Source organism: Nocardioides pantholopis (assembly GCF_003710085.1).
GTDB lineage: Bacteria > Actinomycetota > Actinomycetes > Propionibacteriales > Nocardioidaceae > Nocardioides > Nocardioides pantholopis.
This window is the reverse complement of the sequence record NZ_CP033324.1, coordinates 3,173,525-3,229,546: the sequence shown is the minus strand read 5'-3', so window position 1 is coordinate 3,229,546 and position 56,022 is coordinate 3,173,525. Positions and strand designations below refer to the sequence as shown.

The window sequence follows — 56,022 nt, the reverse complement described above, 5'->3', positions numbered from 1 at the left end:
ACCGGCTCTCGACGACGGCCCGCGCCGACCAGGTCGCGGTGCTGGACGCCGGCCGGGTCGTCCAGCACGGCTCGCGGGCGCGCCTGGCGCGCGACCCGGGCCGGTTCCGCGACCTGCTGCTGGCCAGCGGCGCCGGTCCGGCCGATCCGGAGGCCGAGCGTGCCGGCGTGGACGCTGCGCCCGCCGGCGCGCCCGTGGGCGGCGCGCGGCGCAGCGGGCTGCCGCCCGCGCGGCCCGACGTGGCCGAGGGGCCGTCGCTGTCCCGCGGCATCGCCCACGCGCTGCTGGTGCGTCCGGCGTGGGGCGTGGTCGGGGCGCTGCTGTTCCTGGGCGCCACGCTGGTCGGCGCCTACGGGGCCGCCACCGGCTGGGTCTGGGGCCACCTGGTCATGGAGCTGCGCGACGGCGGGACCTCGGTGCCCCTCACCGTGGGGCTGGTCGCGAGCCTGCTCGCCGGTCCGGTGCTGCTGGCGGCGGCGTTCCTGCGCTATCCGCGGTGGTGGATCGAGGTGATGCTCCGGACCCGGATGTCGGTGCTGGTCGGCCAGACCGCCCAGCGCCGCCTGGACCGCACGCCGCCGGGGGAGGTGGTGGCCCGGGCGATGGACGCCGACCGCTTCGCGCGCTACGCCGACCGGTGGGTCGACGTGCTCAACGGGCTCGTGGTCGTGGTCGTCACGGCCGTGGTCGGCGGCACCGCGCTGGCCGGGCTGGTGCTGCTGGTGGTGATGGCGGCCTCCGCGCTCGCCTCGACGGCCGGCCGCCCGGTGGCGGGCCGCTCCGCCGCCGCGGCCTCGCTCGCCCGGGCCGGCTTCGGGCGCTCCCTGGTCTCGGCGCTGGAGTCCGCGCGCACTGTCAAGCTCGCCGCCGCCACGCCTGCGGTCCACGACCACCTGCGCCGGGTCGACGGCGGCCGGGTCGCGGCCGCGGTCCGGGAGCACCGGGTCCAGGCCCTCCTCGACGGCGTCCCGGTGGTCATGGTCCAGGGCGGCGTGGTCGCCGTGTGGGCGATCCTCGTGGCCGGCGGTTGGGACCTGGCCACCGCGCTGCTGGTGGCCAACGCTGTCAACGGGTTCGACTGGTTCGGTCGGGTGGCGGGCGCGGTCATCACCGAGGCGCCCGGGACCCGTGCCTGGCAGCAGGCGACTGCCCGGCTCGCCGGGGGCGCGGACCTGATGGACCTGCCACCCGGCGTGGACCTGGTCGCCGGGACCGCGCCGGCCCCCGCGTCGCCGGCCCGGGTCCCGCTGGAGCGCCTCGAGCTGCGCGACGTCGACGCAGTCCACGACGACGGCACCCGCGGGGTGCGCGGCGTGGACCTGAGCGTGGAGCGGGGCGAGCTGGTGCTGCTGGTCGGCCAGGTCGGCGCGGGCAAGTCCAGCCTCCTCGCCGCGCTCGCCGGGCTGGTGCACCACACCGGCCGGATCAGCTGGAACGGCGTGCCCGTGGACGATGCCGAGCTGTTCCTGCGCCCCGGCCAGGTGGCCCACGTCGCCCAGGTGCCGCGAGTGCTGTCGGGCAGCTTCACCGACAACGTCGCGCTGGGGCACGGCCGGGCCCTGGCGGCGGCCGTGACCGACGCCCGGCTCGACCACGACCTGCACGCCGCCGGGGGAGCGGACACCCTGGTCGGCCACCGCGGGGTCCGGCTCTCCGGCGGCCAGGTCCAGCGCCTCGCCCTGGCCCGGGCCCTCGCCGCCGGGGCAGAGCTGCTGCTCGCCGACGACGTCTCGAGCGCGCTCGACGCCCGTACCGAGGTCGAGCTCTGGGCCGCGCTGCGCGAGCGCGGGACCACCGTCCTCGGCGCCACCTCCAAGCGGGCGGCCCTGGAGCAGGCGGACCGGGTCGTGGTGCTCGTCGAGGGCCGGGTCGCCGCGGTCGGGCCGTGGGCGGAGCTGGCCGGCACCTGGGGCGACCTTGCGGGCTGAGCGGCCCCGCGCCGGGTCAGCCGCTCGCGGGCAGCGTCCCCAGCAGGTACCGCTCGGCCGCGCCGGACTGCTCCGCGAGGTCCCCGAGGGTGGAGGAGGCGGCGCCGTCCGTCTGCGGCGCACTGCCGTTCGCGGCGCCGTCCGCGGTGTCGAGCAGGTCGGCGGCCCGGGCCAGCGCCGCACGGTCGGCGGTGGCGGCGTCGACCATCGTGGTGAGGTCGCGCAGGCCGGAGCGGAGCCGCTCGAGCGCGGCGAGCTGGCGCTCGTCGAGGTGCTCGCGGTCCGGCACCAGCTCGTCCTGGGTCTGGCTGGCGTCTCGGTGCAGCGCGAGGAACTGCTGCACCGACGGGGAGCCGTCGGAGGCGGCCCGCAGCACGGCGGCCGTCGCCTCGGTCGCGTCCAGGACGCGCCGGCGCAGCGGCGCGGGCCGGAACGCCGGGACGACGGCGAAGCCGAGGACCACCCCGACGGCCACGGCGCAGGCGGTCAGCACGGCGTACTGGACGAGCAGCTCCCCGGGGTCGAGGTCGCGGGTGACCGCGTTGAACCCCACGCTGACGACCACCATGAACGCCGCGCCGAGAGCGGGCCGGGTGGTGATGTACCAGAGCCCCAGCACCAGAGCGACGGCCGCGATCTCGGTCAGGTAGCGCTCCGGCACGGTCAGCAGGATCACGGCGACGGCGGCCGAGCCGGCGACCACGCCGACGACCTTGGTCCGGGCCTTGCCGAGCGTGTCGCGCCAGCTCGCCTGGAGGATGGCGAAGGTGCTCAGCAGCACCGTGGAGATCAACGGGTCGCCCGGCTCGAGGTGGTAGGTGATCAGCAGCATCACCAGCAGCCCGAACGCCGTGCGGAAGGCGTGCCGCACCTGGATCGAGCGCAACCGGGCCGAGGGGTGCAGCACCGCGTCCCGGAACTCGTGCCGGCTCCCGCGGTCGAGGACGACGGGTGTCCGGTCGCGATCGTGGGCCGCGTGCTCCACGGAGTCCAGGGCCGCGTCGGCCCGCCGCACCGCGGACGCCTCAGCCGGACCGGCCCCGGGGGCCGGGGCCGCCGCGTCGCCGGCCGGGGGATGCTTGGCGCGGAGCTGCTCGGCCAGCTCCTCGGCCCGCGCGCGGAGCGCCGCGACGTCCCCGTCGGAGCCGGACCCCGCGGCGTCGAGCTCGTTCGCCCGTACGGCGAGCCGGTAGCGGGAGGCCCCCTCGAGTGCCTGGGCGAGCCAGCGCTGCCGGCCGTCGCTGAGCCAGGTGTCGAAGGCGGTCGAGGTGGCCGCCGCCGGGTCGTCGGCGACGAGGACCTCGGCGACCTGCTCCCGGGTGGGCTTCGACGGGTCGGAGACCCCGAGCAGCAGCCGAACCAGCAGGGCCACCAGGACCCCGGCGACGGCGGCCGCGATCACCTGCTGATGGTCCGTCACCCCGTGGGGGGCGTAGGCGTAGGCGTACACGGTGGTCATCCCGAGGCCGAGCCCGGCGTGGGCGAAGCGCGGGCCCCGCAGCGGGAGGAGGGCCGCGACGAAGCCGAGGACCACGACCAGTGCGATCGCGGCCGGCCGCGACACCTCGGCCAGCAGCCGCGGGACGATCGCCGCGAACAGCAGGAGCGGCGCGATCAGCGCTGCCGCGCGCAGGTCGGCGCGCAGCGGCCCGCCCATGAAGGCGACCAGGGAGAACAGGGCCACCAGGCCGCCGATGATCGCGGCGGGTCCGGCATCGAAGGAGTCGGCGACGATGACCGCGGGCACGACCACGATCGACATCAGGATGATCAGCACCGGGCTGCCACCGGGCCTGTGCGCCTTCGTCGACTGCTGCTCCGGCGTCGTCTCGATGTCGCTCGCTCCGCTCACGGTCCCTCCTCCCGAGATGGGAAACCTGTGTGGGGGAAGTGTAGGGCTGGTGTGAGCTGCGTCTCGGTGATGGTGACGTGACCCGGCGGCCCGGGCGTCGGCGCGCGAGGTGGTCGATGCCACGGAATAGCGCGCCGCCGGGCCCGGTTTGGCCCGTCATGACCACGACCGCCGCCGACGGCACCGCCACCGACCGCACCGCGGCCGATCGCGGCGGGGCGCGTCACGTCAGTCTGGCGATCCTCGCCCTGGCGATGGGCGGGTTCACGATCGGCACCACCGAGTTCGTGACGATGGGGCTGCTGCCGCAGGTCGCCGACGGGGTGGACGTCTCGATCCCCGCCGCGGGGCACACGATCTCGGCCTACGCCCTCGGCGTGGTGATCGGCGCCCCGGTGCTGGCCTACTTCGGGGCCCGCTGGCCGCGCCGCGGCCTGCTGCTGGCGCTGATGGCGGCGTACGCCGTCTTCAACCTGCTCAGCGCCGCCGCTCCGTCCTACGAGGTCCTGACGCTGGCGCGCTTCCTCGACGGCCTGCCGCACGGCATCTACTTCGGCGTCGCCTCGCTGGTGGCGGCGAGCATGGTGCCGCCCGAGCGCACCGGGCGGGCGGTCGCCGCGGTGATGCTGGGGCTCTCGGTCGCCAACGTGGTCGGCGTGCCGGCGGCGACCTGGCTGGGGCAGCACCTCGGCTGGCGGGCGGCGTACGTCGCCGCGGCCGGGCTCGCGGTCCTGACCCTGGTGATGGTGCGCGCGTTCGTCCCGCCCACCCCGGGCGACCCCCACGCCACCGGCCGCCGCGAGCTGGCGGCCTTCGGCAGCCCCCAGGTGTGGCTGACGCTCGCGGCCGGCGCGGTCGGCTTCGGCGGCATGTTCGCGGTGTACTCCTACATCAGCCCCACCGTCACCGAGGTCGGCGGCCTGGGGGAGTCCACGGTCCCGGTGTTCCTGCTGGCCTTCGGCCTCGGCATGGTCGCCGGCACCTGGCTGGCCGGCGAGCTGGCGGGCTGGTCGGTGTTCGGCTCGCTGCTCGCGGGCGCCGGCGGCACCGCCGTCGTGATGGTGCTGTTCTACCTCGCCGCCCCGCACGGCTGGTGGGCGCTGCCGGTCGTCTTCGCGATCACCGCCCTGGGCTCGGTCCTGGTGGTGAACCTCCAGCTACGGCTGATGGACGTGGCCGGCGAGGCCAAGACACTCGGCGCCGCGATGAACCACGCCTCGCTCAACGTCGCCAACGCGCTCGGTGCCTGGCTGGGCGGCCTGGTGATCGCCGCCGGCTACGGCTACCGCTCGACCGCGCTGGTCGGCGTCGGGCTCTCCCTGCTCGGGGTGCTGGTGCTGGTCTGGTCGGCCCTGGCTCAGCGGCGTACGGACGCGGCCGACGCGTCCTAGGCGACGGGACGCTCGCTCTCAGCCGGAGCCGCCGTCGGGGCCGGGTCGGCGCTGTCGGCGGCTCGGTCCTCGGCGTCCAGGTCCTTGCAGATCAGGTAGATCTCGTGCAGCACCTCGTTGAGGGTGCGCACCAGGACCACGAACAGGGCTGGGACGACAGCGGTCGGCAGGTCCAGCGCGATGCCCCACTCGACCAGCTGCTCGCCGGCCGGCTGAGCCCACCTGTCCCCCAGCGGGGCGGGCTCCCAGCCGTGGGCCACCAGCCGCTCCCAGGCCTGGGCCGAGCCCAGGCCCAGCCCGCCGCCGGCGACCAGCAGCAGGAAGCGCCACGCGAAGGCCCCGACGGGGCCGCCCCGACCGGGGACCGGCGAGCCGTGGCGGCGCCAGGACAGGACCAGCCCGATGGCGACACTGACCCCGACGGCGGCGATGCTGAGGACCGAGCCGAGGTCCCAGGACACCTGCCTCGCGATGTTCGTCGTCAGGCTCGCCACCGTGCCGATCACCGTGATCACGACCAGGAGCACGCCGGCGCCGGCCTGGAAGCCCTGCTCCCGGCTCGCTGCTCTCACCAGACCCGGCACGGTCGGAGCGGCGAGCACCATCAGCACCGAAGCCTCGACCGCGTAGGTCATCAGCAGGTCCGGGGTCTCCAGCCGGCCGTCGAGGACCAGCCACAGCGGCAGCAGGTTGACCACCAGGAGCGTCGGCACGGCGCTCCAGCGCGGCACGGGCGCGATCACGGGGCCACCACCTCCACGGAGGAGACCAGGAGCGGGTCGTCGAGCTCGCCCTCCGCCGCGAGCCGGCAGCGCAGGGTCCCCTCCTTGGGCGCGCCGTCGGTGCCCCCGCGCCCGACGTGGCGGAAGTCGGCCTCGATCGTGTTCGGACCCACGAAGCGGGGGTCCTCGACGTCGTAGGACCACTGTCGGCCGTCGTTGAGCAGCGCGCCCAGGCAGCCGTCCAGGGTGTCCTGGTCCAGGACCCGGTCGTGCTGGCTCAGGGAGGACCAGACCCCCAGCAGCAGGAAGCTGAGCACCAGGTTGGCGAGGACGAGGGCGAGCATCGCCCACCAGCGACGGCGTGGCGGATGTGACACGAGCGGTGAACCTACCCACGTCGCACCGGTCCATGCCTGGCCCCCGTTCAGCGCGGATTCGGATCATCCGCGAGAATGGAGACGTGTCCAGCCCCGCCCCCGCCGCCCGCCCCCGGGTCCTCTCCGGGATCCAGCCGACCGCCGACTCGTTCCACTTCGGCAACTACCTCGGCGCGCTGCGGCAGTGGGTGGACCTGCAGGAGGAGCACCAGCCGTTCTTCTTCATCGCCGACCAGCACGCGATCACCGTGGAGCAGGACCCCAAGGTGCTCCGGGAGCGCTGCCTGCGCGCGGCCGCCCAGCTGCTCGCCGCGGGCGTCGATCCCGCCCGGTCGGCGATCTTCATGCAGAGCCACGTCCCGGCGCACGCCCAGCTCGCCTGGGTGCTGCAGTGCCTGACCGGGTTCGGCGAGGCCCGCCGGATGACCCAGTTCAAGGACAAGTCCGCGAAGGGCGGCGAGGGCGCGGCCAGCGTCGGGCTCTTCACCTACCCGATCCTGATGGCCGCCGACATCCTGCTCTACCGGCCCCAGTACGTCCCGGTGGGGGAGGACCAGCGCCAGCACCTCGAGCTGACCCGCGACCTCGCCCAGCGGTTCAACAGCCGCTACAAGAAGACGTTCCGGCTGCCGGAGCCGTACATCCTCAAGACCACCGCCAAGATCGGGGACCTGCAGGACCCGACCCGCAAGATGTCGAAGTCGGCGTCCTCGCCGGCCGGGATCGTCGAGATGCTCGACGACCCGAAGGTGAGTGCGAAGAAGATCCGCTCGGCGGTCACCGACTCCGAGGCGGAGGTGCGCTTCGACCCGGAGGCCAAGCCCGGCGTCTCGAACCTGCTCACGATCTACTCCGCCCTCACCGGGACCGGCGTCGAGGAGCTCGCCGAGCAGTACGCCGGGCGCGGCTACGGCGACCTGAAGGGCGATCTCGCCGACGTGGTGGTCGAGTTCGTCACGCCGTTCCGGGAGCGCACCCTGGAGCTGCTGGAGGACCAGGACTACCTGGGCAAGGTGCTGCGCGACGGTGCCGAGCAGGCGGCGGCGGTCGCCGAGCGGACCCTCGCGGACGTCTACGAGCGCGTCGGCTTCGCCGCGCCCCTGCGGTAGGGCTGGGTAGGGTCAGCGCGTGCCAACCATCGGAGTCGCCGTCGCGATCCCGGAGCCCTGGGCCTCCCAGCTCCAGGACTACCGCACCAGCGTGGGAGACGTCACCGCGACGATGATCCCCACCCACATCACGCTGGTGCCGCCCACCGAGGTGGCCGAGGCAGACCTGGCAGCGGTCGTCGGGCATCTGGAGAGCGTCGCCGCGAACGTCGCGTCGTTCTCGGTGCACCTGCGCGGCACCGGCACCTTCCGCCCGGTGTCCCCGGTGGTGTTCGTGACCCTGGTGCGCGGCATCTCCGAGTGCGAGCAGCTCGCGGCAGCGGTGCGGTGCGGGCCGCTGGCCGTCGACCTGGCCTTCCCGTACCACCCGCACGTCACCGTCGCCCACGACCTCGCCGACGACCGCCTGGACCAGGCGTTCAAGGAGCTTTCCGGCTTCGAGTGCGAGTTCGACGTCGACGACTTCCACCTCTACGCCCACGACGACGGCACCGGCTGGCATCCCACCAGCACCTTCGTGCTGACGGGCCTCGAGACGGCGTCCCGGACCGCGGAGGCCTGACGCGGTGGCGCCCCTCGGGGAGGCCGTCGGCGACCGGGTCGTGGCGCTGCGGCGGCGTCGGCCGGTCGTCGACCACGTCGTGCGGATGCAGCAGCACTACGGCGACGTCAAGGCCGGCCAGCAGGCCGGGGCGGTCACCTACTACGCGTTCCTGTCGTTCTTCCCGGTGCTCGCGCTGTCGTTCTTCGCGGTCGGCTACCTCTCCGAGGTGGTGCCCGACGCCGACGGCACCCTGATCCGGGCGATCAAGCAGGTCGTGCCGGGCCTGGTCGGGTCGGGCGAGGGGCAGGTCTCGCTGACCGACATCCAGGACGCCGCCGGGGCCGTGGGCGTGCTCGGTCTGGTCGGCGTCCTGTACTCCGGCCTGGGGTGGGTCTCGGCGCTGCGGGACGCGCTGCTGACGGTCTTCGAGAAGCCGTCCGCCGAGCAGCCCAGCTGGGTCGCCGGCAAGCTCCGCGACCTGCTGGCCCTGGTGGTCCTCGGCGTGGTGCTGTTCGTGGCGGTCGGCGTCTCCGGGCTCGTCGCGGGCTTCTCCGACGACGTCTTGGACCTGCTCGGTCTCGGCACCGAGCTCGGCATCCTGGTGAAGCTGCTGACGGTCGTGCTCGGCCTGGGCATGAACGCCGTGCTGTTCTACCTGATGTTCCGGCTGCTGGCGGCCCCCCACGTCCCGCGGTCATCGCTGTGGTCGGGGGCCGTGCTGGGCGCCGTGGCCTTCGAGCTGCTCAAGCAGCTCTCGGGGCAGCTGCTCTCGGTGACCAAGGACCAGCCCGCGTTCCAGGCGTTCGGCATCGCGCTGATCCTCGTGGTGTGGATGAACTACACCTCCCGGATGATCATGTACGCCGCGGCCTGGGCGTGGACCAGCCCCGCTGCCCGCGCCCTGCGCCAGGCCGAGCCCGCCGAGCCGGTCCAGGGCCCGCGGATGCCCTCGCGGGTCGAGGCGGCCGCCGTGAACGACGTCGCGCGGCCGACCCGGCTCGCCTCCTTCGTGGCCGGCGCCCTCACGGCGTCCGGTCTCCTCCACCTGATCCACCGTCGGAAGGACATCTAGTGAAGTTCGAGCGCAAGCACGCGATCCTGCTGCTCGCCGTTGCCGCCTGGAACGTCTTCAGCTTCGGCAACTTCGCGCGCAACCTCTACAACGCCTGGTCGGCGGGGGAGGACCGGGCCACCGGCTACTGGGTCGCCCACACCGTCCTGATCGTCGTGAACTTCGCCATCGCCGGGCTGCTGGGCTCCCTGGGCGTCAAGGCCCTGCGCGCCACCAAGCGCTGACGGTCCGGCCGCATCCGCTGGCTGCTGCAGCCGGTGGTCGAGCCGTGAAGGCGCCCTGGCGCCTGAGCGCGTCGAGACCACCGTTCACCGAACGAGGCGGCTGGGCGCCGCTGGGGTTGAGGGTCTTGGTTCCGCGGCGGGCCAGCTCCCATTTCTTGGGGTGACGGTCCCGCCTTCAGGTATCAGGATTTCTTTCCACATTCCGCGTCTCAGCCCTAGTGCTTCGAACGTGTGTTCGAGTAGAATGTGTTATGGCCATCGACCCGAACCCCGCCCCGCTCGGGGAGTGCGACAGCCCTGCCGCGGTGCTGGCCTTCGCCCGGTCCCAGCGGGCTGTGGCCGACCGTGCCGAGGTCGCCTTGCTCGAGGCTGCGGTCGCCTGGGCCGCCATGCACTCGACCGACTGCCTGGATGACGCGGCCTGCCTGCCGGGTGCGGAGGGTGAGGTCGCGATCGCGGGGCCGGGGGCTCCGCTGGTCACCGAGTTCGCCCCGCTGGAGCTGGGCGCCGCCCTGGGGATGTCCTCGGACGCGGCCCGGGCGATGCTCGGCGAGGCGGTCGAGCTCGCGCACCGGCTCCCCAAGACCTGGGCTGCGGTCCGCGCCGGCGAGGTGCCGGCGTGGCGGGGCCGCAAGGTCGCGGCGAACACCCTCTCGTTGCCCGCCGATGGTGCTGCCTACGTCGACACTCACGTCCACGCGGTGGCGGGGAAGATCGGGTACGCCGCCCTGGACCGGCTGATCGAGGAGGCCCGGGTCCGGTTCGACCCCGCAGGCGCGGAGGAGAAGCGGAAGGCTGCGGCCGACCGGCGTCACTTCGACCTCGACACCGGACGCGTCTCCTTCGCAGGCACCGTGACCGTGGACGGCGAGCTCGACCTCGCCGACGCCCTCGACCTCGACTCCGCGGTCGCCCGCGGTGCCCGGGTCCTCGGCGAGCTCGGCTGCGCGGAGTCCCTCGACGTACGCCGCTCCCTGGCCGTCGGCGAGATCGCCCGCCGCCAGCTCGCCCTGGACCTCGACACCACCCCGACCGAGGTCGCGGGCCTGTCCAAGCGCTGCCGGCCCCGCCAGGTCGTCGTCCACGTCCACCTCAGCGCCGCCGCCCTCGGCAGCCCCAGCGACGGGGATCTGCACCTGGCCCGGGTCGAGAACACCCGCTCGTTCGTCTCCGCGGACCAGGTGAAGACCTGGTGCGCCAGCCCCGACGCGCAGGTCATCGTGAAGCCGGTGATCGACCTGGCCGACGTCGACCACACCGACGCCTACGAGGTCCCCGACCGGATGGCCGAGCGGGTCGTCCTGAACAACCCGTGCTGTGTCTTCCCCTGGTGCACCCGCTCGGCCCGCCGCGCGGACACCGACCACGTCGTCCGGCACCGCCACGAACGTGAAGGACCACCGGGCGACGGCGAGTACGGCGAGACCACCGACCCCAACCTCGCACCCCTGTGCCGGACCCACCACCGGGCCAAGACCCACACCGCCTGGACCTACACCAAGCTCGACGAGACCACCTACCTGTGGCGATCCCCGAACGGCATCCACCTGCGCCGCGACCACACCGGCACCACCATCGTCACCACCTGACCGGGGTCTCGACACGCTCGCTGCGCTCACGGCTCGACCACCTGTCCTCGGTGGTCGAGCCGCGAAGGCGCCCTGGCGCCTGAGCGTGTCGAGGCCCCCGTACGCACCCATGGACCCGGGCACAGACCTGGCATCCGCCGACCGGGTCTCGACACGCTCGCTGCGCTCGCGGCTCGACCACCGCCGCGGTCCGACTCCTCGGGCACTTCCCGCGCTTCTACGGCATTCAATGCCCCGGGACGCCGAACGGCGCGAGGCCCGAACGACGACGGCCGCCCCACACCTCGGTGTGGGGCGGCCGTCGGGGGACCGTGGCGGTTCGGGTCAGCGACCCTGCTTGAGCGCGGTGCGCAGGTCCTTGTTGAGCTGCGAGATCACGTCGAGCGGGATCTCCTTGGGGCAGGCGGCGGTGCACTCGCCGATGTTGGTGCAGCCACCGAAGCCCTCGTGGTCGTGCTGGGCGACCATGTCCACGACGCGGGAGTACCGCTCCGGCTGGCCCTGGGGGAGCTCGCCGAGGTGGGTGATCTTCGCGCCCAGGAACAGCGACGCGGACCCGTTGGGGCACGCGGCGACGCAGGCGCCGCAGCTGATGCAGGTGGCGACGTCGAAAGCGCGGTCGGCCTTCTTCTTCTCCACCGGCGCAGCGTGGGCGTCGGGGGCCGACCCGGTGTTCACCGAGATGTAGCCGCCGGCCTGGATGATCCGGTCGAACGCCGACCGGTCGACGATGAGGTCCTTGAGCACGGGGAACGCCTCGGCGCGCCACGGCTCGATGGTGATCGTGTCGCCGTCCTTGAACGAGCGCATGTGCAGCTGGCAGGTCGTGGTGACCTCCGGGCCGTGCGCCTCGCCGTTGATCATCAGCGAGCAGGTGCCGCAGATGCCCTCACGGCAGTCGGAGTCGAACGCGACCGGGTCCTCGCCCTGCTCGTTGAGGTTCTCGTTGAGGACGTCGAGCATCTCCAGGAAGCTCATGTCCTCCGAGATCTCGTCGAGCTCGTAGGCGTGCATCGCACCGGCCGACGCAGCGTTCGGCTGGCGCCAGATGTTGAGGGTGATTCTCATCGGGGTCCCCTCGAGATCGTGCTCACCACGAGCGCAGCGAGTCTCTTGCAGGATGTCGTGGGGTGGTTCACTTGTAGCTCCGCTGCTTCATCTCGATGGCCGTGTAGATCAGGTCTTCCTTGTGCAGGACGGGCTGACCGTCCTCGCCGCCCCACTCCCAGGCCGCGACGTAGGCGAACTCGTCGTCGTGACGCAGCGCCTCCCCGTCCTCGGTCTGGGACTCGGCGCGGAAGTGGCCGCCGCAGGACTCGCGACGGTTGAGCGCGTCGATGCACATCAACTCGCCGAGCTCGATGAAGTCGGCCGTACGGCCGGCCTTCTCCAGGCTCTGGTTCAGGCTGTCGGCGGTGCCGAGGACCTTCAGGTTGGACCAGAAGTCCTTCTTCAGCTCCTGGATCATGCCGATGGCCTTCTTCAGGCCGGCCTCGCTGCGCTCCATGCCGCAGTACTCCCACATGATCCGGCCCAGCTCCTTGTGGTAGCTGTCGGCCGAGCGGGTGCCGTTGATGGAGAGGAACGTCGCGATCCGGTGCTCGACGTCGGCCTTGGCCGCCACGACGTCCGGGTGGCTCTCGTCGAGCTTCTCGAACGGCCCGTCCGCGAGGTAGTCGCGGATGGTGTTCGGGAGCACGAAGTAGCCGTCGGCCAGACCCTGCATCAGCGCCGAGGCACCGAGACGGTTGGCGCCGTGGTCGGAGAAGTTGGCCTCGCCGGTCACGAACAGCCCCGGGATGTTGGACTGCAGGTGGTAGTCCACCCACAGGCCGCCCATCACGTAGTGCACGGCCGGGTAGATCCGCATCGGCGTGGAGTACGGGTCCTCGCCGGTGATCCGGGCGTACATGTCGAACAGGTTGCCGTACTTGGTCTCGACGGTCGCCCGACCCATCCGGGCGATCGCGTCGGCGAAGTCGAGGTAGACGCCGCGGCGCACCCAGCGCTCGGTGCCGTCCTCGGCCAGCTCCTTGACCGCCGGGCCGACGCCGCGGCCCTCGTCGCACATGTTCTTCGCCTGGCGGGACGCGATGTCGCGGGGGACCAGGTTGCCGAAGGACGGGTAGATCCGCTCGAGGTAGTAGTCGCGGTCCTCCTCGGGGATCTCGCTGGGGTGCTTCTCGCAGTCCGCCGCGTTCTTCGGCACCCAGATCCGGCCGTCGTTGCGCAGCGACTCCGACATCAGCGTGAGCTTCGACTGGTGGTCGCCGGTCACCGGGATGCAGGTCGGGTGGATCTGCGTGTAGCAGGGGTTGGCCATGTAGGCGCCCTTGCGGTGCGCGCGCCACGCGGCGGTGACGTTGGAGCCCATCGCGTTGGTGGAGAGGAAGAAGACGTTGCCGTAGCCGCCGGTGGCGAGGACGACGACGTCCGCGAGGTGGGTCTCGACCTCGCCGGTGACCATGTCGCGGGCGATGATGCCGCGGGCCTTGCCCTCGACGATCACGACCTCGAGCATCTCGTGGCGGGTGTACTGCTTGACGGTGCCGGCCGCGACCTGGCGCTCCATGGCCTGGTAGGCGCCGATCAGCAGCTGCTGGCCGGTCTGGCCCCGGGCGTAGAAGGTCCGGGAGACCTGCACGCCGCCGAAGGAGCGGTTGTCGAGCAGGCCGCCGTACTCACGGGCGAACGGGACGCCCTGCGCGACGCACTGGTCGATGATGTTCGCGCTGACCTCGGCGAGGCGGTACACGTTCGACTCCCGCGAGCGGTAGTCGCCGCCCTTGACGGTGTCGTAGAAGAGACGGAACGTCGAGTCGCCGTCCTCCTTGTAGTTCTTGGCCGCGTTGATGCCGCCCTGGGCGGCGATCGAGTGGGCCCGGCGCGGGGAGTCCTGGTAGCAGAAGGACTTCACGTTGTAGCCGGCCTCGCCGAGCGTGGCCGCGGCCGCGCCACCGGCCAGGCCGGTGCCGACCATGATGACCTCGAGCTTGCGGCGGTTGGCCGGGTTGACCAGGCGGTTGTCGAACTGGCGCTGGGTCCAGCGGTTCTGGATGGGTCCGGTCGGGGCGACCGGGTCGACCAGGGGCTCGCCGAGGGTGTAGTAGCCCCGGGCGTCGTCCGACACCTGGACCGGCGGGGAGTTCAGCGCGGTGGTGTGGGAGGGGTCAGTGATGGATGCCATGAAGTGCGGAACCTCGTCCCTTGCTTAGGAGATGACGCCGGCGAGCGTGAAGATCGGGACCAGCGAGAAACCGACGCCGATGACGACGGCGATGGCCCAGCCGGCCTGACGGGCGCGAGCCCGCGACGTGGCGGTGTTGGTGAGGCCCAGGGTCTGGAGGGCGCTGAAGGTGCCGTGGTGCAGGTGCATGGCCAGGGCCAGCATGGCGAGGAGGTAGATCAGCGTCATCCACCATAGGTCGAAGGACTCGACCATGAGGTTGTACGGGTCGTTGGTCTCGCCGCCGGCCGGGTTGACCTTGCCGATGGTGAAGTGGATGAGGTGCCAGATGACGAACAGCAGGATGGTCAGGCCACCCCAGCGCATGGTGCGCGAGGACAGCGAGGACCGGACGTTCTTCTTCACCTGGTACTTGGTCCGGCGCGCGGCGCCGGCGCGCTTCCACAGGGCGAGTGCGGCACCGACGTGCACGACCAGCGCGAGGACCAGGACCACGCGCATGATCCACAGGAAGCCCTCGTAGGGGAGCATCGGCTCGCCGAGCTCGCGCAGGTGGTGCGCGTACTCGTTGTACGCGTCATGGCCCGAGAAGGCCTTGAGGTTTCCGTACATGTGCGCGAACACGTACGCGATGAAGACGATCCCACTGATGGCCATGGCCAGCTTGAGGGCGATCGTTGAGCGCGTCGCACGCGCTCCCTTGACGAGAGTCGGGGTTGCCACGGCAGCACGGTACCGCCGATGGGCACCGGCGTTGGAGACGGGGACTGTGACAAATGCCCGGTTACTGACGAGTCGCTAATTAGTTAGGACAACCTTACCGGCCGCTCCAAGCGGGTTCGGAACGGACCCGGGCGGCGCGCCGGCCGCCGGGCCGGGCCTCCCACCACGGGCCCCGGCGCATCGGAAACATCACATCGAGTGGCCCGACCAGGCCACCCTCCCTAGGGTTCGGACCATGAACGTCGACAACAGCGTCGAGGGCGGGCTCGACGAGCCCGCAGAGCTGGAGCCCGACCAGGGCACCCTCGACCTCGCGGACCCCGAGGACCGCTGGACCGTCACCGACTGGGAGGCCGCCGCGGCGGCCGTCCTGCGCAAGGCCCGCCGGCTCGGGGAGGACGACAGCGACTCGCTGGTCTGGGAGCGCCTGGGCCGGACCACGCTGGACGGCATCGAGGTCTCGCCGCTCGGCACCGCCGACCAGCTCGCCGGGGTGCGCACCGCCGGGCGGCCCGCCCGCTCCGGCCCGTGGGACATCCGGGTCCAGCTCGGCGCCGGTGACGCGCGCCGGCTCAACGAGGTGGCGCGCGCCGACCTCGAGGGCGGGGCCACCTCGCTGTGGCTCCAGGTCGGTGCCGACACCGATCTCGCCACCCTGCTCGACGGGGTGCTCCTCGACCTGGCGCCGGTCGTGCTCGACGCCCCGGCCGCGCCGCTCGCCGCCGCCGAGGCGTTCCTGACGTACGCCGGGGCGCGTGAGCTCGCCCCCGGCACCAACCTCGGCGTCCCGGCCACGGCGGCCGAGGACGACCTGGTCGCGGTCGCCCGCCTGGCCCGCGACCGCGGCCTGCTCGGGATCGTCGTCGACGCGACCGACGTCCACGACCGCGGCGCCTCGGACGTGCAGGAGCTGGCCCGGTCGCTGGCCCTCGGCGCCCGGGTGCTGCGGGTGCTCGCCGAGGCTGGGGTCTCCGTGGCCGACGCGGCGGCGCTGCTGGAGTTCCGCTACGCGGCCACCGACGAGCAGTTCGCCACGATCGCCAAGCTCCGTGCCGCGCGCCGCCTGTGGACCCGGGTGCTCGAGCTGAGCGGGGCGGACGCCGACGCGGCCGCCCAGCGCCAGCACGTGGTCACCAGCCGGCCGATGATGAGCCGCTACGACCCCTACGTGAACATGCTGCGCACCACCGTCGCCACCTTCGCCGCGGGCGTCGGGGGAGCGGACGCGGTCACGGTGCTGCCCTTCGACAGCCCGCTGGGCCGTCCCGAGGACTTCGGCCGCCGGATCGCGCGCAACACCTCGCACCTGCTGATCGCCGAGTCCCACGTCGCCGCGGTCGCCGACCCGGCCGGCGGGGCGTACGCCGTGGAGAAGCTCACCGACGACGTCGCGCACGCCGCCTGGGAGCTGTTCGGCCGGCTCGAGGAGGGCGAGGACCTCGACGCGCTCGTGGCCGAGACCGCGAGCCGCCGGGAGACCGAGGTGGCTCGGCGCACCCGCCCGATCACCGGGCTCACCGAGTTCCCCAACCTCGCCGAGGAGCTGCCCGTGCGGGAGCCGGACGGCGCGTTCGACGCGGTCCGCCCCTACGGCGCCAGCTTCGAGGCGCTGCGCGACGAGCCCGCCGCGACGCCGGTCTTCCTGGCCACGATGGGCTCGATCGCCGCGCACACCGCCCGGGCCACGTTCGCGACCAACCTGTTCGCCGCCGGGGGCGTCGCTGTCGAGGTCGCCGGACCCACCACCGGTGTCGAGGACCTGCGCGCGGCGTACGCCGCCTCCGGGCGCAGCCCGGTGGTGTGCCTGGCCGGCCCCGACCCGGCGTACGCCGAGTGGGGCGAGCAGGCCGCCGCCGCCCTGCGCGAGGCGGGGGCCAGCCACGTGATCCTCGCGGGCCGGCCCACCGACTACGTCGACGACTCGTGCGCGATGGGCGTGGACGCCCTCGCCTTCCTCACCACCACCCGGGAGAAGCTGACGTGAGCATTCCGAAGAGCTTTGCCGGCCTGCCGCTGGTGGGAGACACCAGCGCCGCGCAGCCCGCCGCCCCCGCGGGCGGCGAGCCCTGGCTGGCGCCGGAGGGGATCGAGATCAAGCCGTCCTACGGGGCGGCCGACCTCGAGGGCCTGGACGCCCTGGACACCCTCCCCGGGCTGAGCCCGTTCCTGCGCGGGCCCTACCCGACCATGTACACGACCCAGCCCTGGACGATCCGGCAGTACGCCGGGTTCTCCACCGCCGAGGAGTCCAACGCCTTCTACCGGCGCAACCTGGCGGCCGGCCAGAAGGGCCTCTCGGTCGCGTTCGACCTCGCCACCCACCGCGGCTACGACTCCGACCACCCGCGGGTGCGCGGCGACGTCGGCATGGCGGGCGTGGCGATCGACTCGATCTACGACACCCGGACCCTCTTCGACGGCATCCCGCTGGACAAGATGTCGGTGTCGATGACCATGAACGGCGCCGTGCTGCCGGTGCTGGCGCTCTACATCGCCGCCGCCGAGGAGCAGGGGGTGGCGCCCGAGCAGCTCGCGGGGACCATCCAGAACGACATCCTCAAGGAGTTCATGGTCCGCAACACCTACATCTACCCGCCGGCGCCGTCGATGCGGATCATCTCCGACATCTTCGCGTTCACCAGCCAGCGGATGCCGCGGTTCAACTCGATCTCGATCTCCGGCTACCACATGCAGGAGGCCGGAGCGACGGCCGACTTGGAGCTGGCGTACACGCTCGCCGACGGCGTGGAGTACATCCGCGCGGGCCTCGAGAGCGGCCTGACCATCGACCAGTTCGCCCCCCGGCTGAGCTTCTTCTGGGCGATCGGCATGAACTTCTACATGGAGGTCGCGAAGCTGCGCGCGGCCCGCGCGCTGTGGGCCCGACTGGTGCGCCAGTTCGACCCCCAGAACCCGAAGTCGCTGAGCCTGCGCACGCACAGCCAGACCTCCGGCTGGTCGCTGACCGCGCAGGACGTGTTCAACAACGTCCAGCGCACCTGCATCGAGGCGATGGCCGCGACCCAGGGGCACACCCAGTCGCTGCACACCAACGCCCTGGACGAGGCGATCGCGCTGCCGACCGACTTCTCCGCGCGGATCGCCCGCAACACCCAGCTGCTGCTGCAGCAGGAGAGCGGCACCACCGGGACCATCGACCCGTGGGCCGGCTCCTACTACGTCGAGCGGCTCACCCACGACCTCGCCGAGCGGGCCTGGGGCCACATCCAGGAGGCCGAGCGGGCCGGCGGCATGGCCAAGGCCATCGAGCAGGGCATCCCGAAGATGCGCATCGAGGAGGCCGCCGCGCGCACCCAGGCCCGGATCGACTCCGGCGCCCAGGCCGTGATCGGCGTGAACACCTACCGGCTGGCCGCCGAGGACAAGCTCGACGTGCTCCGCGTCGACAACGACGAGGTCTACCGCCAGCAGCTCGCGAAGCTGGAGCGGCTGCGCGCGGAGCGCGACGACGACGCCGTACGCCGCGCGCTCGAGGCGCTGACCAACAGCGCCGCTCAGGGCTCGGAGGCGGGCGCGGCCGGCGGCTCGCTGGACGGCAACCTGCTGGCGCTGGCGGTCGAGGCCGCCCACGCCAAGGCCACCGTCGGGGAGATCTCCGAGGCGCTGGAGAAGGTCTACGGCCGCCACCAGGCGGTGATCCGTACGATCAGCGGCGTGTTCCGGGACGAGTCGACCAGCGGCGAGGGCGGCACCCTCGTCCAGCAGGTGCTGCAGGCCACCGAGGAGTTCGAGGAGGCCGAGGGGCGGCGTCCGCGGATCCTGGTCGCGAAGATGGGCCAGGACGGCCACGACCGCGGCCAGAAGGTCATCGTCTCGGCCTTCGCCGACATGGGCTTCGACGTGGACGTGGGGCCGCTGTTCTCGACCCCCGAGGAGGTCGCCCAGCAGGCGGTCGACGCCGACGTGCACATCGTCGGGGTCAGCTCGCTCGCGGCCGGCCACCTCACGCTGCTCCCGGCGCTGAAGCAGGCGCTCGCGGAGCAGGGCCGTCCGGACGTCATGGTCGTCATCGGCGGCGTGATCCCGCCCGACGACGTGCCCACGCTGCGGGAGATGGGTGCCGCGGAGGTCTTCCTCCCCGGCACCGTGATCGCGGAGTCGGCGCTGCGACTGCTGGACGTGCTGCGGGAGCAGCTGGACGACTGAGATGGCCCAGCCCACGGTCCCCGAGCTGCTCGCCGGGGTCCGGGAGGGTCGCCGTGCGGCGGTCTCCCGGGCCATCACGCTGGTCGAGTCCGGCAAGCCCGCCCACCGTGCCCTGGCGCGGGAGCTGCTGACCGGGCTCACCGGCGAGCCGGACGGCGGGGTGCACTCCCCGGCGGTGCGGGTCGGGATCTCCGGGGTGCCCGGCGTCGGGAAGTCCACGTTCATCGAGGCTCTCGGCGCCCGGCTCACCGCGGCCGGCCACCGGGTCGGCGTCCTGGCCGTGGACCCCTCCAGCGTGCGCACCGGAGGCTCGGTGCTGGGCGACAAGACCCGGATGGCACGGCTCTCGGTCGACCCGAACGCCTATATCCGGCCCTCGCCCTCGGCCGGGACCCTCGGCGGGGTGGCCCGCGCGACCGTCCAGGCGATGGCGGTCCTCGAGGCCGGCGGGTACGACGTGGTGCTGGTCGAGACCGTCGGCGTCGGCCAGTCCGAGGTGACGGTCGCGGGCATGGTCGACACGTTCCTGTTCCTCACCCTGGCCCGCACCGGCGACCAGCTCCAGGGCATCAAGAAGGGCATCCTCGAGATCGCCGACGTGATCGCCGTCAACAAGGCGGACGGCGACCGCGAGCAGGAGGCCCGAGTGGCCGCCCGGGACCTCGCGGGAGCGTTGCGGCTGGTGCGCGGCAAGGACGAGTGGGCGCCGCCGGTGGTCACCTGCTCCGGGCTCACCGACGTCGGGGTCGAGGACCTGTGGGAGCGCGTGCAGGCCCACCGCGACCACCTCGGGGCCGAGGGCCTGGCCGCGAAGCGGTCGCGCCAGCAGCTCGACTTCACCTGGGCGCTGGTCCGCGACGAGCTCGACCAGCGGCTGCGGCACGCGCCCGGCGTCCGGGCGATCCGCGAGGAGGTCCGCGCCCAGGTCCTGGCTGGGGACCTGCCGGCGACGGTCGCTGCCGACCGGATTCTCGCGGCCTATGACGGCCGCTGAGCCCGCGTGAACTAACCTCGGTGGGGATGCCTGCGGACAACTCCACCTCCAGCTCCCCGCTCGGCTCGCTGGTCGCGGCCACCGTCGCCGCCCACGAGACCGAGCTGCTCACCCTGCGCCGTGACCTGCACGCGCACCCCGAGCTGTCCTGGCAGGAGACCCGGACCACCGACCTGGTCGCCCGGTGCGTGGAGCGGGCCGGCTGGCGGGTCACCCGGCTGCCGCGGACCGGCCTGCTGGCCGACCTGGGGGACAGCGGTCCGATGGTGGCGCTGCGCGCCGACCTCGACGCGCTGCCGGTCCCGGACCTGACCGACGACCCGTGGACGAGCACCGTCGACGGCGTCGCCCACGCCTGCGGGCACGACGTGCACACCAGCGGCGTGGTCGGAGCGGCCCTGGCCCTGGCGCAGGTGCACCGCGCCGGCCTGCTGCCCGGCCGGGTCCGGCTGCTCTTCCAGCCGGCCGAGGAGGTGATGCCCGGCGGCGCCCTCTCGCTGCTGGAGTTCGGCGCCCTCGACGGCGTCGACCGCCTCTTCGGGATGCACTGCGACCCCAGCCTCGACGTCGGTCACGTGGGGCTGCGCGAGGGGCCGATCACCGGTGCGGCCGACCACCTCAAGGTCACGCTCTCCGGGTCCGGCGGGCACACCTCGCGCCCACACCTGACCGAGGACCTCACCTTCGCGCTCGGCAAGGTCGTCACCGAGCTGCCGGCGATCCTGTCCCGACGCCTGGACCCGCGGGCCGGCGTGAGCGTGGTCTGGGGCGTGCTGCGGGCCGGCGCCGCGCACAACGTGGTGCCGAGCACCGGCTGGATCGGCGGCACCGTGCGGATGCTCGACGCGATCGCCTGGTCGGAGGCGGAGAAGCTGGTGCCGCTGCTGATCGGCCAGATCGTCGAGCCGTACGGCGTGCACGCGCAGGTGGAGTACCAGCGCGGCGTGCCGCCGGTGGTCAACGACTCCCGGTCCACCACGCTGCTGGCCGAGGCCGCCACCGCGGTGCTCGGGGCCGAGGGGCCGGTCGTCACCCAGCAGAGCCTCGGCGGCGAGGACTTCGGGTGGTACCTCGACCACGTCCCCGGCGCCATGATGCGCCTGGGCACCCGCACCCCCGGCGGGCCGACGTACGACCTGCACCAGGGAAACCTGCGCATCGACGAGCGGGCGGTCTCCATCGGCGCGATGGTGCTCGCGAACGCCGTCGCCGCCGCCCTCGCCTGAGCCGCCCGATCCGGCACCCCGGCCCGGGTCACCGGTAGGTAACAACTGGGCGACAATGGCTTCGATCGAGCGCCGGGATGGTTAGGTACTGCCCGTACCTGCGTCGCCAGTGACGCACTTGAGCTAAGGAGGAGTCTTGCGCGGAATTCGCAAGGCGGCACTACTGATCGCGGCCAGCGCGCTGGTCCTCAGCGGATGCGGCGGCAGTGACGACGAGCCCGAGGCCAAGGACGGCGGCAGCGGCGCGTCCGAGGACGTGTGCAAGACCGCCGACGGCGACGGCCCCAAGATCGGTGTGGCCTACGACGTGGGCGGCCGCGGGGACCAGTCCTTCAACGACTCCGCCTACGCCGGCATCACCACCGCCGTCGAGGACCTGGACGCCACCTGCATCGAGGCCGAGGCCGGGCAGGAGGAGAACGACACCGTCCGCGAGGAGCGGCTGCGCACGCTGGCCGAGCAGGGCTTCAACCCGATCATCGCGGTCGGCTTCATCTACTCCCCGGCCGCCGCCAAGGTCGCCGAGGAGATGCCCGACACCAACTTCGTGGTCGTCGACGGCTTCGCCTCGAGCATCGCCGAGCTGCCGAACCTCTCCGACCTGATCTTCGCCGAGCAGGAGGGCTCCTTCCTCGTCGGCGCCGCCGCGGCCATGAAGTCCGAGGCCAAGCACGTCGGCTTCGTCGGCGGCACCCGCGGCGAGCTGATCCAGAAGTTCGAGGCCGGCTACGTCGCCGGCGTCAAGGCGGTCGACCCGTCGATCAAGGTCGAGGTCCAGTACCTCACCGAGGACCCCAACGACGGCGAGGCCGGCTTCGAGAACCCGACCGGCGCCAAGACCGCCGCCGAGGGCCAGCTGGACAAGGGCGTGGACGTGATCTTCCACGCTGCCGGCAAGTCCGGCCTGGGCGTCTTCCAGGCGGTCACCGCCGCCGGCGAGGGCAAGTGGGCCATCGGCGTCGACTCCGACCAGTACCTCTCGGCGGAGTCCGAGCAGCAGGCGCACATCCTGACCTCGATGGTCAAGCGGATCGACGTCGCGGTCTCCGAGTACGTCGCCGCGTTCGACGAGGGCTCGGCACCGGCCGGGTTCACCAACTACGACCTCTCGGTCGACGGGGTCGGCTACGCCACCTCCGGTGGCTTCGTCGACGACGTCAAGGCTGACCTCGACGGCTACGCCGAGAAGATCAAGTCCGGCGAGATCAAGGTGCCCACCGCTCCCTGATCAGCAGCGCACGGGCTGTGTCGCGGACCCGGGGACGATCGCTTAGGTTGTCCCCGGGTCCGCCACGTCCGGAGGGTGGGGCATGGAGACGGGTCTAGGAGGACCGATGCAGACGGCTGTGGCGGGGGAACCCGCGGTTCGTGTCTCGGGGGTCGGCAAGCGCTTCCCCGGCGTGATCGCCAATGACGACGTGAGCTTCGAGGTCCCGGCGGGGACCATCCACGCGATCGTGGGCGAGAACGGCGCCGGCAAGTCGACGCTGATGAAGATCCTGTACGGCGTACAGCGCCCGGACTCCGGCACCGTCGAGGTCAACGGGCACGTCATGGACATGAGCTCGCCCTCGGACGCCATCGCGGCGGGCGTGGGGATGGTCTTCCAGCACTTCCAGCTGGCCGACAACCTCACGATCCTGGAGAACGTCGTGCTGGGCGCCGAGAAGGCCTTCGGCATCGGCGCGAAGGCGCGCGCGGAGATCCGGCGGATCTCCGAGGCCTACGGCTTCGACCTCGACCCCGACGACCTCGTGGAGGGCCTCGGGGTCGGCAAGCGGCAGCGGGTGGAGATCCTCAAGGTCCTCTACCGGGGTGCGCGCATCATCATCCTCGACGAGCCCACCGCGGTACTGGTCCCGCAGGAGGTCGAGGCGCTCTTCGACAACCTGCGTGAGCTGCGGGCCCAGGGCCACACGATCCTGTTCATCTCCCACAAGCTCGACGAGGTCCGGGCGATCGCCGACGAGATCACGGTGATCCGGCGCGGCACGACAGTGGCGACCGTGAAGCCGGGTGAGGTGACCTCGCGGCAGCTCGCCGAGCTGATGGTCGGCTCCGAGCTGCCCTCGCCGAACACCGAGGACTCCACGGTCACCGACCGCGTCGTGCTGGGGCTCGAGGACGTCACGGTCCTCGACGTGCACGGGCGCGAGCTGCTGCGCGACATCGACCTCCACGTGCGCGCCGGCGAGGTGCTCGGCATCGCGGGCGTGGAGGGCAACGGGCAGACCGAGCTCGTGGAGACCGTGCTGGGCATGCTGGCGACCGCGAGCGGCCGGGTGCTGCTCGACGGCACCGACATCACCTCGATGCCGACCCGGCGCCGCCGCGAGAGCGGCATCGGCGTGATCCCCGAGGACCGGCACCGCCACGGCCTGCTGCTCGACGCCCCGCTCTGGGAGAACCGCATCCTGGGCCACCAGACCCGCCCGCCGCTGGTCTCCCGGGGGTTCATCCGCCGGGGCGCCGCGGTCCGCGACTCCCAGCGCATCATCGAGGAGTACGACGTCCGCACGCCCGGCGTGAACACGACCGCCCGGGCGCTCTCCGGCGGCAACCAGCAGAAGTTCATCGTCGGTCGCGAGATGTCGGGCTCGCCGGCGCTGCTCGTGGCCGCCCACCCGACCCGCGGCGTGGACGTCGGAGCCCAGGCCGCGATCTGGGACTCGATCCGCACCGCCCGACGCGAAGGGCTGGCCGTCCTGCTGATCTCGGCCGACCTCGACGAGCTGATCGGACTGTCGGACACCATCATGGTGCTGTTCCGGGGCCGGCTGACGGGGACGTTCGATCCGCGCCAGGTCAGTGCCCGGGAGCTCGGCGCCGCCATGACCGGAACAGGGAGCACCACATGAACCGGGGCAGACGCCTCATCCTCGCGCTGGCGGCCCCGGCCCTGGCTCTGCTGATCGCCGGGCTCCTGGCCTCGGCGCTCCTGCTGGCCACGGACGCCGACGTCGGCGGATTCTGGGAGACCCTGCTGACCTGGCCGGGGGACCGGAACCTGGTCAACATCGCGAACAACTCCGCCGTGCTGTACCTCTCCGGCGTCGCGGCCGCCATCGGCTTCCGGATGAACCTGTTCAACATCGGCGTTGAGGGGCAGTACCGCATCGGCGCGTTCGTCGGGGCCGTCGTCGCCGGCGAGGCGCTGCTGCCCGGGCCCGCCAACACCGTGCTGGCAGTCGTCCTGGCCATGGCGTCGGCAGCTGCCTGGGCGGGCATCGCCGGGCTGCTCCGGGTCACCCGCGGCGTCAGCGAGGTGATCGGCACGATCATGCTGAACTCGATCGCGGCGCTCCTGGTCGGCTACCTGATCAAGCAGGTCGGCGTGACGACCGGCAACGCCACGAACACCAAGCCGGTCCCCGAGTCCAGCTGGGTCGGCGGGCTGGACCTGCCGTTCATCGGCGACGCGGGGAGCACCCAGTTCTACGGGCTGGGGCTGCTGGCCGTCCTCGTGGGCGTCCTCTACTACGTGGTCATCACCCACACCCGGTTCGGCTTCGACCTGCGCGCCACCGGCACCTCGGACAGCGCGGCCGTGGCCTCGGGGGTCGACGTCAAGAAGATGATCGTGATCGCGATGCTGCTCTCCGGTGCGGTCGCCGGGCTGATCGGCATGCCGGTCCTCTTCGGCCAGGCCCACAACTTCGGCAGCTCGTTCCAGTCCGGCATCGGGTTCTCCGGCATCGCCGTGGCGCTGCTGGGCCGCAACCACCCGCTGGGCATCGCCGCGGGCGCGCTGATCTTCGCGTTCCTCTCCGAGCAGGCCAACGCGCTGAACATCCTGGTCCGCATCTCCCCGGAGATCATCGAGGTCACCCAGGGCGTCATCGTGCTGGCCGTCGTCATCGCCTACGAGATCACCCGCCGCTACCGCGTGCGCCTCGAGCAGTCCGCCGTCGCCAGGCAGCTGGCGACCCCCACCGCCCCGGTCCCGCAGGAGGCATCGTGAGTGTCGCCATCCCGCCCGGCTCGACCGCCCTGGCCGCGCCGGAGCCGGAGACCACCGGCCGGAGCCGGCTGACCCGCTACCTGCTGATCGGGTTTGGGGTCTTCGCCCTGGTCTCCCTGGTCCGGGTCCTGACCGGTGCCGACGACCTGACCTCGGCCGGCGCCCTGCGCGCCGCCCTCGTCGCCGCCGTGCCGATCGCGCTCGCCGGTCTCGGTGGCCTCTGGTCCGAGCGGGCCGGCGTGGTCAACATCGGCCTCGAGGGCATGATGATCGTCGGGGCCCTGGGTGCCGGCTGGGCCGGCTACCACTACGGCTTCCTCGGCGGCATCCTCGGAGCGCTGCTCTTCGGGCTCGTGGGCGGCGTCGTCCACGCCGTCACGACTGTGCTCCTCGGGGTCGACCACATCGTCTCCGGTGTCGCGATCAACATCATCGCGGCCGGGCTCGCGGCGTTCCTGGCCCAGGCCTGGTTCACCGGCCTCCCCGGCGGCGGCCCCACCCAGTCCCCGTCGCTCGACCGTCCGCCGGCGTTCACCCTCGGGCCGATCGCCGACGCGGCGAGCGACCTCGCCGGGAAGGGCTGGTTCCTGATCTCCGACCTGGCCGCCGTGGTCGCCGCCCTGACGCGCAACCTCTCGCTGCTCACCGTGCTGGCACTGGTCCTCGTGGTCGGCACCGGCTGGCTGCTCTGGTCGACCGCGTTCGGGCTGCGGCTGCGCTCGGTCGGCGAGGCGCCGTCGGCCGCCGAGACGCTGGGCGTTCGGGTCTACTTCTACAAGTTCGTCGCGGTCGCGATCTCCGGCAGCTTCGCCGGCCTCGGCGGCGCCTACCTCGCCCTGGTGGCCGCACCCGGCTACCAGAACGGCATGACCGGCGGCCTGGGCTACATCGGCCTGGCCGCGATGATCTTCGGCAACTGGCGCCCCGCGGGGCTGCTCGCCGGCGCCGCGCTGTTCGGCTACACCTCCGCCATCCAGCTGCGCGGGGGCACCGACGCGCTGCACGCGCTGCTGCTGGTCATCGGCGTGATCCTGGTGATCGTGGCCGTGGTCCAGCTCCGGCGCGCCGCCGCGCAGCCGCTCACCGTGCACGACCAGGCTGGTCCCGGGGTCGGCGGCGTCGCGCGGATGGTGGTCGGGAACGTCGAGTTCCTGGCCGGCCTGGTGGCCACGCTGGTCCTGGCGGTCGGTTTCTGGCTGGTGGGGCCCGCCGACACGTTCGGTGCCCTGCCGACCTGGGCGCGACACGTCCTGGCCGCGCTGCTCGCCGTCGCCGCCGTCGTGGCGCTGGTGCTGGCGCTGCGCCGCCTGGCGTCCGCGGCGCGCACCCCGGTGATCACCCTCGGCCTGGCGGTCGCCTTCATCGCCTGGTTCGCCACCACCGACAGCGTGCCGAGCGAGTTCACCGGCATGGCGCCGTACGTCGCCACGCTGTTCGTGCTGGCCTTCGCCTCGCAGAACCTGCGGATGCCGGCCGCCGACGGGCTGGTCTACCGCAAGGGCAGCGCCGGGTGAGCAGCACGGCCGCCGGCGTCGACTGGGACTCCCTGCGGGAGGCCGCCGTCGCGGCGGCGGCCCACGCCTACGCGCCGTACTCCCACTACCGGGTGGGGGCGGCCGCGCGGGTCGAGGACGGGCGCGTGGTCGTCGGCTGCAACGTCGAGAACGCCTCCTACGGCGTGGCGCTGTGCGCGGAGTGCGGGCTGGTCTCCCAGCTGCACCTCACCGGCGGCGGACGGCTGACCCACTTCGTCTGCGTCGACGGGGACGGCGAGATCATCATGCCGTGCGGCCGCTGCCGGCAGCTGCTGTTCGAGAACGGCGGCCGGGACCTCCTGCTGTGGACGGTCTCGGGCGTGAGGACGATGGATGAGGTGCTTCCCGATGCGTTCGGTCCCGACAACCTCGATCGACCTGACGGCTCCTGAGGTCGTCGCCGATCCCTGTCCCCACTTCGCCGAGGAGCGCGCCCGGCACGCCGCCACCGGCGGCGTCGCGTGGCACGAGCCGTCGGGGATGTTCCTGACGTTCTCCCACGCGGCGGTCTCGGCGGTCCAGCGCGACCGTCGGCTCGGCCGGCTCTGGACGGACCGGGAGCCGGCGGCGTACCTGGAGCCGTTCAACCTGCTGCACCGCAACCAGATGATGGAGAACGAGCCGCCGGTGCACACCCGGCTGCGCCGTCCGGTCGCCAGCTCCTTCGCGCGCGGCCACGTCGAGCGGCTGCGACCGCGGGTGCGCGAGCTCGCCGCCGGGCTGCTCGCCGAGACCGACGGCGCCGGGTTCGACGTGATCGGCCAGTACGCCGAGCCGCTGCCGGTCCTCGTGATCGCCGAGCTGCTGGGTGTCCCGTCCTCCTACGCCCACGACCTGCGCGACTGGTCCCAGGCGATCGTGCGGATGTACGAGGTCGACCCGGCGCAGGAGACCGTCGACGCGGCCGTCCGGGCCGCGAGCGAGTTCGACGGGCTGGTGCGCGAGCTGGTCGCCGAGCGGCGGGCAACTCCCGCCGAGGACCTGATCACCGACCTCGCCGGGACCGAGTTGAGCGACGATGAGGTGGTGGCCGCGGTGGTGCTGCTGCTCAACGCCGGGCACGAGGCGTCGGTCAACGTCTTCGGCAACGGCCTGGTCGCGATGCTGCGGCGCGGGCTGCGGCCGGCGGCGGACGTCCCGGCGACCGTCGAGGAGATGCTCCGCTTCGACTCCGCGCTCCAGCTCTTCGAACGCACCGCCACCGAGGACGTGACGGTGGGCGGCGTCGTGGTCGAGCGGGGGCAGCGGATCGCGGCCCTGCTCGGCGCGGCCAACCGCGACCCGGCGGTCTTCGACCGGCCCGAGGAGTTCCTCGTCGACCGGACGCCGAACAACCACCTCGCCTTCGGCGTGGGCGTGCACTTCTGCCTGGGTGCCCCGCTGGCCCGGATGGAGCTCGCCGAGTCCGTGGCCGCCCTGGTCGCGACCTACCCGGAGCTCGCCCTGGCCGGCGAGCCCGAGAGCCGGGACACGTTCGTGCTGCGCGGCTACCACCGAGTGCCGGTCGCCGCCGGCTGACCCGGCGGCGACCGGCCCGTGGCTCAGGCCTTCGGGAGGAACCGCTTCCAGTTGATGTCGCGGCCCGGCCCGATCTCGAAGAACGGGCTGGAGGGCAGCAGGGTGTTGACCTTGTTGCCGGGCCGGCGGATGCACTTGGTGCCGCCGCAGATGTGCTGGGAGGTCCGGCCCTTGACCCGGAACGCCGCGTGTCCGCGGGCGCAGTAGGCCCAGCCCTTGCCCTTGACCCGGAACTCGGCGCCGGTCTCGCTGGTGGTGGTCGTGCTGCCCGAGACGCCGGCGGTCACGGAGGTCTTCGCCTTGGCGAAGACGACGCCCGCCTCGGCCTCCACGGTGCCCTCGACGCTGAACCCCAGGGTCGTGCCCTTGGAGAGCGAGCAGTGCATCTTCTTCGGCTTCTTGAAGTTGTTGTGCAGGAGGTCCTTGCCGTCCTGCCTCACGACCGGCTTGATCGACCGGAAGCGGACGCACCAGCGCATGGACTGGGAGATGCCGTGCGTCCACCGACCGCACTTCCAGGGCTTCGCCTTCCGTGCGGCCGGTGCGGTCCGCTCGGAGCCGAGCCGCTCCTGCGCGACGGCGGACTCGCGCGCCACGGGCGCGGGGGCTGCGCTCACCGCGCCGACCGGGGCGAGCGGGGCCACCAGCAGCACGGCGGCCGCCAGCAGGACCGAGATCTTCGTCATGGGTCATCCTCAGAGCCAGGGGTCGACACGCTCGACCCGACGGGTGGGTCCTACCCCGAGGGGCGGTGGCCAACCGCCGGCCCCGGCGCGCGCAGGCCCCGCACCGCGATGCGGAGCCGGCCCGCGCCGCGCCGTACCCTCCTCCCATGTCACAGCACGACGCGATCGAGGTCATCTCCGTCAAGCGCGACGGCGGCACGCTGTCGGACAGCCAGATCGACTGGGTGGTCGACGCCTACACCCGCGGCGGGGTCGCCGACGAGCAGATGTCGGCGCTGGCGATGGCGATCCTGCTCAACGGCATGGACCGGCGCGAGATCTCCCGCTGGACCGCCGCGATGATCGCGTCGGGGGAGCGGATGGACTTCTCCTCCCTGTCCCGCCCGACCGCCGACAAGCACTCCACCGGCGGGGTCGGGGACAAGATCACGCTGCCGCTGGCGCCACTGGTCGCCGCGTGCGGCGTCGCGGTGCCGCAGCTGTCCGGCCGGGGGCTCGGCCACACCGGCGGCACCCTGGACAAGCTCGAGGCGATCCCCGGCTGGCGGGCCACCCTCAGCAACGAGGAGATGCTCGCCCAGCTGGAGTCCGTCGGGGCCGTGATCTGCGCGGCCGGCGACGGCCTCGCGCCCGCCGACAAGAAGCTCTACGCGCTGCGCGACGTCACCGGCACCGTCGAGGCGATCCCGCTGATCGCGTCCTCGATCATGAGCAAGAAGATCGCGGAGGGCACCGGCGCGCTGGTGCTCGACGTGAAGGTCGGGTCCGGGGCGTTCATGAAGGACCTCGGCGATGCCCGCGAGCTGGCCGAGACCATGGTCGCGCTCGGCACCGACGCCGGCGTCCGCACGGTCGCGCTGCTCACCGACATGGCCACGCCGCTGGGCCGCACCGCCGGCAACGCGATCGAGGTCGCCGAGTCGGTCGAGGTGCTCGCCGGCGGCGGGCCCGCCGACGTCGTCGAGCTGACGGTGGCGCTGGCCCGGGAGATGCTCGCCGGCGCCGGGATCACCGACATCGATCCCGCCGACCGGCTCCGCGACGGCTCCGCGATGGACGTGTGGCGCCGGATGATCTCGGCCCAGGGCGGCGACCCCGACGCCGAGCTGCCGGTGGCCCGCGAGTCCCACGTCGTTCCCGCGCCGGCGACCGGGGTGCTGACCCGGCTCGACGCGATGTCGGTCGGGCTGGCAGCCTGGCGCCTCGGCGCCGGCCGGGCCCGCAAGGAGGACCCGGTGCAGGCCGGCGCCGGCGTCGTCTGGCACGCCCGGCCCGGGGACGCCGTCACCGCCGGCCAGCCGCTGTTCACGCTGCTCACCGACACCCCGGAGCGCTTCGAGCGGGCCCTGGCCTCCCTCGAGGGCGGGTACGACGTGGCGGCGGCGGGCACGCAGTACGAGCCGGGCTCGATCGTGATCGACCGGATCGGCTGACCCGCGCCGTCGGTCAGCAGTCCTACCGCGCGGCGCGGCGGTACTGCGCCGGCCACAGCGCGTCGCCGGTCTCGCCGAGCTCGCGGGCGGCCCGCAGCGGCCAGTGCGGGTCGCGCAGCAGCTCGCGCGCCAGCAGGACCACGTCGGCGGAGCCCTCGGTGAGGATCTCCTCGGCGTGCTTGGGCTCGGTGATCAGACCGACCGCGCCGCTCGGGATTCCGGCCTCGGCGCGGATGCGACGGGCGAACGGCACCTGGTAGCCCGGCTCGAGGGGGATGTCGGCGGGCACGTTGCCGCCCGACGAGGTGTCGATCAGGTCGACGCCCTCCTCACGCAGCAGCGCGGACAGCCGCACGGTCTCGTCAGCGCTCCAGCCGCCCTCGACCCAGTCGGTGGCGGAGAGCCGGACCAGGACCGGCACGCCGACGGGGACCCGGGAGCGGACCTCGCGGACCACGTCGAGCACGAGGCGGACGCGGTTGTCGAAGGACCCGCCGTACTCGTCGTCGCGGTGGTTGGAGAGCGGCGAGAGGAACTCGTGCAGCAGGTAGCCGTGGGCGGCGTGCACCTCGAGGACGTCGAACCCCGCGGCGAGGGCCCGCTCCGCGGCGTCACCGAATGCGGTCACGACGCGCTGGATGCCGGCGAGGTCCAGTGGCTCCGGGTCCTCGCGCAGGCCGGGGAACGGCTCGGCGGAGGGCCCGACCGGCCGCCAGCCACCGTCGGCGTCGGCGACGGCGCCGCGCCCGCCGGTGAGACCGACGGTCGACGCCTTGCGGCCGGCGTGCGCCAGCTGGATGCCCGCCGTGGCGCCCTGACCGTGCACGAACTCCACGATCCGTGCCCAGGCGGCCTGCTGCTCGTCGTTCCAGAGCCCGGTGTCCTCCGGCGAGATCCGGCCCTCCGGCACCACGGCGGAGGCCTCCGCGATCACCAGCCCCGCCCCGCCGCGCGCGAGCGAGCCCAGGTGCACCAGGTGCCAGTCGTTGGGTACGCCGTCGACGGCGGAGTACTGGCACATCGGCGCCACCCACACCCGGTTGCGGACGGTGACGTCGCGAAGGGTGATCGGGGTGAAGAGCTGGCTCACGGGGGTGTTGCCTCCTGGGTCGGTGCGGGTCGTCACCCGGCCCAACGGGGGAGGGGGCGTGGGGATTCCTTCCGGGCCGGTTTCTCCGGCCCGGGCGCGGTCATACTGCGCGCCATGACCCGCGCTGAGCCGTGCGACCCGGTGGGAACCCTTCGCCGGGCCTGGGTGGTCTGACGGGCATGAGGGATCCCCGGTCGCGAGACGAGGACTTTGCCGCGTACATGCAGGCGCGGTGGGGGGACCTGGTGCGCACGCTGGTCTCGCTGGGCTGCGAGCGGCACGAGGCGGAGGACGTCGCCCAGACCGCGCTGGCCCGCTGCCTGCGGTCGTGGGACCGGGTCCGGGCGGCGGACGACGTCGACGCGTACGTCTACCGAACGCTCCTCAACTGCTGGGCCACGAGCCGCCGGCGGCGCTGGTGGGGGGAGGAGCCGACCGAGTCCCTCCCGGAGCCGGAGCGCCAGCGGACAGCCACGCTCGACGCCGAGGTGGCCGAGCGGTCGGCCCTGGTGGCGGCGCTGTCCGGGCTCTCCGCCGATCACCGCAGCGTGCTGGTGCTCAGGTTCGGCGCCGATCTGACCGAGGCGCAGACGGCCGAGGTCCTGGGAGTCGCCGTCGGCACCGTCAAGAGCCGGGTCTCCCGCGCGCTGGCCGCGGTCGAGCGCCGGCACCTGAGCGAGGAGTCCGCATGAACGAGCAGCAGGTCACCGAGCTCCTCCGCGCCGAGTGGGCCAGCATCCCGGTCGGCGCGCCGCCGGTCGACGCCGTCGTGGCCCGGGCGGGGGCGCGGCGCCGCCGGGTGCGCGGCGGACTCGTCGCCGGTGCCGGCGCCGCCGCAGCCAGCGTGCTGGCGATCGTGCTCGTCACCGGTCAGGACCGCGGCCCCGAGGACGTACGCCCTCTGGGTCCCCCGGGGCCGGTCGTCGAGAACCCGGTCGAGATCTCCTGGTCCGCCGGCGAGGTACTCCATCTGGACCGCACGACCGTCGGCAACGACGGGGAGGACGAGGTCGACCGGGTCATCGCGTCCCACGCCAGGGTGGCGGAGAACGAGCAGTACGGCGCGGTCTACGTCGACCTCGAGGGAGACGTCGTACACGTCGACTCCCTCGGACGCACCCGCGCGGTCGGCGAGACCGAGCCGATGCCTTACCCGGTCGCGGCCTCGCTGTCCTCGGGATGGGCCGCCTGGGTGGACACCACCGGCGACGTCGCCGAGCTCGTGGTCCACGACACCGCCGAGGGTCGAGAGGTGAGCCGCGAGGTGCTCCCCGCCACGGAGTCGACAGGTGGCGCGTGGGAGGAGCGGACCGAGGTGGTCGCCGTCGACGGCGAGACGGTCTGGGTCCGCACCCCGGGCGGCGACCTGATCTGGGAGCCCGGAGAGCCGCTGCGCGCCTCGCCGTACTCGGACCGGTGGGTGGTCGACGCCGCTGGCGGCACCATCCTCACGCGCTCCGCCGACCTGGCCGACTCGACGTTCGAGTACGGCGACGCCGACGGGCCCGTGACCGCCGTACCCGGCGGCGGCGCTGGCGCGGTCTCGCCCGACGGGCGCTACGTCCTGGCCCAGCGGGGCGGCCTGGGCGACGGCACGGACGGGCCCGACGACTGGCGGGTGTATGACACGGCCAGCGGCGACAGGGTGCCCCTGCAGCTCCCGAGCCTGGGCGTGAACGACGCGATGGCCCAGGCTGCCTTCGGCGACGGCTCGTTCCACCTGGTGCTCGTCCGCGGCACGGCCCCGGGTGCAGGCGCCGGCGGGGTTCGGCGGTGGCAGATAGTCAGCTGCGAGCTGGCCGACGGCTCCTGCGCGACGACTCTCGACCTGGCCGGCGACGAGCTCGGCGCCGACGAGAGGCTACGGCTCCCAGACTGAGCGGACCGGACGCCTCGACCGCCGCCCACGGTCAGCGACGTACGTCGTAGCGCAGGTGGAGCACCCGGTCGCCCCGGACGACACGCTCGGGTCCTCCAGCAGGTGCTGAGAGTCCACCGGGCCGAAGTACGGCTTGCCCCGGCCGAACACGACCGGAACGACGTCCATGGCCACCTCGTCCACGAGGCCGAGCGTGAGCGCCTGCCCTCCGACGTCCCCGGCGCAGACTGCGACGACCCGGTCGCCGGCGCGCTCCCGGGCGTCCGCCACGGCTGCGGCGACGTCGTCGAAGAACGGGACGTCGGCCTCGGGATGCCACCCCTCCGGTTTCGGGCGGTGGGAGACCACGATCAGGTGCTCCCCGGCCGGAGGGTCGGCCTCCCAGCCGTTGGTCAGGTCGAACAGGTGGCGCCCCTGGACGATGGCGCCGATGCCGGCGACATCGAGGTGAGGTACTCGTAGGAGCGCTCGCCGACCCGGAACGGCGCGTGGCGCTCCTCGGCTGCCTCCTCGGTGACCGGCAGGTCGCCGTTGAAGTACCAGTCGAAGAGCGGCCCCACGTCATCGTGCTCGTCGGCGATGAAGCCGTCCACGGACACCACTGCGTGCATCATCACCGTTGCCATGGGAGTGCCGACCCGCCGGCCCCGACGGACGCATCGCGTGGATCAGTGGGCGGGGGTCACCGTGTCGGGGGAGGGGATCAGCTGGAGCGCGGGCCGCCGGATCAGTGCGAACGAGGTCACGGCGCCGAGCACCATCACCCAGGCCGCCGCGAACAGGACGTCGCCGTACCCGCCGGCGAGCGCGGGCATCCGGTCGGTGCCCTGGGTGAGGGCGTCGGTCACCGAGGAGCTGTAGAGCGCGGTGAACACCGCCACCGCAATGGACCCGCCCACGTGCATCGAGGCGTTGGCGAGCGCGGAGGCGACGCCGGCGTCGTGCGGGTCGACGCCGGAGAGGGCGAGGTTCTGCAGCGGCACGAAGATCAGCGAGAAGCCGAGGCCCATCACGACCAGGCCGGGGAGCACCTCGGACCAGTAGCTGCCCTCGGCGGTGATGCCGCTGAGGAAGAAGAGCCCGGCCGCCGCGAGGAGCGGGCCGACGGTGAGCACGACGCGGGGGCCGAAGGTGGTGAAGAGCTTCGTGGAGATCGGCGCGGTCGCCATGATGACGACAGTCATCGCGACGTTGCCGAAGCCGGCGGCGACCGGGCTCATGCCGAGCACGATCTGGAAGTGGAAGGTCAGGTAGAGCATCGCGCCGATCATCACGACGCCGACGAAGGCCTGCAGCAGGAAGGCGCCGCCGCGCACCCGGTCGCGGACCACACGCAGGGGCAGCAGCGGGTGGGAGGTGCGGCCCTGCCACCACACGAAGACGGCCATCAGGACCGCGCCGGACGCCAGGAACCCGATCGTGTCGGCCTCGCCCCAGCCGTGCTCGGCGCGCGCGAAGCCGTAGATCAGGGCGCCCAGGCCCAGTGCGACGAGGACGGTGCCGAGGACGTCGTAGCGGGTGTCGCCCTCCGCCTTGCTCTCGAGGAGCAGGAACTTGCCGCCGATGAGTCCCGCGACGACGAAGAAGAGGTTCACCAGCAGGCACCAGCGCCAGTCGGCGTACTGGGTCAGCACCCCGCCGAGCAGGAAGCCGAAGGCCGCGCCGGTGCCGGCGATGATGCCGAAGACGGCGAAGGCGATGTTGCGGTCACGGCCGCTGGGGAACAGGACGGCGACCATCGCCAGGGCCGCGGGAGCCAGCAGCGCCGCGAACACGCCCTGGAGGCCGCGGGCCGCGATCAGCTCGCCGCCCGACTGCGCCAGCCCGCCCCAGGCCGAGGCCGCGCCGAAGCCGACCATGCCGACCATGAAGGTGCGCTTGCGGCCCCAGAAGTCGGCGATCCGCCCGCCGAGGAGGAGCAGCGCGGAGAAGGCGACGGCGTAGGCGGTGACGACCCACTGACGCTGGCCGTCATCGATGCTCAGGTCGGCCTGCGCCGCCGGCAGGGCGATCGCGACGATGGTCCCGTCGAGGACCACCATCAGCTGGGTGAGGCCGAGGACGACGAGGGCCCACCAGCGGGTGCGAGAAGAGGGCAGTGCTGAGGACATACAGACAACTCCGGAGGTTCCAAGGCTGGATCTGGAGGTTTCCAGCCTCGGACCGCCGGCGCAGAGCGCACGCCTGCCTCACCCGATTCGTACCGGGTCAGAGAGGAGAAGTTAGCGCACCTCGCCACCGACCCTGCTGTCGACGCACGCATGAGGTACGCAACACCGCCGTTGCTGCGGCTCGCGGCCTCGAGCAGCGTGGTCTCAGTCGACCCGGGGCGGCGTCCCGAAGCGGCGGACCTCCTGGGGCCAGCCGCAGGCCTCCGCGACCCTGCCCGCCCACATCGTGGCCGTCTCCTCGTCGGGCACGTCGATCACGGTGAGCCCGCCGAGGTACTCCTTGGTCTCGACGTACGGCCCGTCGGTGATCAGCGTGGTGCCGCTGGTGGCGTCGGCGGTGTACGCCGGGGCGTCCTCCTCCAGCCCGCCGGCGAAGACGTAGACGCCGGCTGCCTTCATCTCGTTCACCACCGCCATGGCGAGCGGCGCGCGCCCGCGGAACCACTCCTCGGTGTGGTCGCCCACCCACTGCTGGTTGAAGTAGATGAGGTACTCGGTCATGAGCGCTCCTATTGTCCTGGCGGACCCGGTCGGTCCGTCTTCACCAGTCCCACGAACGGCGCCTGCCGGATCCGACACGGGCCGTCGATCTCGCCGATCCGGGGAAGTCAGCCGGTTCGCCGAGGCAGGGACGGACAGGATCCGCGGCTAGTAGACCGGCTAGTAGACATCGAACTCGTTGCCCTCCGGGTCGGTCAACGCGACCGCGTAGTGGTCCAGCCCCTCCTCGTCGACGGTGTGCCGGCGGGTGGCACCGAGCGAGATCAGCCGCGTTGCCTCGGCCTCGACCCGCTCGCGCCGGGTCGCGAGCGCCGAGCCGCGGCCACCGCTGGCGTTCACGTCGAGGTGGAGGCGGTTCTTGACCGACTTCTTCTCGGGAACGACCTGGAACCAGATGGGCGGGCCCTCGCCGTCGGGGTCCTCGATCCGGTCCGGGCCCCCGCCGAGCTCCTCCTCGGGAACGCCGACCGACCGGTAGAAGTCGTCCCACGAGCCGAAGCCTGGCGGTGGAGGCGCGAGCACGTAGTGCAGTGCCTCGGCCCAGAACCGCGCAAGCAGCTCGGGCGACGCGCAGTCGATCACCAGCTGGTAGGAGACGGCCATGGGTGACCTCCAGGAGTGTCCGGGTGGGATCAGACTGGCACGCGCGACCGAGGAGCACCCGAGCCCTGCGTGGCGTCGGCCCGGCGCTGGGTACTGGCCCCGCGTGACCGACAGCGATCCCGGATTCAGCGCCCTGATCGGCGCACCTGCCCCCGAGGCCAAGGACGGCGAGGCCCGCCTGGAGGTCGACGTCGACGAACGTCACCTCAACCCCGCCGGCACCGTGCACGGCGGCATGCTCGCCACCCTGGTCGACACGACCATGGGGGCCGCGGTGCGCAGCGCGGCCGACGGCGAGGCCGCGGCGACCAGCCAGCTCTCGGTCACCTACCTGCGCCCCGGCAAGCCGGGGCGGCTGGTGGTCACGGCCGAGGTCCGCAAGCGTGGCGAGAACCTGACGGTCTGCGAGGCAGACGTGGCGCAGGACGGGAAGTCGCTGGTGCACGCGCTCGCGACCTTCGCCCTGCTCGGGGACTGACCAGCCGCGGGCCACGCTACGGCGTTCGCCGAAGTGCTGAGGCAACAGGGCGAACGGGCGCGCATCCGCGCTCAGGGCCGCGCGCGGACCACCGCTTAGCTCAGCACTTCGGCAGCGCCCGGGGGGTCTCACCCAGCCAGGAGCAGTACGACGGTCTCGGCGACGCAGGCGGGCTTGGCCTCGTCCTCGATCTCCACGACGTGCTTGAGCGTGAGCTGGTGGCCGGCGGGGAGCTCGGTGAGGCCGGCGACCGAGACGGTCACCCGGATCCGCTTGCCGACCCGCAGCGGGTTCGGGAAGCGGACCTTGTTGACGCCGTAGTTCAGCTTCGCGCCGGGGGTGTCCAGCGAGAAGACGCCCTGGCCGAGGAACGGGATCAGCGACAGCGTGAGGTAGCCGTGCGCGATGGTGCCGCCGAAGGGGCCGGACGCGGCGCGCTCGGCGTCGACGTGGATCCACTGGTGGTCGCCGGTCGCGTCGGCGAAGGCGTCGACCCGGGCCTGGTCGACCTCCAGCCAGTCCGAGGAGCCGAGGTCCTCGCCGATGGCCTTGGCGATCTCGTCGACGGTGCTGAACACGCGCATCGCAGGGACTCCTCGTTCGTCGTCAGGGGCTGTCAGGGGATGTCGGGCTGGTCCGGGGGCGATGGTTGGATGACGCCATGACCTCCAGCGCTGCCGAACCTACCGCCCTGACCCGCGATGAGGTGCTCGCTGCGCCGAAGGTCCTGCTCCACGACCACCTCGACGGCGGCCTGCGCCCGCAGACCATCCTCGAGCTCGCCGCCGACTGCGGGCACCAGCTGCCCGCGGACACCGCGGAGAAGCTGGGCGCCTGGTTCGCCGAGTCGGCCAACTCCGGCTCGCTGGAGCGCTACCTGGAGACCTTCGCCCACACCGTGGGCGTCATGCAGACCGGGCCCGCCATCACGCGGGTCGCCCGCGAGTGCGTCGAGGACCTCGCCGCGGACGGCGTCGTGTACGCCGAGGTGCGCTACGCCCCCGAGCAGCACGTCGAGGGCGACCTCACCCTCGACGAGGTCGTCGCGGCGGTCCGGGACGGCTTCGAGCAGGGGATGGCCGCCAGCGGCGGGCGGATCGTCGTGCGCCAGCTGCTCACCGCGATGCGGCACCAGGCCCGGTCCATGGAGATCGCCGAGCTGGCAGTCGCGTGGCGCGACCGCGGCGTCGCGGGCTTCGACATCGCCGGCGCCGAGGCCGGGCACCCGCCGACCCGTCACCTCGACGCGTTCGAGTACCTCCAGCGCGAGAACGCGCACTTCACCATCCACGCCGGCGAGGGGTTCGGGCTGCCCTCGATCTGGCAGGCGATCCAGTGGTGCGGTGCGGACCGGCTCGGCCACGGCGTGCGCATCATCGACGACATCACCGTCGGCGAGGACGGCGAGGTCACGCTGGGCCGGCTCGCGGCGTACGTGCGCGACAAGCGGATCCCGCTGGAGATGTGCCCCGCCTCCAACATCCAGACCGGCGCCGCGGCCTCGATCGCCGAGCACCCGATCGGGCTGCTCAAGCAGCTGCGCTTCCGGGTCACTGTCAACACCGACAACCGGCTGATGAGCCAGACCTCGATGACCGAGGAGATGTGGCAGCTCGCCCAGGCGTTCGGCTACAGCCTCGAGGACCTGCGCTGGTTCACGATCAACGCGATGAAGTCGGCGTTCCTGCCCTTCGACGAGCGGCTCGCGCTCATCGACGAGGTCGTCAAGCCCGGGTACGCCGCGCTCGGTGCCCGGCCGGGCCGGTCCGGGCAGTAGCCGCTCAGTCCTGCCGGTCCTGCCGGTCCTGCCGGTCCGCGAGCGCGCGCACCTCGGCGTACGCCTCGTCGGGGCTCACCGGCCGGCAGCCCCGCGCCACCGCGGCCGCCACCACCCGGCGCTCGCCGCGCATCAGGTCCAGGCCCCGGCGCACCAGGACCAGCGGCGGCTTGCGGTGCTCGCGCAGGTCCCGGGTCAGTCGCAGCCAGAAGGTGACCAGCGGGTGCCGCCGGATGCAGTACGCCGCGGCGACCAGGCCGCGGCTGGAGGCCGCGCTGACGATGTGCTCGGCGAAGATCCCCTCGGCCACGAACACGTGGTGCCCGTCGAGGTCGAGCGTGCGCCAGCCGGTCCGGCCGTCGTGCGCGATGTCGTAGACCGGGACCTCGGCCCGGCCCTCGCGGCACAGCGTCTCCAAGGTCGCCAGGGCGTCGTCGAGCAGCCAGGAGTCGAGGTGGTCCCAGTCGACCAGCCCGGCGTTCGCGCCCTCGGCGATCCGGGGGAGCGTGGGGTCGCCGGCGTCCTTGTAGAAGTCGTCGAGGCGGAGCACCGGCAGGCCGGTGCGGGCGGCGAGGCGGGACTTGCCCGATCCCGACGGGCCCGCCAGGACGATCGCGCGAGCGCGCACCGGTCAGTAGCCGGAGCCGCCGGGCGCCGCGCCGCCGAGCAGCGCGCGGGAGCCGGAGACTCCGAGGCGGGTGGCGCCGGCGGCCATCATGGCCTGGGCCTGCTCGAGGGTCCGGACCCCGCCGGAGGCCTTGACCTGGAGGGTCGGGACGGTCTGGGCCATCAGCCGGACCGCGTGCTCGCTGGCGCCGCCGGCGGGGTGGAAGCCGGTGGAGGTCTTCACGAAGTCGGCGCCGGCGGCCTCGGCGGCCCGGCAGGCGCCGACGATCTCCTCGTCGGAGAGCGCTGCGGACTCGATGATCACCTTCAGCACGGTGGGGGCCGGGGCGGCGGCGCGGACGGCGGCGATGTCGGCCTGGACGGCGTCGAAGCGGCCCTCCCGGGCCGCACCGATGTCGATGACCATGTCGATCTCGTCGGCGCCCCGGGCGACCGACTCGGCGGCCTCGGTGGCCTTGACCGTGGAGGTGTGCTTGCCGCTGGGGAACCCGCAGACCGCGGCGACCTTGAGGTCGCTGCCGGCCGGCACGGCGACCGGAAGCATCGAGGGGGAGACGCACACCGAGTAGGTGCCGAGCTCGACGGCCTCGGCGACCAGGGCGGCCACGTCGGCGTGGGTCGCCTCCGGCTTCAGGAGGGTGTGGTCGATCGCGCGGGCGACCTCGGCGGCGGTGGGTGCGGTCACGGGCGTCAGCATAGGCTCGCGGTCGTTCCGTCCGAGAAACCGCACCAGCACCCCCCCAGCGTCCAGGAGGTTCCGTTGGCTCCCGCCCCCGGCGAGCGTCGTCCGTCCGAGGTGGTCGAGCGGTTCCGCCCGACCAGCGGGCGGGTGGTGGGCGTGCTCGGACTCCTGCTGGCGGCGGTCGTGGTCGTCGTCGGCCTGCGCGACGGCCTGGACCTCGCCGTGGTGGTGGGCGCCGTGGTGGGCGGCGTGCTGGTGTGGTCGGCGGTGCTGCGCCCGGGACTGGCCGTGACCAGCGAGACCCTGGTGATGCGCAACATGCTCGAGACGACCGAGATCCCGCTGGCCGCCATCGAGGAGGTGGCGGTGCGCCAGTTCACAGCCGTCCGCGCGGGCGGGAAGCGCTACGTCTCCCCGGTCGTCGGCCAGACCATGCGCCAGTTGCGCAAGGGCGACCGGGCGGCTACCAAGCCGGAGCCGACCGCGTCCTACCCGGCGTTCGTCGAGGACCGGATCCGGCGGCTGGCCGCCGACGCGGCGGCCGCCCGCGGCATCAAGCGCGGCACCCCGGAGCAGGACGCGCTGGCCCGCGACGTACGGCGGACGCCGGCCTGGGTGGAGCTCGGCCTGCTGCTGCTCGGCCTGGTGGTCTTCGTCGTCGCCCTCGTGGTCTGACGGGGCGGGCGTCGCAGGCGACTGACGAAACAGGCCGTTTCGGCGGGGGACGTTCGTCCGGGTGCGTGGCTAGTTTGAAGGAGAAGGGTCCTTCTGGAGCGGCTCCTACCGCGCGGGACTCTCCCCCGACGCCCCACGGAGGCACCACCATGAAGGCACTCGTCTACCACGGTCCCGGCAACAAGAGCTGGGACGACGTCCCCGATGCCACGCTCCAGAAGCCCACCGACGTGATCGTCCGGACCGATACGACGACGATCTGCGGCACCGACCTGCACATCCTCAAGGGCGACGTCCCCGCGGTCGAACCCGGGCGGATCCTGGGCCACGAGGGTGTCGGCACGGTCGTCGAGGTCGGCTCTGCCGTCACCACGATCGGGGTGGGCGACCGAGTGATCATCTCGTGTGTCAGCGCCTGCGGCGCGTGCTCGTACTGCCACGAGGGGCTCTACGCGCACTGCCTGGCCGACGAGGGCGCGAGCGGCATCGGCTGGATCTTCGGCCACCTCATCGACGGCACGCAGGCCGAGCTGGTGCGGGTCCCGTTCGCCGACAACTCCCTCTACCTCGTGCCGGAGGGCGTCACTGACGAGCAGGCCGTGATGCTCTCCGACATCCTGCCGACCGGCTTCGAGATCGGGGTGCGCTACGGGCGCGTGAAGCCCGGTGACGTCGTGGCGGTCGTCGGCGCCGGCCCGGTCGGGCTGGCCGCGATGATGACCGCGGGGTTGTACGGGGCCGCCCGGGTGATCGCTCTCGACCTCGACGAGAACCGGCGGGACCGGGCGCTCAGCTTCGGGGCTACCGAGCAGGTCGACAGTGCGGCCGACGACTGGGTCGAGCAGGTCATGGCCATGACCGACGGGCTGGGCGTCGACGTGGCGATCGAGGCCGTCGGCGTGCCCGCGACCTTCGACGCGTGCACGAAGATCGTGCGCCCCGGTGGCACCGTCGCCAACGTCGGGGTCCACGGCGGGCCGGTCGAGCTGAACCTTCAGGACCTGTGGATCTCCGACATCGCGATCACCATGGGGCTGGTCAGCACGTCGACCACGCCGATGTTGCTCAAGCTGGTCGCGCAGCGCAAGCTCGCGGCGGAGCGCTTCGCGACGCACCACTTCAAGCTGGACCAGATCCTCGACGCCTACGAGACGTTCAGCAACGCGGCCCAGACGAAGGCCCTGAAGGTCGTGATCACCCACTAGCCAGCGGACCCGGCCCGGGAGGCGCCCCTAGGAGTCGGCCCGCCCGCCGCGGCTGCGGTAGGTGAGCAGCCCCTCGACGCCGCGCAGCAGGGTCTCGCCGACCGGGGCGGGGTCGGTCAGGCAGCCGGCGGCCATGGCGCCGTCGCGCAGCATGACGAAGTGCCGGCCGGCGGGCTCGGCGTCGGGCTTCCCGGTCTCGGCGAAGAGCCCGGTGATCGTGGTCAGGAACCACTCGCGGTGCTCCAGGACGGCCCGGTGGACCGGATGGGCCGGATCGGGGTACTCCGCGGCGGCGTTCAGGAACGCGCAGCCGCGGAAGCCCGGCCGGCGCAGGTCCTCTGCGATGGACTCGGCCACGGTGCGCAGGATGTCGTCGACGGAGGCGTCCGCGGCCCGAGCGGCGTCCAACCGCGCGCGGAGGGCCTGGTCGGCCTCGGTCAGGTAGGCGACCACGAGGTCGTCCTTGCTCGGGAAGTGCCGGTACAGCGTCGCCCGGGTGACCCGGGCCGTCGCGACGATGCGGTCGATGCCGACCGAGTGCAACCCCTCGGCGTAGAAGAGCCGGCTCGCCGTGTCGAGCAGTCGCGCCCGCGCCTCCGACATCAACGTGCTCCTTCGCTCGGTGTCTCCGGCTCGCCAGATTAGCAGACAGAACGATCGGTCTTGACAAGGTCGCGCCGATGCGTCAGGCTCGAGATATACCGATCGTTCTATCTACTTGGCTCCACGTCGGGGCCGCGCGGAGAGGCAGCTCATGACCAGCCACACCCCGGTGGACACCACCGTCGCCGGACCCGAGACCCCTGCGGGCACCCACCCCGGTCGGCTGCGCCGGCTCTACTACGCGCGGTTCGGCTTCGCGGTCGTCTGGGCAGCCCTGCTCGCCGTCACCGGCGCGACCATCACCCCGGTCAGTGCCGCGCTGCTGGTGCTCTACCCGTCATTCGACGCCGCCGCGGCGATCGTCGACCTCCGGGCCGCCGCCGGGCGGCTGCGCCGCCTGCTGTACCTCAACCTGGCGCTGAGCGTGCTCACCGCGGTCGGCCTGGCCGTCGCCGCTGCCTCGGGGATCCCGGGCGTGCTGCGGGTCTGGGGCGCCTGGGCGATCGCGGCCGGGCTCGTGCAGCTGGTCGTCGCCGGTCGCCGGCGCCGGGAGGGCGGTCAGTGGCCGATGATCCTCAGCGGCGCGATCTCGGTCCTCGCGGGTGCCGGCTTCGTGGCGATGGCGGGCGGCTCGGACGCCTCGCTCACCGCCCTCGCCGGGTACGCCACGCTCGGCGGCGTCTTCTTCCTGGTCTCCGCGATCCGTCTGGGCCGCGGGACCGGCACGCCGCCGCAGTAGCGTCCTGCCCGCCGTCCCCGGGAGGCTCAGATCCCGGCCGCCGCCTTGACGTCGGAGCGCAGCGCGTCGAGCCGGCCGACGGCGTGGATCCGGGCGGCGTCCACGGAGTCCGACCCCACGGGCACGACCACCTCGAGGTAGCACTTCAGCTTGGGCTCGGTGCCGCTGGGGCGCACCACGACCCGGGCCCCGTCGGCGAGGGTGTAGCGCAGCCCCTCGGTGGCGGGCAGGTCGGCGCTGCCGCGGGAGAGGTCGTCGACCCGCTCGACGGCCAGGCCGCCCAGCGACGTCGGCGGGACCGCGCGGAGCCGCTCCATCGCGGCCCCGATCTCGGCGAGGTCGGCGACCCGCACCGAGAGCTGGTCGGTGGCGTGCAGGCCGTGCTGGACGGCGATGTCGTCGAGGACGTCGTCGAGGGTGCGGCCCGCCGCCTTGGTCGCGGCCGCCAGCTCGCAGAGCAGCAGCAGCGCGGAGACGCCGTCCTTGTCCCGGACGTGCTCGGGGTCCACGCAGTAGCCCAGCGCCTCCTCGTAGCCGAACGCCAGGCCGTCGACCCGGCCGATCCACTTGAAGCCGGTCAGCGTCTCGGCGTACGGCTGGCCCGCGGCGGCGGCCATCTTCCCGAGCAGGCTCGAGGAGACGATGCTGGTCGCGTAGACGCCCTGCTTGCCCGAGCCCAGCAGCGCGTGCGCGAGCAGCGCGCCGACCTCGTCGCCGCGCAGCATCCGCCACCCGTGCGGGCCCGGCACCGCGGCGGCGCAGCGGTCGGCGTCCGGGTCGTTGGCCACGACCAGGTCGGCGCCGTGCTGCTGCGCGAGGGCGAGCGCGAGGTCCATCGCGCCCGGCTCCTCGGGGTTCGGGAACGCGACGGTCGGGAAGTCCGGGTCGGGCTGCTCCTGCTCCGCGACCACCCGGGGCGCCGAGAAGCCCGCGGTCTCCAGCACCTGGACCACCGAGGTGCCGCCGACGCCGTGCAGGGGCGTGTAGACGATGTCGAGGTCGCGGGGGCCGTCGGTGGCCAGGCCCGCGACCGTGTCGAGGTAGCGGTCCAGGATGGTCTCGTCGAGCACTGTCGCGCCGCCGCCGCGGGGCACGGTCTCCAGCGGGCCGACGGCGGCGATGCGGGCCGCGATCTCGGCGTCGGCCGGCGCCACGATCTGGCTGCCGTCGCCGAGGTAGACCTTGTAGCCGTTGTCCTGCGGCGGGTTGTGGCTCGCGGTCACCATCACCCCGGCCACGCAGCCGAGCTCGCGGATCGCGAAGGCCAGGGTCGGGGTGGGCAGCGGCCGGGGCATCAGGTACGCCGTGAAGCCGGCGCCGGTCATCACCTCGGCGGTGTCGCGGGCGAAGACGTCGGAGTTGTGCCGGGCGTCGTAGCCGATCACGACAGCGGCCCCGCGGCGCGCGCCGGTGTCGGCGAGGTACGCCGCGAGGCCGGCGGCGGCGCGGGTGACGACCACGCGGTTCATCCGGTTCGACCCGGCGCCGAGGGCGCCGCGCAGTCCCGCGGTCCCGAAGGAGAGGTCGCCCGCGAACCGGTCGGCCACGTCGGCGGCGGCGGCCGGGTCCCCGGCCGCGACCCGGTCGAGCAGCCGCTCGAGCTCGGCACGGGTGTGGTCGTCGGGGTCCTCGCCCGCCCAGGCGCGGGCGCGCGAGACGAGCAGGTCCAGCTCGGGGGTGGTCGTCATGGAGGGCACGCTAGCCCGTCGAGGCGCCGTGGCCACCGTCGCCGATGCCACCGCCGATGCCACCGCTGATGATGGGGACATGAAGGCCCACTACACGTTCCGCGACACGTGGTCGGTCGCCGCGACGCCGGAGGCGGTGCGCGACCTTGTCGTCGACCTCGAGCGCTATCCGCGGTGGTGGCCGCAGGTCGTGGCGGTCGCCAGCCTGGGCCCGGACGACGCGCGGGTGCTGTGCCGCTCGGTGCTGCCCTACACCCTCGACCTGGTGCTGCATGCAGTCACCCGGGAGCTGCCGGTGCTGGCGGTCGAGGTGACCGGAGACCTGGCCGGGACTGTCCGGTTCCGGGTCACCCCCGAGGACGGCGGCACCCGGCTCGACTTCGAGCAGGAGGTGGAGATCGCCGGCCTGCTCGGGCTGGCCTCCAGCGTCGCGCGCCCGGTCCTGGCCTGGAACCACGACCGGATGATGCGCGGCTGCCGCGACGGGATGCGCGCGGCGCTGGAGGCCGGGCCCGCTCAGAGCTCGACCGACGACATGTCCGCGTAGCGCTGGCCGGTGACCGCCCCGCGGGGGACCGCCTCCTCCAGGGAGCGCTGGTCGTCCTCGGTGAGCACCACGTCGGCGGCGGCGACGTTCTCCTCCAGGTAGCGCACCCGCTTGGTGCCCGGGATCGGCACGACGTCCTCGCCCCGGGAGAGGACCCAGGCCAGCGCCAGCTGCCCCGGCGTACACCCCTTGTCGGCGGCGAGCGCGCGGACCCGCTCGACCAGCCGCAGGTTCGCCTGCAACCCCTCGCCGTTGAGCCGGGGGAAGCCGGCCGAGCGGCGCGAGTCGTTCTCCTCCAGCGCGGACTCCGAGGTGATGGCGCCGGTCAGGAGGCCGCGGCCCAGCGGTGAGTAGGCCACCAGTCCGATGCCCAGCTCGCGCAGGGTCGGCAGGATCTCGTCCTCGAGGTCGCGGGTGAACAGCGAGTACTCGCTCTGGAGCGCCGTGATCGGGTGCACCGCGTGGGCGCGCCGGATGGTCGCGGCCGAGGCCTCGGAGAGCCCCAGGTGGCGGACCTTGCCGGCGCTCACCAGCTCCGCCATCGCCCCGACCGTCTCCTCGATGGGCACGTCGGGGTCGACGCGGTGCTGGTAGTAGAGGTCGACGTGGTCCACGCCGAGCCGCTGGAGCGAGGCGTCGCAGGCGGACCGGACGTAGTCGGGGCGGCCGCTGATGCCGCGCCGGGTGCCGTCCTCGTCGCGGACGATGCCGAACTTCGTGGCCAGCTGGACCTCGTCGCGGCGACCGGCGATCGCGCGGCCGACGAGGCGCTCGTTGGTGAACGGGCCGTACATGTCGGAGGTGTCGAGGAAGGTGACGCCGAGGTCGAGGGCGCGCGCGATGGTGGCCGCGCCGCCCTCCTCGTCGGGGGTTCCGTAGAAGTCGGACATCCCCATGCAGCCCAGGCCGAGGGCCGGGACCGGAAGGGCGGAGGTGGTGCCGAGGGTGCGGGTGGGAAGGCTCATGGGTCCACTCAACGCGCTGGAGTGCGCTCCAGGTCAAGCCCGTCCTCGAGGACCTGCTCGTAGATGCCGATCTTCTGGTCGATCGCGCCCAGGTGCTCCTGAACCCGGGCCAGCTCGGCGAGCACCTGCCGGCGGTGGGCGCGCAGCAGCTCCAGCCGGACCGCCTCGTTGCCGTCGCCGGCGCGGACCAGGTCGGCGTAGCGGCGCACCTCCCGGATCGGCATGCCGGTGGCGCGCAGCCGGGTGAGCATCTCGATCCAGCGCAGGTCGCGCTCGGTGTAGCGACGGTGGCCGGTCGGCGAGCGGCCGACGGTCTCCAGGAGCAGGCCGTCACGCTCGTAGTAGCGCAGCGTGTCCGGGCTCAGGCCGGACCGAGCGGCCGCCTCGGCGATCGAGAAGGGTCCCATCGGCTCAGTCTGGGGGTTGGAGTGCGCTCCGGGTCAAGGGTGCGGCCGGCTCAGGGCAGCGCCGGACGCTCGTAGCTCGCGGTCGCGTAGGGGCCGCCGACGTGCGCGGCGTCCCAGTCGTCCTCGGGGGAGGGGGCGACCTCGGCGGCGAAGGCCTCGGCATCGTCGCGCGGGTCGTAGCCCAGGGCCCGGCCCGGCTCGAGGTCCCACCAGCCCCGGGTGTTCGCGGAGATCCCGTAGAGGACCGCGTAGCCCGGCGCCGTGGTGGTCAGTGCGGCGTCGAGCATCCGCACGCAGTCGTCGGGGGAGAGCCAGGTCGACAGCTGGCGCACGGTGGCCGGCCGCGGCTGGAACGACCCGATCCGGCAGGCGACGGCGTCCAGGCCGTACCGGTCGGCGTAGAGGCTGAGCAGGGCCTCGGCGGCCACCTTCGCGACGCCGTAGAACGTGTCCGGCCGGGGCCGGACGTCGGTGCCGAGCAGGTCGGTGCCGAGCTCGCTGCGCGGGGTCCGCCCGACTGCGTGGTTGGAGGAGGCGTACACGATCCGGCGTACGTCGTGGGCCACCATCGCGTCGAGGACCGCCGCGGTCGTGACCACGTGCGAGGTCAGCGACGCGGGCAGTGCGTCCTCCTCGGGGTTCCCGGCCAGGTGCACGACAGCGTCGAGGGACTCCTCGGCGAAGACCGCGGCGACCGCGTCGGGGTCGGCGCAGTCGGCGGTGTGGAAGCGCCCCTCGTGGCCGTCGGGCTCGGGGACCCGGTCCAGCGCGACGACCTCGTGCCCGCGGGCGGTGAGGCCGAGGACCGCGACCCGGCCGATGCTGCCGGCCGCGCCGGTGACGAGTACTCGCATGTCCGCTCCTCCGGGCCGCCTGTCGACGGCCCGGGGCTCGGGCTCAGCGGCGGTAGGCGTCCATCCTGCCGCTCAGCTCGTCGAAGAGGGCCTGGTTGTGGCGGAACGCCTCCTGGACCTCCGCGACGACCTCGTCGCGCTGGGCGGCGTCGAGCGGCAGCGCGTCCAGGCGCTCGCGGTAGCCGTCCTTGTAGACCTTGGGCCGCTCGATGCTCGCGAAGTCGTAGAACCGCAGGCCCTGGCCGGTGCCGCCGTAGGTGCGGTCCAGGATCCTGCCGATGGCCAGGCCACCGGAGAGGTCGCCGAGGTAGCGGGTGTAGTGGTGGGCGACGAACTTCGTCGCCGAGCCGGAGGCCGCGCGGATCCGGGCGGCGTACGCCGCGGCGGCCGGGCTGTCGGTCTCCAGGGTCCCGCCGCCGCTCCAGTGGGCGATGTCGGCCTCGATGGCCTCGAGCCGCTCCAGGGCGGGGTCGTGGAGCTGCGCGGCGACCGGGTCCCCGGCCATCTCGCGGCCGAGCTCCTCCAGCGCTGCGTAGACGACCCGCAGCGCGCGCAGGTAGTCGGCGTACCCCGCCTCGTTGATGCGGCCCGCCATCAGCTCGGAGGTGAACGTGGCGTTCTCCGCGTCGGTGTGCTGGGCCATCGAGCCCTGGCGCATCGCGACCGAGAGGGGCAGGTCCAGCTCGGGGCGGTCGAGGATCGTCATGGCGGCAGTCTCGGGAACGTTGTGACAACTTGTCAAGAACGTCTGGTCCTCGACTTAGGTTCGCCTAACTTCTGTTAGCCTACCCTCAGTAACGCGATCCTATACTCGTCCGGCCCGGCTCGGGGGCCGCTGCAGGAAACGAAGGTCGACCACGCATGTCCCGCCCCATCCGGCCCCGCGCAGCGCACCCCGTTCTCGGGAGGTCCCGCTCCCTGGTCCTCGCGTCGCTGGCCGTCCTGCTCGCCGGCTGCGGGATCTCCACCGGTGACGGCGGGTCGGGCGACGGCGAGGGCGGCGCCCAGGCCGCCCCGGCGCTCGCCGACGTGGAGCCGCTCGCCGACGTCCGGGACTGGGACGGGCTCTCGGTCGCCGCCGCCGTCGACGAGCTCGACCCGGTCGCGGAGGCGCCCGAGCCGCGGCTGCCGGTCACCGTCACCGACGCGCAGGGCTCGAAGGTCACCGTGACCGACACCAGCCGGATCCTGGCCCTCGACGTGTACGGGACCCTCGCGCGCACGGTCTTCGAGCTGGGGCTGGGCGACCAGGTGGTCGGTCGCGACGTCTCCACGCAGTTCCCCGAGGCCGCCGAGCTGCCCCTGGTCACCCAGAACGGCCACGACCTCAACGCCGAGGCGATCCTCGAGCTGGACCCCACAGTGATCCTGACCGACACCTCGCTGGGCCCGTGGGACACCGTCCTGCAGATGCGCGACGCCGGCATCCCCGTCGTCGTCGTCGACTCCGAGCGCTCGCTCGACAACGCCGGCACGCTGGTCCGCGAGGTCGCCGACGCGCTCGGCGTCCCGGACCAGGGGCGAGAGCTCGCCGAGCGGACCGAGCAGGAGAGCAAGGCGGTCCTCGCCCAGATCGCCGACGTCGCCCCGACCGAGGCGCGCGAGCGGCTGCGGATGGTCTTCCTCTACGTCCGCGGCCAGGCCGGCGTCTACTACATGTTCGGTGAGGACTCCGGGGCCGACTCGCTCATCGACGCCCTCGGCGGGTACGACGTGGCCGAGGAGATCGGCTGGAACGGCATGAAGCCGCTCACCGACGAGGGACTGGTCGCCGCGCAGCCCGACCTGGTGCTGATGATGTCCGGCGGGCTCGACTCCGCGGGCGGCATCGACGGGCTGCTGGAGCGGCTGCCCGCCCTCGCCCAGACCCCGGCCGGGCGCAACCGGCGCTTCGTGGCGATGGAGGACTCCCAGATCATGGGCTTCGGCCCGATGACGGCCCCGGTCCTCAACGCCCTCGCGGTCTCCGTGTACGCCCCGGAGTCCGTCAAGTGACCACGGCGCCGAGCACCGGATCGAGCACCGGATCGAGCACCGCACCGGCCGCCGCCGGCCCGGCCCCGCTCGGCACTCGCCGCCGCGCGGTGCGCTCGCTGGCCGGCCGGATCGGGCTGCTCGGTGGGCTCGCGGTCGCGCTGCTCGCGGCGCTGGTGATCGCCGCGGGGCAGGGCCAGCTCGGCGTACCGCTGAGCGAGGTGGTCGGCTCGGTGCTGCACAAGGTCGGGATCGACGCCGGCCCGATGCCCAGCCACCCCCAGGGCGAGAACACCCTGTGGCAGGTGCGCTTCCCGCGGGTGGTGATGGCGGCGCTCGCGGGCGCGGCGCTCGCCACCGCCGGGGCGCTGATGCAGGGCGTCTTCGGCAACCCGCTCGCCGAGCCGGGCGTCGTCGGGGTCTCCTCCGGTGCCGCCCTCGCGGCCGCGGCCGTGATCGTCTTCGAGCTCACCTTCGCCGGGAGCTGGACCGTGGCGGTGTGCGCGTTCGTCGGCGGCCTGGTCACGACGCTGCTGGTCTACGTGATGTCGCGCGACGGCGGCCGCACCGAGGTCGTGACGCTGGTGCTGACCGGCATCGCGCTGAACGCCGTCACCAGCGCCGGCCTGGCGTTCCTGATGTTCCTCGGCGACACCCAGGCCCGCGAGGAGATCGTCTTCTGGCAGCTCGGCAGCCTCAACGGCTCCCGCTGGGAGTACGTCGGGGTCGTCGCCCCGCTCGCGCTCGTCGGCATCGGTGCCGCGCTGTTCCTCGCGCCCAGGCTGGACCTGCTCGCGCTCGGCGACCGCGCGGCCCGCCACGTCGGCGTCGACGTGGAGCGGCTGCGGCTCGGCACGATCGTCGTGGTCGCGATGCTCACCGCGGCCGCGGTCTCCTTCTGCGGCATCATCGCGTTCGTCGGGCTGGTCGTGCCGCACCTGATCCGGATGATCGCCGGCCCCGGGCACCGGATGCTGGTGCCGGCCAGCGCGCTGGGCGGGGCGGTGCTGCTCGTCGTCGCCGACCTGTGGGCGCGCACCGCCGTGGAGTACGCCGACCTGCCGATCGGGATGCTGACCTCGCTGGTCGGCGGCCCGTTCTTCTTCTGGCTGCTGCGCCGGGCCCGTCGTACGGCGGGGGGCTGGGCATGAGCGCGTTCCTGGCCGCCCACGGTGTCGGGGTCATGATCGATGGCCGCGCGATCCTCGCCGACGTCGACCTGGAGGTCGCCGCCGGGGAGGTGGTGGTGCTGGTCGGCCCGAACGGCGCCGGCAAGTCCACGCTGCTCGGCGTGCTCTCCGGCGACCTCGACCCGACCACCGGCACGGTCGAGCTGGACTCGCGGCCGGCCGGGCGCCGCTCGGCGCGCGAGCTGGCCCGGCTGCGCGGCGTCCAGCTGCAGAAGCAGGGCCTGGCCTTCGGCTTCCGGGTCGAGGAGGTGGTCCGGATGGGCCGCTCCCCGTGGCGGCGGACGCCCGCCGAGGACCGCGACGACGAGGTGGTGGCCGCCTCGCTGGAGCGCGCGGACGTCACCGAGCTGGCCGCCCGGCTCTTCCCCACGCTCTCCGGCGGTGAGCAGGCGCGCACGTCGTTCGCCCGGCTGCTGGCCCAGGAGACGCCGCTGATGCTGCTCGACGAGCCCACGGCCGCGCTCGACATCCGCCACCAGGAGCAGCTGCTGGGCGTCGTCCGGGAGGCCGCCGCCGCAGGGGCCGCCGTCGTCGTCGTGCTCCACGACCTCTCGCTCGCCGCGGCGTACGCCGACCGGATCTGCGTGCTGGCCCGCGGACGGGTGCGCGCCGACGGGCCGCCCGCCGACGTGCTCACCGGCGAGCTGCTCACCGAGGTCTACGGCCACCCCGTCGACGTGATCGAGCACGACGGCACGCTCGTCGTGGTCCCGGTCCGGCCCCGCTCGCTGCCGATCCCGCCCGAGGAGGCCTCATGGTCCGCCGTCTGAACCCCGCGCTCGCGCGTGCCGTCCTGGGCGCCGTGCTGGCCGCCCTGGTGGCCGGCGCCCTGCTGGCCGGCACCGCCCCCGCCGAGGCGGCCGCCCGGGTCTCGGTCACCAACGACCGCGGCAGCGCCCTGGTCGACGGCACCTACGCCACCACGCTCAGCGTCCGGGGCACCGGCTTCCAGTCGGTGCGCGGCGGGCACGGCGGCGTCTACGTCTGGTTCGGCACCGTCTCGGGAGGCTGGCAGCCCAGCAAGGGCGGGGTCTCGGGGGAGGACTACGTCTACGTCCCCGACAGCGAGGCCCGCGAGAACGCCGGCCACCAGCGCTACGTCGCGTTCCCCGGCTCGGACACCGCCTCCTCGGCGAACGGCGGCACGATGAGCGCCGCCGGCGCCTGGTCGGTGGAGCTGGTCCTGCCGGGCCCGGTCTTCGAGGCGGTCGGCCGCAACGGCACGACCCGCAGCGTCGACTGCCGCAAGGTCACCTGCGGGATCATCACCGTCGGCGCGCACGGGGTGAAGAACGCCGGCAACGAGACGTTCACCCCGGTCCGGGTCGGCACCGTGTACGACGAGGAGCCGGCACCGGCCGCGCCGGACAGCCCGGCAGCGGCTGCCCAGCCGTCGGCCCAGCCGTCGGCGGGCCTCGGCGCCGCAGCGGGTGCGGGCGCCGGTGCGGCCGGCGCTCCCGCCACCGGCAAGGCGCCCCGCACGGCGGCCGCCGCCGCGCCCGCCCTCGAGGTCGACCGCGCCTCGGCGCGGGCCGGCCACGCGCTGGCCTTCACCGGCACCGGCCTGCCCGCCGGGCGTCAGCTGACTGTCGTCTTCGACGACGGCCGAGCGGCCGCCGGGCCGTTCCTGGTGGGGGCCGACGGCGGCATCGCCGGAGTCGTGACGCTGCCTCCCGACACCGGCGCCGGGACCCACGAGCTGCGCGTCTTCGGGGTCGAGAACCCGCCGGTCGTGAACTTCGCGGTGACGGCGGCCGAGGACCAGGCCCCCGCCTCCGCGGACACCGCCGCGGACGACCAGGACCGGGCCGGGCTGCTCTTCGCCGGCGCCTGCGCGCTGGTGCTGCTGGTGGTGCTGGGCCGCCTGGTCTGGCAGCTCCTGCGGGCCCGGAGGGTGCGCCGTGCGGCGGCCTGAGCGGCGTACCCGGGCCGCGGCCGTGGCCGGGCTGCTGGTCGCGGCGCTGGTCAGCCTGCTGATCGGACTGGCCGGGCTGGTCGCCGCGGGGCCGGCGGCCGCCGAGCCGGGGGAGGCCCCGGAGGAGTCGGTGAGCCCGACCCCGGAGCCGTCCCCGGAGCCCTCCGAGTCCCCGACCGAGACCGCCACGCCCTCGCCGACCACCCCGCCCTCGCCGTCCGCCACCCCCTCCGCCGGGGGGAGCGCCCCGGTCCAGGTCGCCGGCGCAGTGCTGCGCTGGGGCGTCAGCAACCAGACCAACGCGCGCTCGCACAACCCGGGCGCGATCAACTTCCTCGCCGCCGGCGTCGCCAACCCGGGCCGCGGCGGGGCGACGCTGAAGCAGAAGCAGTGGCGGGCCCGCAGCGGCAACGTCACGATCGAGAAGCGCACCGCCTCCGGCCGTTGGCGCACCGCGACCTGGGCCGGCCTCGAGACCTCGCCCGCGGGCGCTGACATCGGCGTCTACGGCCCCTTCAGCGACCACACAGTCGTGCTCCGGAAGGGCGCCGGCACCGTCGACCGCGCGGCCGGGACCGCCCGGGTGACGTGGAAGGGGACCTTCACTGTCGTCTACTACGGCGGCAACACGGTCTTCACGGTCACCGACCCGACCCTCGACGTCGCGGACGGCGCGGGCACGCTGACCGCGACGCTGGGCGGGTTCCTCGCCGACCGGACCGACGTGTCGAAGTGGCAGCCGGCCACGCCGCAGCGGGTCCGGATCGCGGACCTGCCCCAGGTGCAGCTCGGCGCGCTCGGGTTCACGGCGCAGCCGGCGTACGAGGGCGTCACGGCGACCGGCTCGGAGCCCCAGGACCGCGCCGGCTCGGGCTGGGGGGCGTTCCCGCAGCCGTTCGTGAGCTACCTGCAGCCGTTCGGGGTCGACCAGTTCTGGTACTCCACCGGCCTCCAGTCCGACCCGACCAAGCGCCCGCTGCCGCTGAGCGTCAGCTACTCGCCGAAGGAGGTCGCGGCTCCGGCACCGACGGCCGGCGACGTCCCGGCCCCGGAGGTCGAGAACGACGCGCCCGCCGCCCCCGGAGCCCCCGCGGCCGGGGCGGCGCCGGCCCTGCCCGCCGTGCCGGCCGCTGCGGCGCCGCGCGCCGCCGCCGGGGTGCCGGCGGGTGCCCTGCCGCAGGCCGCCGCCGCGGCCCCGACGCTGCCGAACGCCGTCCAGCTGGTCGCGGCGCCGGCCACCGACTCCGACACCGCTGCGGCGAGCAGCGGCGCCGGGTGGTTCCTCGGCGGCGCGCTCCTGCTGGCCGCCGCCCTGCTGCTCGCCGTCCCGATCCCTTCCCCGACCGGCTCCCGGCCGACCTCCTGAAGACGCATCACGCCTGACGATGCACCACGAAAGGAACACCATGTCCATGCAGACCCGAGGCCGGTCGCGACTCGCGGCCCTCGGCACGGCGGGCGCCCTCGCCGCCTCGACGCTCGTCCTCACCGCGCCGGCCGCCCAGGCCGCACCGGCCCCGGGGCAGGCGGCGCTCGCTTGGTCGATCTCGGAGCAGTACGTCGACCACCTGAGCACCCGGGTGCTCGCCGACGGCGCGACCTTCGACGAGGCCGCCAAGCGGTTCACGTTCCCCGCCGACGGCGTCGCGAGCGCCGGCGGTGCCACGACTTACTCCTACGACGGCTCGGTCCGGGGCGCGTTCGGGTTCGGCGGGACCGAGCTCTACGCCGTCACGATCGCGGACCCGCAGGTCACGGTGGCCCCCGGTGGCGCCGGCGCGATCACCGCGGTGGTCTCGGCGAGCAACGCGGCCGCCCAGGGCAACCCCGCCGGGAGCACGAGCCCGGCCCGGGTGACGGTCGCCGACTTCACGGGCGGTGTGGCGACTCCGGCCGGGGTCGCGGCGACCCCGGCGTGGGCCGACGTCCTGCCCGCGGGCAGCGCCACGGCGATCGAGCTCGGCATCACCACCGCGGACAAGCCGAACAACCCGGTCGGGGGGCAGTCCTTCCACCCTGACTTCCTGGCCCAGCTCACGTCCGGCGTGCGGGCCCACTTCTACGCGAGCGGGTCCGGCTCCGACGCGAAGAAGAAGGTCGGCTCGGTTGCCGCCGCACAGCGGGCCGCCGCAGCGCCGTCGGTGACCGCCACGGTCACCGCCGCCTCCCCGGCCAACGGGGTCGACCTGCGGATCGCCGGCACCGGCTTCACCCCGCGCACGAACCCCAGCGACGACGGCGTCTACGTCGGTGTCGCGCCGGCCGGCGCGAAGATCGACTTCGACGACCGCGACGGCGGCACTGCCGCGATGGTGGCCGTCGACTGGGTCTCGGCGTCGCAGATGAGCGACGGCTCGTTCGTCCGGGGCCTCAACCTGCCGAAGTCGAAGCTCGCGAAGGGCACCTCGTACGCCGTCTACACCTGGCAGGCGCACACCCACTCGAACACCACGCAGGACACGGTCACGCCGATCTCGGTCAACTGGGCAGCGGTGTTCCCCGCCAAGGTCGCCCCGAAGCTGACAGTCAAGGTCGCCAAGGCGCCGACCACCCGCAAGGCCGGCAAGGCCGTCGTGACCGTGAAGGGCGCCCGGGGCAAGGCCACCGGCAAGGTCAAGGCCAAGATCCTCAAGGGCAAGAAGGCCGTCAAGTCGGTCAAGGCCGTCAAGCTGCGCAAGGGCAAGGCCACGCTGAAGCTGCCGAAGCTCGCCAAGGGCAGCTACCAGCTGAAGGTGACCTACCTCGGCAGCGCGTCGTACCAGAACGGCGCGAAGACGAAGGCCGTCAAGGTCCGCAAGCGCTGAACCCGACTCAGCCCGCGGCGCCGACCGCCCGCAGCACGAACGTCTCGATCGTGCGTGGGGGCAGGTGCCGCGGGCTGAGGCACGCATGGATCAGCGACATCGTGCCGTCGAGGTCGTCGATCGTGAAGACACCCGCCGCGCGGCCGGCGGTCAGGATCCCGCGCAGCACGTCCTCGACCGCCACGACGTGCTCGCGGATCGCGAGCCGAGCCTCCCTCGACAGGTGGCCGTAGACCTGGGCGCCCAGGCCCATGTGGAACTGCTCGCCGGCCGCGAGCTGGTGGCGCAGGTAGACCCGCAGCTGCTCGTCCGGCTCCTCGGCGCCGGCCAGCGCGGCGCGCAGCTGATCGAGGTAGCGCTCCGTCTCGTGGCTGGCGAAGGCGACCATCACGGCCTCCTTGTCGCGGAAG

General features: G+C 73.2%; 55 protein-coding genes (2 of these 55 only partly in view). 32 read left to right on the top strand and 23 right to left on the bottom strand.

All coding sequences use genetic code 11. The features are described from left to right. Positions 1-1,928, top strand: the 3' portion of a protein-coding gene (locus EBO35_RS15530; protein WP_122818520.1) for an ATP-binding cassette domain-containing protein. 1,624 nt of this gene lie to the left of the window's left edge; 1,928 of the gene's 3,552 nt are visible here — the last part of the coding sequence; its start codon lies off the left edge, out of view; its stop codon occupies positions 1,926-1,928. A gap of 16 nt (positions 1,929-1,944) precedes the next feature. Here the strand turns inward: EBO35_RS15530 and EBO35_RS15525 are convergent, their stop codons facing one another. Then, positions 1,945-3,780 (bottom strand): FUSC family protein, encoded by a 1,836-nt coding sequence (locus EBO35_RS15525; RefSeq protein WP_122818519.1) that lies wholly within the window; start codon positions 3,778-3,780, stop codon positions 1,945-1,947. Between the two features lie 158 nt (positions 3,781-3,938). On the opposite strand from EBO35_RS15525, the gene EBO35_RS15520 reads away from it, so the two are divergent. Then, the gene (locus tag EBO35_RS15520; RefSeq protein WP_122818518.1) at positions 3,939-5,171 is read left to right on the top strand and encodes an MFS transporter; all 1,233 of its coding nucleotides are present in this window, start codon (positions 3,939-3,941) and stop codon (positions 5,169-5,171) included. On the opposite strand, the gene EBO35_RS15515 is transcribed toward EBO35_RS15520, so the two are convergent. Both EBO35_RS15515 and EBO35_RS15510 read right to left on the bottom strand, forming a co-directional pair. After that, positions 5,168-5,914, bottom strand: coding sequence for a hypothetical protein (locus tag EBO35_RS15515; RefSeq protein WP_122818517.1), 747 nt, complete (start codon positions 5,912-5,914; stop codon positions 5,168-5,170). The two genes, EBO35_RS15520 and EBO35_RS15515, sit on opposite strands and share 4 nt — an antisense overlap. Then, positions 5,911-6,270, bottom strand: coding sequence for a hypothetical protein (locus EBO35_RS15510; protein ID WP_164477992.1), 360 nt, complete (start codon positions 6,268-6,270; stop codon positions 5,911-5,913). Before EBO35_RS15510 ends, EBO35_RS15515 begins: the two co-directional genes overlap by 4 nt. An 83-nt stretch (positions 6,271-6,353) precedes the next feature. On the opposite strand from EBO35_RS15510, the gene trpS reads away from it, so the two are divergent. From trpS to EBO35_RS15485, 5 genes are all read left to right on the top strand, one after another. Continuing rightward, complete coding sequence (gene trpS / locus EBO35_RS15505; RefSeq protein WP_241153729.1) at positions 6,354-7,379, top strand: tryptophan--tRNA ligase; 1,026 nt, start codon at positions 6,354-6,356, stop codon at positions 7,377-7,379. Positions 7,380-7,398: 19 nt separating this feature from the next. Further along, complete coding sequence (locus tag EBO35_RS15500) at positions 7,399-7,941, top strand: 2'-5' RNA ligase family protein (RefSeq protein ID WP_122818514.1); 543 nt, start codon at positions 7,399-7,401, stop codon at positions 7,939-7,941. Between the two features lie 4 nt (positions 7,942-7,945). Then, the gene (locus EBO35_RS15495; RefSeq protein WP_241153728.1) at positions 7,946-8,995 is read left to right on the top strand and encodes a YihY/virulence factor BrkB family protein; all 1,050 of its coding nucleotides are present in this window, start codon (positions 7,946-7,948) and stop codon (positions 8,993-8,995) included. Continuing rightward, a complete protein-coding gene (locus tag EBO35_RS15490; protein WP_122818513.1) occupies positions 8,995-9,219 on the top strand; it encodes an SCO4848 family membrane protein in 225 nt (74 codons plus the stop codon). Before EBO35_RS15495 ends, EBO35_RS15490 begins: the two co-directional genes overlap by 1 nt. A gap of 251 nt (positions 9,220-9,470) precedes the next feature. Further along, positions 9,471-10,808, top strand: coding sequence for an HNH endonuclease (locus tag EBO35_RS15485; protein WP_122818512.1), 1,338 nt, complete (start codon positions 9,471-9,473; stop codon positions 10,806-10,808). 324 nt (positions 10,809-11,132) lie between these two features. Here EBO35_RS15485 and EBO35_RS15480 read toward each other — a convergent pair whose 3' ends face one another. From EBO35_RS15480 to EBO35_RS15470, 3 genes are all read right to left on the bottom strand, one after another. Then, positions 11,133-11,876: a succinate dehydrogenase/fumarate reductase iron-sulfur subunit gene (locus EBO35_RS15480; RefSeq protein ID WP_122818511.1), complete on the bottom strand. Its 744-nt coding sequence runs from the start codon at positions 11,874-11,876 to the stop codon at positions 11,133-11,135. A 67-nt stretch (positions 11,877-11,943) separates the two neighbouring features. Then, the gene (locus EBO35_RS15475; RefSeq protein ID WP_122818510.1) at positions 11,944-13,995 is read right to left on the bottom strand and encodes a fumarate reductase/succinate dehydrogenase flavoprotein subunit; all 2,052 of its coding nucleotides are present in this window, start codon (positions 13,993-13,995) and stop codon (positions 11,944-11,946) included. A 24-nt stretch (positions 13,996-14,019) separates the two neighbouring features. Continuing rightward, complete coding sequence (locus EBO35_RS15470) at positions 14,020-14,718, bottom strand: succinate dehydrogenase cytochrome b subunit (RefSeq protein ID WP_122818509.1); 699 nt, start codon at positions 14,716-14,718, stop codon at positions 14,020-14,022. Positions 14,719-14,953: 235 nt separating this feature from the next. Here EBO35_RS15470 and EBO35_RS15465 point away from each other — a divergent pair, with 235 nt between their 5' ends. The 10 genes from EBO35_RS15465 (at position 14,954) to EBO35_RS15420 (ending at position 28,119) form a co-directional block, all read left to right on the top strand. Further along, entirely contained in the window at positions 14,954-16,702 is a 1,749-nt protein-coding gene (locus EBO35_RS15465; protein WP_122818508.1) for a methylmalonyl-CoA mutase family protein, read from the top strand. Next, on the top strand, positions 16,699-18,885 hold the full coding sequence (scpA, locus tag EBO35_RS15460; RefSeq protein WP_122818507.1) for a methylmalonyl-CoA mutase: 2,187 nt from the start codon (positions 16,699-16,701) through the stop codon (positions 18,883-18,885). Before EBO35_RS15465 ends, scpA begins: the two co-directional genes overlap by 4 nt. A gap of 1 nt (position 18,886) precedes the next feature. Next, positions 18,887-19,879: a methylmalonyl Co-A mutase-associated GTPase MeaB gene (gene meaB / locus EBO35_RS15455; RefSeq protein WP_122818506.1), complete on the top strand. Its 993-nt coding sequence runs from the start codon at positions 18,887-18,889 to the stop codon at positions 19,877-19,879. 26 nt (positions 19,880-19,905) lie between these two features. Beyond that, positions 19,906-21,105, top strand: a complete 1,200-nt coding sequence (locus tag EBO35_RS15450; protein WP_122819839.1) for an amidohydrolase — start codon at positions 19,906-19,908, stop codon at positions 21,103-21,105. 136 nt (positions 21,106-21,241) lie between these two features. Beyond that, positions 21,242-22,333, top strand: coding sequence for a BMP family lipoprotein (locus EBO35_RS15445; RefSeq protein ID WP_122818505.1), 1,092 nt, complete (start codon positions 21,242-21,244; stop codon positions 22,331-22,333). Between the two features lie 106 nt (positions 22,334-22,439). Next, complete coding sequence (locus EBO35_RS15440; protein ID WP_206422579.1) at positions 22,440-23,963, top strand: ABC transporter ATP-binding protein; 1,524 nt, start codon at positions 22,440-22,442, stop codon at positions 23,961-23,963. Further along, positions 23,960-25,066 (top strand): ABC transporter permease, encoded by a 1,107-nt coding sequence (locus tag EBO35_RS15435; protein WP_122818503.1) that lies wholly within the window; start codon positions 23,960-23,962, stop codon positions 25,064-25,066. Before EBO35_RS15440 ends, EBO35_RS15435 begins: the two co-directional genes overlap by 4 nt. Continuing rightward, positions 25,063-26,580, top strand: a complete 1,518-nt coding sequence (locus tag EBO35_RS15430; RefSeq protein WP_206422578.1) for an ABC transporter permease — start codon at positions 25,063-25,065, stop codon at positions 26,578-26,580. The genes EBO35_RS15435 and EBO35_RS15430 overlap by 4 nt, the downstream gene beginning before the upstream one ends. Next, positions 26,577-26,993, top strand: a complete 417-nt coding sequence (locus tag EBO35_RS15425; protein ID WP_122818502.1) for a cytidine deaminase — start codon at positions 26,577-26,579, stop codon at positions 26,991-26,993. The genes EBO35_RS15430 and EBO35_RS15425 overlap by 4 nt, the downstream gene beginning before the upstream one ends. After that, on the top strand, positions 26,950-28,119 hold the full coding sequence (locus tag EBO35_RS15420) for a cytochrome P450 (RefSeq protein WP_122818501.1): 1,170 nt from the start codon (positions 26,950-26,952) through the stop codon (positions 28,117-28,119). Before EBO35_RS15425 ends, EBO35_RS15420 begins: the two co-directional genes overlap by 44 nt. A gap of 23 nt (positions 28,120-28,142) precedes the next feature. Here EBO35_RS15420 and EBO35_RS15415 read toward each other — a convergent pair whose 3' ends face one another. Continuing rightward, positions 28,143-28,805, bottom strand: coding sequence for a hypothetical protein (locus tag EBO35_RS15415; protein WP_122818500.1), 663 nt, complete (start codon positions 28,803-28,805; stop codon positions 28,143-28,145). A 146-nt stretch (positions 28,806-28,951) separates the two neighbouring features. On the opposite strand from EBO35_RS15415, the gene EBO35_RS15410 reads away from it, so the two are divergent. Then, entirely contained in the window at positions 28,952-30,238 is a 1,287-nt protein-coding gene (locus EBO35_RS15410) for a thymidine phosphorylase (RefSeq protein WP_122818499.1), read from the top strand. 22 nt (positions 30,239-30,260) lie between these two features. Here the strand turns inward: EBO35_RS15410 and EBO35_RS15405 are convergent, their stop codons facing one another. Next, on the bottom strand, positions 30,261-31,328 hold the full coding sequence (locus EBO35_RS15405; RefSeq protein ID WP_122818498.1) for an NADH:flavin oxidoreductase/NADH oxidase: 1,068 nt from the start codon (positions 31,326-31,328) through the stop codon (positions 30,261-30,263). A 179-nt stretch (positions 31,329-31,507) separates the two neighbouring features. Between EBO35_RS15405 and EBO35_RS15400 the strand changes: the two genes are divergently transcribed. Both EBO35_RS15400 and EBO35_RS15395 read left to right on the top strand, forming a co-directional pair. Then, positions 31,508-32,020 carry a SigE family RNA polymerase sigma factor gene (locus EBO35_RS15400; RefSeq protein ID WP_122818497.1) on the top strand — a complete coding sequence of 171 codons (513 nt, stop codon included), beginning with the start codon at positions 31,508-31,510 and terminating at the stop codon, positions 32,018-32,020. Further along, positions 32,017-33,207: a hypothetical protein gene (locus EBO35_RS15395; protein WP_122818496.1), complete on the top strand. Its 1,191-nt coding sequence runs from the start codon at positions 32,017-32,019 to the stop codon at positions 33,205-33,207. The genes EBO35_RS15400 and EBO35_RS15395 overlap by 4 nt, the downstream gene beginning before the upstream one ends. Here the strand turns inward: EBO35_RS15395 and EBO35_RS20055 are convergent. The 5 genes from EBO35_RS20055 to EBO35_RS15375 form a co-directional block, all read right to left on the bottom strand. Continuing rightward, positions 33,190-33,555, bottom strand: a complete 366-nt coding sequence (locus tag EBO35_RS20055) for a dihydrofolate reductase family protein (protein WP_241153727.1) — start codon at positions 33,553-33,555, stop codon at positions 33,190-33,192. The genes EBO35_RS15395 and EBO35_RS20055 overlap by 18 nt on opposite strands. A gap of 44 nt (positions 33,556-33,599) precedes the next feature. Beyond that, positions 33,600-33,824 carry a hypothetical protein gene (locus EBO35_RS20050; protein ID WP_241153726.1) on the bottom strand — a complete coding sequence of 75 codons (225 nt, stop codon included), beginning with the start codon at positions 33,822-33,824 and terminating at the stop codon, positions 33,600-33,602. 51 nt (positions 33,825-33,875) lie between these two features. Next, a complete protein-coding gene (locus EBO35_RS15385) occupies positions 33,876-35,318 on the bottom strand; it encodes an MFS transporter (RefSeq protein ID WP_122818495.1) in 1,443 nt (480 codons plus the stop codon). 204 nt (positions 35,319-35,522) lie between these two features. Continuing rightward, entirely contained in the window at positions 35,523-35,879 is a 357-nt protein-coding gene (locus tag EBO35_RS15380; protein ID WP_122818494.1) for a YciI family protein, read from the bottom strand. A gap of 159 nt (positions 35,880-36,038) precedes the next feature. Next, entirely contained in the window at positions 36,039-36,482 is a 444-nt protein-coding gene (locus EBO35_RS15375) for a VOC family protein (RefSeq protein ID WP_122818493.1), read from the bottom strand. 103 nt (positions 36,483-36,585) lie between these two features. On the opposite strand from EBO35_RS15375, the gene EBO35_RS15370 reads away from it, so the two are divergent. Then, complete coding sequence (locus EBO35_RS15370) at positions 36,586-36,960, top strand: PaaI family thioesterase (RefSeq protein WP_206422577.1); 375 nt, start codon at positions 36,586-36,588, stop codon at positions 36,958-36,960. 128 nt (positions 36,961-37,088) lie between these two features. On the opposite strand, the gene EBO35_RS15365 is transcribed toward EBO35_RS15370, so the two are convergent. Further along, complete coding sequence (locus EBO35_RS15365; RefSeq protein WP_122818491.1) at positions 37,089-37,544, bottom strand: MaoC family dehydratase; 456 nt, start codon at positions 37,542-37,544, stop codon at positions 37,089-37,091. Between the two features lie 77 nt (positions 37,545-37,621). Between EBO35_RS15365 and EBO35_RS15360 the strand changes: the two genes are divergently transcribed. Then, complete coding sequence (locus EBO35_RS15360; RefSeq protein ID WP_122818490.1) at positions 37,622-38,737, top strand: adenosine deaminase; 1,116 nt, start codon at positions 37,622-37,624, stop codon at positions 38,735-38,737. 4 nt (positions 38,738-38,741) lie between these two features. Here EBO35_RS15360 and EBO35_RS15355 read toward each other — a convergent pair whose 3' ends face one another. Continuing rightward, positions 38,742-39,365: an ATP-binding protein gene (locus EBO35_RS15355; RefSeq protein ID WP_122818489.1), complete on the bottom strand. Its 624-nt coding sequence runs from the start codon at positions 39,363-39,365 to the stop codon at positions 38,742-38,744. Between the two features lie 3 nt (positions 39,366-39,368). Continuing rightward, positions 39,369-40,049 carry a deoxyribose-phosphate aldolase gene (deoC, locus tag EBO35_RS15350; protein ID WP_396954352.1) on the bottom strand — a complete coding sequence of 227 codons (681 nt, stop codon included), beginning with the start codon at positions 40,047-40,049 and terminating at the stop codon, positions 39,369-39,371. 75 nt (positions 40,050-40,124) lie between these two features. Between deoC and EBO35_RS15345 the strand changes: the two genes are divergently transcribed. Continuing rightward, positions 40,125-40,721, top strand: a complete 597-nt coding sequence (locus EBO35_RS15345) for a hypothetical protein (protein WP_122818487.1) — start codon at positions 40,125-40,127, stop codon at positions 40,719-40,721. 149 nt (positions 40,722-40,870) lie between these two features. Then, entirely contained in the window at positions 40,871-41,926 is a 1,056-nt protein-coding gene (locus EBO35_RS15340) for a zinc-dependent alcohol dehydrogenase family protein (RefSeq protein WP_122818486.1), read from the top strand. Between the two features lie 27 nt (positions 41,927-41,953). Here EBO35_RS15340 and EBO35_RS15335 read toward each other — a convergent pair whose 3' ends face one another. Then, the gene (locus EBO35_RS15335; RefSeq protein ID WP_122818485.1) at positions 41,954-42,529 is read right to left on the bottom strand and encodes a TetR/AcrR family transcriptional regulator; all 576 of its coding nucleotides are present in this window, start codon (positions 42,527-42,529) and stop codon (positions 41,954-41,956) included. 151 nt (positions 42,530-42,680) lie between these two features. Here EBO35_RS15335 and EBO35_RS15330 point away from each other — a divergent pair, with 151 nt between their 5' ends. Further along, positions 42,681-43,268: a hypothetical protein gene (locus EBO35_RS15330; protein WP_241153725.1), complete on the top strand. Its 588-nt coding sequence runs from the start codon at positions 42,681-42,683 to the stop codon at positions 43,266-43,268. 26 nt (positions 43,269-43,294) lie between these two features. Here EBO35_RS15330 and EBO35_RS15325 read toward each other — a convergent pair whose 3' ends face one another. Continuing rightward, positions 43,295-44,956: a phospho-sugar mutase gene (locus tag EBO35_RS15325; RefSeq protein ID WP_122818484.1), complete on the bottom strand. Its 1,662-nt coding sequence runs from the start codon at positions 44,954-44,956 to the stop codon at positions 43,295-43,297. A gap of 79 nt (positions 44,957-45,035) precedes the next feature. Here EBO35_RS15325 and EBO35_RS15320 point away from each other — a divergent pair, with 79 nt between their 5' ends. Beyond that, entirely contained in the window at positions 45,036-45,503 is a 468-nt protein-coding gene (locus tag EBO35_RS15320) for an SRPBCC family protein (protein ID WP_122818483.1), read from the top strand. On the opposite strand, the gene EBO35_RS15315 is transcribed toward EBO35_RS15320, so the two are convergent. From EBO35_RS15315 to EBO35_RS15300, 4 genes are read right to left on the bottom strand one after another with little or no spacing between them, the layout of a single operon-like run. Further along, positions 45,473-46,468 carry an aldo/keto reductase gene (locus EBO35_RS15315; protein ID WP_122818482.1) on the bottom strand — a complete coding sequence of 332 codons (996 nt, stop codon included), beginning with the start codon at positions 46,466-46,468 and terminating at the stop codon, positions 45,473-45,475. The genes EBO35_RS15320 and EBO35_RS15315 overlap by 31 nt on opposite strands. An 8-nt stretch (positions 46,469-46,476) precedes the next feature. Next, the gene (locus EBO35_RS15310) at positions 46,477-46,875 is read right to left on the bottom strand and encodes a MerR family transcriptional regulator (RefSeq protein ID WP_122818481.1); all 399 of its coding nucleotides are present in this window, start codon (positions 46,873-46,875) and stop codon (positions 46,477-46,479) included. A gap of 50 nt (positions 46,876-46,925) precedes the next feature. Then, positions 46,926-47,729, bottom strand: coding sequence for an NAD-dependent epimerase/dehydratase family protein (locus EBO35_RS15305; RefSeq protein ID WP_122818480.1), 804 nt, complete (start codon positions 47,727-47,729; stop codon positions 46,926-46,928). Between the two features lie 43 nt (positions 47,730-47,772). Beyond that, positions 47,773-48,435 (bottom strand): biliverdin-producing heme oxygenase, encoded by a 663-nt coding sequence (locus EBO35_RS15300; protein WP_122818479.1) that lies wholly within the window; start codon positions 48,433-48,435, stop codon positions 47,773-47,775. Between the two features lie 155 nt (positions 48,436-48,590). Between EBO35_RS15300 and EBO35_RS15295 the strand changes: the two genes are divergently transcribed. From EBO35_RS15295 to EBO35_RS15270, 6 genes are read left to right on the top strand one after another with little or no spacing between them, the layout of a single operon-like run. After that, the gene (locus EBO35_RS15295; protein WP_122818478.1) at positions 48,591-49,724 is read left to right on the top strand and encodes a heme/hemin ABC transporter substrate-binding protein; all 1,134 of its coding nucleotides are present in this window, start codon (positions 48,591-48,593) and stop codon (positions 49,722-49,724) included. Further along, entirely contained in the window at positions 49,721-50,854 is a 1,134-nt protein-coding gene (locus tag EBO35_RS15290) for a FecCD family ABC transporter permease (protein WP_122818477.1), read from the top strand. Before EBO35_RS15295 ends, EBO35_RS15290 begins: the two co-directional genes overlap by 4 nt. Then, positions 50,851-51,663, top strand: a complete 813-nt coding sequence (locus EBO35_RS15285; protein ID WP_122818476.1) for a heme ABC transporter ATP-binding protein — start codon at positions 50,851-50,853, stop codon at positions 51,661-51,663. The genes EBO35_RS15290 and EBO35_RS15285 overlap by 4 nt, the downstream gene beginning before the upstream one ends. Beyond that, a complete protein-coding gene (locus EBO35_RS15280; RefSeq protein WP_122818475.1) occupies positions 51,648-52,808 on the top strand; it encodes a hypothetical protein in 1,161 nt (386 codons plus the stop codon). The genes EBO35_RS15285 and EBO35_RS15280 overlap by 16 nt, the downstream gene beginning before the upstream one ends. Further along, positions 52,795-54,174: a hypothetical protein gene (locus tag EBO35_RS19550; protein ID WP_164477991.1), complete on the top strand. Its 1,380-nt coding sequence runs from the start codon at positions 52,795-52,797 to the stop codon at positions 54,172-54,174. Before EBO35_RS15280 ends, EBO35_RS19550 begins: the two co-directional genes overlap by 14 nt. A 40-nt stretch (positions 54,175-54,214) precedes the next feature. Then, positions 54,215-55,612, top strand: a complete 1,398-nt coding sequence (locus EBO35_RS15270) for an Ig-like domain repeat protein (protein ID WP_122818474.1) — start codon at positions 54,215-54,217, stop codon at positions 55,610-55,612. A gap of 7 nt (positions 55,613-55,619) precedes the next feature. Here EBO35_RS15270 and EBO35_RS15265 read toward each other — a convergent pair whose 3' ends face one another. Continuing rightward, a protein-coding gene (locus EBO35_RS15265) for a TetR/AcrR family transcriptional regulator (protein ID WP_122818473.1) crosses the window boundary here: on the bottom strand, positions 55,620-56,022 show its 3' portion. 164 nt of this gene lie beyond the right edge of the window; only the last 403 of its 567 coding nucleotides appear in the window; the start codon falls outside the window, past its right edge; the stop codon is at positions 55,620-55,622.

Bases quoted from the DNA above. Each gene is read 5' to 3' on its own strand.
- EBO35_RS15465 (WP_122818508.1), top strand. From the start codon at position 14,954: ATGAACGTCGACAACAGCGTCGAGGGCGGGCTCGACGAGCCCGCAGAG.
- EBO35_RS15440 (WP_206422579.1), top strand. From the start codon at position 22,440: ATGCAGACGGCTGTGGCGGGGGAACCCGCGGTTCGTGTCTCGGGGGTC.
- EBO35_RS15325 (WP_122818484.1), bottom strand. From the start codon at position 44,956: ATGACGACCACCCCCGAGCTGGACCTGCTCGTCTCGCGCGCCCGCGCC.
- EBO35_RS15395 (WP_122818496.1), top strand. From the start codon at position 32,017: ATGAACGAGCAGCAGGTCACCGAGCTCCTCCGCGCCGAGTGGGCCAGC.
- EBO35_RS15400 (WP_122818497.1), top strand. From the start codon at position 31,508: ATGAGGGATCCCCGGTCGCGAGACGAGGACTTTGCCGCGTACATGCAG.
- EBO35_RS15475 (WP_122818510.1), bottom strand. From the start codon at position 13,995: ATGGCATCCATCACTGACCCCTCCCACACCACCGCGCTGAACTCCCCG.
- EBO35_RS15365 (WP_122818491.1), bottom strand. From the start codon at position 37,544: ATGCGCGTGTTCAGCACCGTCGACGAGATCGCCAAGGCCATCGGCGAG.
- EBO35_RS15335 (WP_122818485.1), bottom strand. From the start codon at position 42,529: ATGTCGGAGGCGCGGGCGCGACTGCTCGACACGGCGAGCCGGCTCTTC.
- EBO35_RS15270 (WP_122818474.1), top strand. From the start codon at position 54,215: ATGTCCATGCAGACCCGAGGCCGGTCGCGACTCGCGGCCCTCGGCACG.
- EBO35_RS15410 (WP_122818499.1), top strand. From the start codon at position 28,952: ATGTCACAGCACGACGCGATCGAGGTCATCTCCGTCAAGCGCGACGGC.
- EBO35_RS15385 (WP_122818495.1), bottom strand. From the start codon at position 35,318: ATGTCCTCAGCACTGCCCTCTTCTCGCACCCGCTGGTGGGCCCTCGTC.
- meaB (WP_122818506.1), top strand. From the start codon at position 18,887: ATGGCCCAGCCCACGGTCCCCGAGCTGCTCGCCGGGGTCCGGGAGGGT.
- EBO35_RS15435 (WP_122818503.1), top strand. From the start codon at position 23,960: ATGAACCGGGGCAGACGCCTCATCCTCGCGCTGGCGGCCCCGGCCCTG.
- EBO35_RS15300 (WP_122818479.1), bottom strand. From the start codon at position 48,435: ATGACGATCCTCGACCGCCCCGAGCTGGACCTGCCCCTCTCGGTCGCG.
- EBO35_RS15320 (WP_122818483.1), top strand. From the start codon at position 45,036: ATGAAGGCCCACTACACGTTCCGCGACACGTGGTCGGTCGCCGCGACG.
- EBO35_RS15485 (WP_122818512.1), top strand. From the start codon at position 9,471: ATGGCCATCGACCCGAACCCCGCCCCGCTCGGGGAGTGCGACAGCCCT.
- EBO35_RS15285 (WP_122818476.1), top strand. From the start codon at position 50,851: ATGAGCGCGTTCCTGGCCGCCCACGGTGTCGGGGTCATGATCGATGGC.
- EBO35_RS15295 (WP_122818478.1), top strand. From the start codon at position 48,591: ATGTCCCGCCCCATCCGGCCCCGCGCAGCGCACCCCGTTCTCGGGAGG.
- EBO35_RS15315 (WP_122818482.1), bottom strand. From the start codon at position 46,468: ATGAGCCTTCCCACCCGCACCCTCGGCACCACCTCCGCCCTTCCGGTC.
- EBO35_RS15280 (WP_122818475.1), top strand. From the start codon at position 51,648: ATGGTCCGCCGTCTGAACCCCGCGCTCGCGCGTGCCGTCCTGGGCGCC.
- EBO35_RS15420 (WP_122818501.1), top strand. From the start codon at position 26,950: ATGCGTTCGGTCCCGACAACCTCGATCGACCTGACGGCTCCTGAGGTC.
- EBO35_RS15305 (WP_122818480.1), bottom strand. From the start codon at position 47,729: ATGCGAGTACTCGTCACCGGCGCGGCCGGCAGCATCGGCCGGGTCGCG.
- EBO35_RS15330 (WP_241153725.1), top strand. From the start codon at position 42,681: ATGACCAGCCACACCCCGGTGGACACCACCGTCGCCGGACCCGAGACC.
- EBO35_RS15340 (WP_122818486.1), top strand. From the start codon at position 40,871: ATGAAGGCACTCGTCTACCACGGTCCCGGCAACAAGAGCTGGGACGAC.
- EBO35_RS15480 (WP_122818511.1), bottom strand. From the start codon at position 11,876: ATGAGAATCACCCTCAACATCTGGCGCCAGCCGAACGCTGCGTCGGCC.
- EBO35_RS15415 (WP_122818500.1), bottom strand. From the start codon at position 28,805: ATGACGAAGATCTCGGTCCTGCTGGCGGCCGCCGTGCTGCTGGTGGCC.
- EBO35_RS15380 (WP_122818494.1), bottom strand. From the start codon at position 35,879: ATGACCGAGTACCTCATCTACTTCAACCAGCAGTGGGTGGGCGACCAC.
- EBO35_RS15360 (WP_122818490.1), top strand. From the start codon at position 37,622: ATGACCTCCAGCGCTGCCGAACCTACCGCCCTGACCCGCGATGAGGTG.
- EBO35_RS15310 (WP_122818481.1), bottom strand. From the start codon at position 46,875: ATGGGACCCTTCTCGATCGCCGAGGCGGCCGCTCGGTCCGGCCTGAGC.
- EBO35_RS15450 (WP_122819839.1), top strand. From the start codon at position 19,906: ATGCCTGCGGACAACTCCACCTCCAGCTCCCCGCTCGGCTCGCTGGTC.
- EBO35_RS15520 (WP_122818518.1), top strand. From the start codon at position 3,939: ATGACCACGACCGCCGCCGACGGCACCGCCACCGACCGCACCGCGGCC.
- EBO35_RS15375 (WP_122818493.1), bottom strand. From the start codon at position 36,482: ATGGCCGTCTCCTACCAGCTGGTGATCGACTGCGCGTCGCCCGAGCTG.